The organism is Rhizobium sp. CB3090 (assembly GCF_029714285.1).
Classification (GTDB): Bacteria; Pseudomonadota; Alphaproteobacteria; order Rhizobiales; family Rhizobiaceae; genus Rhizobium.
Map to the genome: position 1 here is coordinate 2,441,653 of NZ_CP121662.1, position 57,671 is coordinate 2,499,323.

Annotated in this window: 51 protein-coding genes and 1 pseudogene (2 of these 52 only partly in view); 28 read left to right on the forward strand and 24 right to left on the reverse strand. The window is 60.5% G+C overall.

Features of this window, described 5'->3' with window-relative positions; translation table 11 throughout:
* The 4 genes in view from QA646_RS11845 to QA646_RS11860 are tightly spaced (at most 1 nt apart) and all read left to right on the forward strand, a layout consistent with a single transcriptional unit that may run on beyond the window.
* Positions 1–248 carry the 3' end of an ABC transporter permease gene (locus QA646_RS11845; RefSeq protein ID WP_283055651.1) on the forward strand. It extends 619 nt beyond the left edge of the window, so the window shows 248 of its 867 coding nt (coding positions 620–867); its start codon lies beyond the left edge, outside the window; it ends in the stop codon at positions 246–248.
* Complete coding sequence (locus QA646_RS11850) at positions 248–1,561, forward strand: cytosine deaminase (RefSeq protein WP_283055652.1); 1,314 nt, start codon at positions 248–250, stop codon at positions 1,559–1,561. Before QA646_RS11845 ends, QA646_RS11850 begins: the two co-directional genes overlap by 1 nt.
* Before the next feature lies 1 nt (position 1,562).
* Positions 1,563–2,972: an FAD-binding oxidoreductase gene (locus tag QA646_RS11855; protein ID WP_283055653.1), complete on the forward strand. Its 1,410-nt coding sequence runs from the start codon at positions 1,563–1,565 to the stop codon at positions 2,970–2,972.
* Positions 2,969–3,550 (forward strand): NAD(P)H-dependent oxidoreductase, encoded by a 582-nt coding sequence (locus tag QA646_RS11860; RefSeq protein WP_283055654.1) that lies wholly within the window; start codon positions 2,969–2,971, stop codon positions 3,548–3,550. Before QA646_RS11855 ends, QA646_RS11860 begins: the two co-directional genes overlap by 4 nt.
* A gap of 45 nt (positions 3,551–3,595) precedes the next feature.
* Here the strand turns inward: QA646_RS11860 and QA646_RS11865 are convergent, their stop codons facing one another.
* Both QA646_RS11865 and QA646_RS11870 read right to left on the reverse strand, forming a co-directional pair.
* Entirely contained in the window at positions 3,596–3,985 is a 390-nt protein-coding gene (locus QA646_RS11865; RefSeq protein WP_283058854.1) for a RidA family protein, read from the reverse strand.
* Positions 3,986–4,046: 61 nt separating this feature from the next.
* Positions 4,047–4,943, reverse strand: a complete 897-nt coding sequence (locus QA646_RS11870) for a DMT family transporter (protein WP_283055655.1) — start codon at positions 4,941–4,943, stop codon at positions 4,047–4,049.
* Positions 4,944–5,153: 210 nt separating this feature from the next.
* Here QA646_RS11870 and QA646_RS11875 point away from each other — a divergent pair, with 210 nt between their 5' ends.
* On the forward strand, positions 5,154–5,591 hold the full coding sequence (locus QA646_RS11875; protein ID WP_283055656.1) for a hypothetical protein: 438 nt from the start codon (positions 5,154–5,156) through the stop codon (positions 5,589–5,591).
* Positions 5,592–5,622: 31 nt separating this feature from the next.
* Here QA646_RS11875 and QA646_RS11880 read toward each other — a convergent pair whose 3' ends face one another.
* On the reverse strand, positions 5,623–6,240 hold the full coding sequence (locus QA646_RS11880) for an alpha/beta hydrolase (RefSeq protein WP_283055657.1): 618 nt from the start codon (positions 6,238–6,240) through the stop codon (positions 5,623–5,625).
* A gap of 14 nt (positions 6,241–6,254) precedes the next feature.
* Positions 6,255–7,187 (reverse strand): VOC family protein, encoded by a 933-nt coding sequence (locus tag QA646_RS11885; RefSeq protein WP_283055658.1) that lies wholly within the window; start codon positions 7,185–7,187, stop codon positions 6,255–6,257.
* 231 nt (positions 7,188–7,418) lie between these two features.
* Here QA646_RS11885 and QA646_RS11890 point away from each other — a divergent pair, with 231 nt between their 5' ends.
* Positions 7,419–7,673: a type II toxin-antitoxin system Phd/YefM family antitoxin gene (locus QA646_RS11890; protein WP_283055659.1), complete on the forward strand. Its 255-nt coding sequence runs from the start codon at positions 7,419–7,421 to the stop codon at positions 7,671–7,673.
* On the forward strand, positions 7,673–8,083 hold the full coding sequence (locus QA646_RS11895; protein ID WP_283055660.1) for a type II toxin-antitoxin system VapC family toxin: 411 nt from the start codon (positions 7,673–7,675) through the stop codon (positions 8,081–8,083). Before QA646_RS11890 ends, QA646_RS11895 begins: the two co-directional genes overlap by 1 nt.
* On the opposite strand, the gene ung is transcribed toward QA646_RS11895, so the two are convergent.
* The 4 genes from ung to QA646_RS11915 form a co-directional block, all read right to left on the reverse strand.
* On the reverse strand, positions 8,077–8,778 hold the full coding sequence (gene ung / locus QA646_RS11900; protein WP_283055661.1) for a uracil-DNA glycosylase: 702 nt from the start codon (positions 8,776–8,778) through the stop codon (positions 8,077–8,079). The two genes, QA646_RS11895 and ung, sit on opposite strands and share 7 nt — an antisense overlap.
* Positions 8,779–8,953: 175 nt before the next feature.
* Complete coding sequence (locus QA646_RS11905; protein ID WP_283055662.1) at positions 8,954–9,637, reverse strand: septation protein IspZ; 684 nt, start codon at positions 9,635–9,637, stop codon at positions 8,954–8,956.
* A 10-nt stretch (positions 9,638–9,647) separates the two neighbouring features.
* Positions 9,648–12,095, reverse strand: a complete 2,448-nt coding sequence (locus tag QA646_RS11910) for an FAD-dependent oxidoreductase (RefSeq protein ID WP_283055663.1) — start codon at positions 12,093–12,095, stop codon at positions 9,648–9,650.
* A 9-nt stretch (positions 12,096–12,104) separates the two neighbouring features.
* Positions 12,105–12,983, reverse strand: coding sequence for a choline kinase family protein (locus QA646_RS11915; protein WP_283055664.1), 879 nt, complete (start codon positions 12,981–12,983; stop codon positions 12,105–12,107).
* Between the two features lie 434 nt (positions 12,984–13,417).
* Between QA646_RS11915 and QA646_RS11920 the strand changes: the two genes are divergently transcribed.
* The gene (locus tag QA646_RS11920; protein WP_283055665.1) at positions 13,418–14,227 is read left to right on the forward strand and encodes a DeoR/GlpR family DNA-binding transcription regulator; all 810 of its coding nucleotides are present in this window, start codon (positions 13,418–13,420) and stop codon (positions 14,225–14,227) included.
* A gap of 40 nt (positions 14,228–14,267) precedes the next feature.
* On the opposite strand, the gene QA646_RS11925 is transcribed toward QA646_RS11920, so the two are convergent.
* On the reverse strand, positions 14,268–15,149 hold the full coding sequence (locus QA646_RS11925; protein WP_283055666.1) for a LysR family transcriptional regulator: 882 nt from the start codon (positions 15,147–15,149) through the stop codon (positions 14,268–14,270).
* Between the two features lie 116 nt (positions 15,150–15,265).
* Here QA646_RS11925 and QA646_RS11930 point away from each other — a divergent pair, with 116 nt between their 5' ends.
* Entirely contained in the window at positions 15,266–16,288 is a 1,023-nt protein-coding gene (locus tag QA646_RS11930; RefSeq protein ID WP_283055667.1) for a putative sulfate exporter family transporter, read from the forward strand.
* On the opposite strand, the pseudogene QA646_RS11935 reads toward QA646_RS11930, so the two are convergent.
* The 7 genes and pseudogenes from QA646_RS11935 to QA646_RS11965 form a co-directional block, all read right to left on the reverse strand.
* Positions 16,251–18,073, reverse strand: a pseudogene (locus tag QA646_RS11935) (EAL domain-containing protein). The gene QA646_RS11930 and the pseudogene QA646_RS11935 overlap by 38 nt on opposite strands.
* Before the next feature lie 135 nt (positions 18,074–18,208).
* A complete protein-coding gene (locus QA646_RS11940; RefSeq protein WP_283058855.1) occupies positions 18,209–19,993 on the reverse strand; it encodes an IlvD/Edd family dehydratase in 1,785 nt (594 codons plus the stop codon).
* 7 nt (positions 19,994–20,000) lie between these two features.
* Positions 20,001–20,885 (reverse strand): NAD(P)-dependent oxidoreductase, encoded by an 885-nt coding sequence (locus QA646_RS11945; RefSeq protein WP_283055668.1) that lies wholly within the window; start codon positions 20,883–20,885, stop codon positions 20,001–20,003.
* On the reverse strand, positions 20,882–21,868 hold the full coding sequence (denD, locus tag QA646_RS11950) for a D-erythronate dehydrogenase (RefSeq protein ID WP_283055669.1): 987 nt from the start codon (positions 21,866–21,868) through the stop codon (positions 20,882–20,884). The genes QA646_RS11945 and denD overlap by 4 nt, the downstream gene beginning before the upstream one ends.
* Before the next feature lie 255 nt (positions 21,869–22,123).
* Positions 22,124–25,324 (reverse strand): efflux RND transporter permease subunit, encoded by a 3,201-nt coding sequence (locus QA646_RS11955; RefSeq protein ID WP_283055670.1) that lies wholly within the window; start codon positions 25,322–25,324, stop codon positions 22,124–22,126.
* Positions 25,325–25,443: 119 nt separating this feature from the next.
* Positions 25,444–26,634, reverse strand: a complete 1,191-nt coding sequence (locus QA646_RS11960; RefSeq protein ID WP_283055671.1) for an efflux RND transporter periplasmic adaptor subunit — start codon at positions 26,632–26,634, stop codon at positions 25,444–25,446.
* 79 nt (positions 26,635–26,713) lie between these two features.
* Complete coding sequence (locus tag QA646_RS11965) at positions 26,714–27,526, reverse strand: alpha/beta hydrolase (RefSeq protein ID WP_283055672.1); 813 nt, start codon at positions 27,524–27,526, stop codon at positions 26,714–26,716.
* 235 nt (positions 27,527–27,761) lie between these two features.
* Here QA646_RS11965 and QA646_RS11970 point away from each other — a divergent pair, with 235 nt between their 5' ends.
* A complete protein-coding gene (locus QA646_RS11970) occupies positions 27,762–28,673 on the forward strand; it encodes a LysR family transcriptional regulator (protein WP_283055673.1) in 912 nt (303 codons plus the stop codon).
* 50 nt (positions 28,674–28,723) lie between these two features.
* On the opposite strand, the gene QA646_RS11975 is transcribed toward QA646_RS11970, so the two are convergent.
* Positions 28,724–29,182: a carboxymuconolactone decarboxylase family protein gene (locus tag QA646_RS11975; RefSeq protein ID WP_283055674.1), complete on the reverse strand. Its 459-nt coding sequence runs from the start codon at positions 29,180–29,182 to the stop codon at positions 28,724–28,726.
* A 137-nt stretch (positions 29,183–29,319) separates the two neighbouring features.
* On the opposite strand from QA646_RS11975, the gene QA646_RS11980 reads away from it, so the two are divergent.
* Positions 29,320–30,204, forward strand: coding sequence for a sigma-70 family RNA polymerase sigma factor (locus QA646_RS11980; protein ID WP_283055675.1), 885 nt, complete (start codon positions 29,320–29,322; stop codon positions 30,202–30,204).
* Positions 30,205–30,209: 5 nt separating this feature from the next.
* On the opposite strand, the gene QA646_RS11985 is transcribed toward QA646_RS11980, so the two are convergent.
* On the reverse strand, positions 30,210–30,971 hold the full coding sequence (locus QA646_RS11985) for a helix-turn-helix transcriptional regulator (RefSeq protein WP_283055676.1): 762 nt from the start codon (positions 30,969–30,971) through the stop codon (positions 30,210–30,212).
* A gap of 110 nt (positions 30,972–31,081) precedes the next feature.
* On the opposite strand from QA646_RS11985, the gene QA646_RS11990 reads away from it, so the two are divergent.
* The 4 genes from QA646_RS11990 (at position 31,082) to QA646_RS12005 (ending at position 35,098) form a co-directional block, all read left to right on the forward strand.
* Positions 31,082–32,053, forward strand: coding sequence for a DMT family transporter (locus QA646_RS11990; protein WP_283055677.1), 972 nt, complete (start codon positions 31,082–31,084; stop codon positions 32,051–32,053).
* Between the two features lie 94 nt (positions 32,054–32,147).
* Positions 32,148–32,876 carry a GntR family transcriptional regulator gene (locus tag QA646_RS11995; RefSeq protein ID WP_283055678.1) on the forward strand — a complete coding sequence of 243 codons (729 nt, stop codon included), beginning with the start codon at positions 32,148–32,150 and terminating at the stop codon, positions 32,874–32,876.
* Between the two features lie 104 nt (positions 32,877–32,980).
* Positions 32,981–34,261: a cysteine desulfurase-like protein gene (locus QA646_RS12000; RefSeq protein WP_283055679.1), complete on the forward strand. Its 1,281-nt coding sequence runs from the start codon at positions 32,981–32,983 to the stop codon at positions 34,259–34,261.
* Positions 34,262–34,327: 66 nt separating this feature from the next.
* The gene (locus QA646_RS12005; RefSeq protein WP_283055680.1) at positions 34,328–35,098 is read left to right on the forward strand and encodes an aldolase/citrate lyase family protein; all 771 of its coding nucleotides are present in this window, start codon (positions 34,328–34,330) and stop codon (positions 35,096–35,098) included.
* A gap of 10 nt (positions 35,099–35,108) precedes the next feature.
* Here the strand turns inward: QA646_RS12005 and QA646_RS12010 are convergent, their stop codons facing one another.
* Together QA646_RS12010 and QA646_RS12015 are read right to left on the reverse strand one after the other, a co-directional pair.
* Positions 35,109–35,912, reverse strand: coding sequence for an anti-sigma factor (locus QA646_RS12010; protein WP_283055681.1), 804 nt, complete (start codon positions 35,910–35,912; stop codon positions 35,109–35,111).
* A complete protein-coding gene (locus QA646_RS12015) occupies positions 35,912–36,697 on the reverse strand; it encodes a sigma-70 family RNA polymerase sigma factor (protein WP_283055682.1) in 786 nt (261 codons plus the stop codon). Before QA646_RS12015 ends, QA646_RS12010 begins: the two co-directional genes overlap by 1 nt.
* Positions 36,698–37,043: 346 nt before the next feature.
* Here QA646_RS12015 and QA646_RS12020 point away from each other — a divergent pair, with 346 nt between their 5' ends.
* From QA646_RS12020 to QA646_RS12040, 5 genes are all read left to right on the forward strand, one after another.
* Entirely contained in the window at positions 37,044–38,021 is a 978-nt protein-coding gene (locus QA646_RS12020) for an MBL fold metallo-hydrolase (RefSeq protein ID WP_283055683.1), read from the forward strand.
* Positions 38,022–38,040: 19 nt separating this feature from the next.
* The gene (locus tag QA646_RS12025; protein WP_283055684.1) at positions 38,041–38,502 is read left to right on the forward strand and encodes a tetratricopeptide repeat protein; all 462 of its coding nucleotides are present in this window, start codon (positions 38,041–38,043) and stop codon (positions 38,500–38,502) included.
* 162 nt (positions 38,503–38,664) lie between these two features.
* Positions 38,665–39,141: a DoxX family protein gene (locus QA646_RS12030; RefSeq protein WP_283055685.1), complete on the forward strand. Its 477-nt coding sequence runs from the start codon at positions 38,665–38,667 to the stop codon at positions 39,139–39,141.
* Positions 39,142–39,563: 422 nt separating this feature from the next.
* Complete coding sequence (locus QA646_RS12035) at positions 39,564–40,361, forward strand: ABC transporter substrate-binding protein (protein ID WP_283055686.1); 798 nt, start codon at positions 39,564–39,566, stop codon at positions 40,359–40,361.
* A 93-nt stretch (positions 40,362–40,454) separates the two neighbouring features.
* The gene (locus tag QA646_RS12040; RefSeq protein WP_283055687.1) at positions 40,455–41,129 is read left to right on the forward strand and encodes an amino acid ABC transporter permease; all 675 of its coding nucleotides are present in this window, start codon (positions 40,455–40,457) and stop codon (positions 41,127–41,129) included.
* A gap of 40 nt (positions 41,130–41,169) precedes the next feature.
* Here QA646_RS12040 and QA646_RS12045 read toward each other — a convergent pair whose 3' ends face one another.
* Positions 41,170–41,685 (reverse strand): MarR family transcriptional regulator, encoded by a 516-nt coding sequence (locus QA646_RS12045; protein WP_283055688.1) that lies wholly within the window; start codon positions 41,683–41,685, stop codon positions 41,170–41,172.
* 489 nt (positions 41,686–42,174) lie between these two features.
* Here QA646_RS12045 and QA646_RS12050 point away from each other — a divergent pair, with 489 nt between their 5' ends.
* From QA646_RS12050 to QA646_RS12060, 3 genes are all read left to right on the forward strand, one after another.
* Positions 42,175–42,957 carry a cyclase family protein gene (locus tag QA646_RS12050; protein WP_283055689.1) on the forward strand — a complete coding sequence of 261 codons (783 nt, stop codon included), beginning with the start codon at positions 42,175–42,177 and terminating at the stop codon, positions 42,955–42,957.
* Positions 42,958–43,141: 184 nt separating this feature from the next.
* Positions 43,142–44,731 carry an NAD(P)/FAD-dependent oxidoreductase gene (locus QA646_RS12055; protein WP_283055690.1) on the forward strand — a complete coding sequence of 530 codons (1,590 nt, stop codon included), beginning with the start codon at positions 43,142–43,144 and terminating at the stop codon, positions 44,729–44,731.
* A gap of 24 nt (positions 44,732–44,755) precedes the next feature.
* A complete protein-coding gene (locus QA646_RS12060; RefSeq protein WP_283055691.1) occupies positions 44,756–45,262 on the forward strand; it encodes a MarR family transcriptional regulator in 507 nt (168 codons plus the stop codon).
* 191 nt (positions 45,263–45,453) lie between these two features.
* Here the strand turns inward: QA646_RS12060 and QA646_RS12065 are convergent, their stop codons facing one another.
* From QA646_RS12065 to QA646_RS12075, 3 genes are all read right to left on the reverse strand, one after another.
* Positions 45,454–47,013, reverse strand: a complete 1,560-nt coding sequence (locus tag QA646_RS12065; protein ID WP_283055692.1) for an indolepyruvate oxidoreductase subunit beta family protein — start codon at positions 47,011–47,013, stop codon at positions 45,454–45,456.
* 9 nt (positions 47,014–47,022) lie between these two features.
* The gene (locus QA646_RS12070; RefSeq protein ID WP_283055693.1) at positions 47,023–49,176 is read right to left on the reverse strand and encodes an indolepyruvate ferredoxin oxidoreductase subunit alpha; all 2,154 of its coding nucleotides are present in this window, start codon (positions 49,174–49,176) and stop codon (positions 47,023–47,025) included.
* 375 nt (positions 49,177–49,551) lie between these two features.
* Complete coding sequence (locus QA646_RS12075; protein ID WP_283055694.1) at positions 49,552–51,162, reverse strand: AMP-binding protein; 1,611 nt, start codon at positions 51,160–51,162, stop codon at positions 49,552–49,554.
* A 301-nt stretch (positions 51,163–51,463) separates the two neighbouring features.
* Here QA646_RS12075 and QA646_RS12080 point away from each other — a divergent pair, with 301 nt between their 5' ends.
* The 5 genes in view from QA646_RS12080 to QA646_RS12100 are tightly spaced (at most 14 nt apart) and all read left to right on the forward strand, a layout consistent with a single transcriptional unit that may run on beyond the window.
* Positions 51,464–53,782: a bifunctional salicylyl-CoA 5-hydroxylase/oxidoreductase gene (locus QA646_RS12080; RefSeq protein WP_283055695.1), complete on the forward strand. Its 2,319-nt coding sequence runs from the start codon at positions 51,464–51,466 to the stop codon at positions 53,780–53,782.
* A 7-nt stretch (positions 53,783–53,789) separates the two neighbouring features.
* Positions 53,790–54,578, forward strand: coding sequence for an SDR family NAD(P)-dependent oxidoreductase (locus tag QA646_RS12085; protein WP_283055696.1), 789 nt, complete (start codon positions 53,790–53,792; stop codon positions 54,576–54,578).
* Entirely contained in the window at positions 54,575–55,426 is an 852-nt protein-coding gene (locus QA646_RS12090) for an enoyl-CoA hydratase family protein (protein ID WP_283055697.1), read from the forward strand. Before QA646_RS12085 ends, QA646_RS12090 begins: the two co-directional genes overlap by 4 nt.
* A gap of 4 nt (positions 55,427–55,430) precedes the next feature.
* Entirely contained in the window at positions 55,431–56,612 is a 1,182-nt protein-coding gene (locus tag QA646_RS12095; protein WP_283055698.1) for an acyl-CoA dehydrogenase family protein, read from the forward strand.
* 14 nt (positions 56,613–56,626) lie between these two features.
* On the forward strand, positions 56,627–57,671 hold the 5' portion of the coding sequence (locus QA646_RS12100) for an acyl-CoA dehydrogenase (RefSeq protein WP_283055699.1). 137 nt of this gene lie beyond the right edge of the window; only the first 1,045 of its 1,182 coding nucleotides appear in the window; it begins with the start codon at positions 56,627–56,629; its stop codon lies beyond the right edge, outside the window.

Sequence of the window (57,671 nt, forward strand, 5' to 3'; positions counted from 1 at the left end):
TCAGGATCGGCGGCGGCCTGTCGCTGATCGCCTCGGTGGTCGCGGAATTCGCCGCCGGCTCCGGTGGCCCCAATTCCGGTCTCGCCTTCCGGCTGCTTGAAGCGCAATACCGCCAGAACATGCCGCGCCTCTTCGCCGCCCTGCTGCTGCTTTCGGCACTCGGCGTCGCCATCTTCGCCCTCACCTCCTTCATCTCATGGCTGAGCCTGCATCGCTGGCACGAAAGCAGCCTCAAGCGGGAAAACTAATGTCATATTCCTTCATGTCCCCGCCGAATGCGGCGCGCTTCGTGCTGAGCAACGCCACCGTCCCCGCCGCGACAGCAGCCGGCTTCACTGGCCCGTCAAGCGAGGGCCTAGTAAAAGCCGATATCGTCGTTGCGGATGGCCTGATCAAGGACATCCTGCCAGCGGGCAACGCGCCGGCGGAATTCGCCAAAGCGGATATGAGGGACGGCATGGTCTGGCCGACCTTCGCCGACATGCACACCCATCTCGACAAGGGTCATATCTGGGAGCGCCGCGCCAATCCGGATGGCAGTTTCGTGGGTGCGCTCGACGCCGTACGCGCGGACCGCGAAGCCAATTGGTCGGCTGACGATGTCAGGAAGCGCATGGAATTCTCGCTGCGCTCGGCCTATGCTCACGGCACCAGCCTGATCCGCACCCATCTCGATTCACTCGCGCCGCAGCATCGCATTTCCTTCGAAGTATTCACGGAGATGCGTGAGGCCTGGAAAGACAAGATCGCGCTGCAGGCCGTCGCCCTCTTTCCGCTCGAGGATATGGTGGACGATGCATTCTTCGCCGATCTCCTCATGGTCGTCCGCGACGCCGGCGGCCTGATCGGCGGCGTCACGCAGATGAACCCCGATATCGATCGCCAGCTCGACAAGCTGATCCGCGCAGCCATGGATAACGGCCTCGACATCGACCTGCATGTTGATGAGACAGAAGACAGGCAGGTACTGACGCTGAAGGCGATCGCCGAGGCTGTATTGCGCAACGGCTTCACCGGTAAGGTCACCGCCGGCCATTGCTGCTCGCTCGCCCACCAGGACGAGGATGTTGCCGCCGCCACCATCGATCTCGTCGCCAAAGCCGGGATCTCCGTCGTCTCGCTGCCGATGTGCAACATGTATCTGCAGGACCGCCACGCGGGCCGTACGCCCCGTTGGCGCGGCGTGACCCTTTTGCATGAATTGGCCGCCGCCGGCGTGCCCACCGCCGTCGCCTCCGATAATACACGCGACCCCTTCTACGCCTATGGCGATCTGGACCCCGTCGAGGTCTTCCGCGAGGCTGTCCGCATCCTGCACCTCGACCATCCGCTGGATACGGCCGCCCGCGTCATCACCACCTCGCCGGCCGATATTCTCGGCCGCCCCGATATCGGTCGCATCGCCGTGGGCGGCCCCGCCGATCTCGTCCTCTTCAGCGCCAGGCGCTGGAGCGAATTCCTCTCTCGTCCGCAGTCCGACCGCGTCGTCCTTCGCAAGGGCAAGGTGATCGACCGCAGCCTGCCGGACTACCGCGAACTCGATACCGTTATTGGAGCCTGACATGCCGGATTATCAGCTCATCAAGAAAGAACTCGAAGGCATCGCCGTCGAAGACAACCCGGCTCTGGTGCGCCAGAAGAGCCGGGATTTCTATTGGTATTCGCCGATCCTCAAGGCGCAGCTCGACAATGTCACCGCCGATCTCGTCGTGACCCCGAAGACCGAGGAAGAAGTGATCCGCACGCTGAAAGTGGCCTATGCCCATGATGTGCCGGTCACCCCGCGCGGCGCCGGCACCGGCAACTACGGCCAGGCCATGCCGCTTTCCGGCGGCATTGTGCTGAACCTCGCGGCCATGAACAAGATCAAGGAAATCCATCCCGGCCGCGTCATCTGCGAACCGGGCATCGTCATCGCCGAGCTCGACCGCCAGACCAAGGCGCATTCCGGCCAGGAATTGCGCTTCCATCCCTCGACTGCGCAGACGGCGACGATCGGCGGCTTCATCGCCGGCGGCTCCGGCGGCGTCGGTTCGATCACCTGGGGCGGATTGCGCGACATCGGCAATATTCTGCGCCTGCGCGTCGTCACCATGGAGGCCGAACCGCGCGTGCTTGACCTCACCGGCTGGGACTTGACCAAGGTCAGCCATGCCTACGGCACCAACGGCATCATCACCGAAATCGAAATGCCGCTCGCCCCGGCCTATGACTGGGTAGACGTGCTGGTCGGCTATGATGATTTCATGGACGCCGTGCGCTTCTCGGACGCGCTCGCCAAATGCAACGGCATCCTGGTCAAGGAAATCGCGCCGATTGCAGCGCCCATCCCTTACGACTATTTCTCTCGCCACAAGCCCTATATCCGTCAAGGCCAATCCATCGTGGCGCTGATGATTGCGCCGCATGCCATGGACCCGTTCCTGGCCTTCACCAGCCAGCAGAAGGGCGAAATCACCTTCCGCTCCGACAAAGTCGAGAGCATGAAGGGCATTCCGCACGCCTACGAACTTGCCTGGAACCACACGACGCTGCGCGCCATCAAGGTCGACCCGACCATTACCTATCTGCAGGTGCAGTATCCAGGTCCGGATCATGTCGCAAAAGTCCAGAAAATGGTCGAGATCTTTGGCGACGAGGTGCCCGGCCATCTCGAATTCATCAGGTTCGACGGCGAAATCCAATGCGCCGGCCTGCCGCTGGTGCGCTACACGTCGGAGGCACGGCTGGAAGAAATCATTCGCATCCATCAGGATCACGGCTGCCCGATCTTCAATCCGCACCGCTATACGCTGGAAGAAGGCGGCATGAAGCAGACGGATACCGTCCAGCTCGCCTTCAAGAAAGAAACCGATCCGAAGGGCCTGCTGAACCCCGGCAAGATGATTGCCTGGGACAATCCCGACTTCGATTTCACGGCCGGCGAGAACTACCTCTTCCCCGGTCTCGCGGCGCTGATGGAGGCCTCATGAGGGTTCTCGTCCTCCATTCGCATCCCGTCGAGGAAAGTTTCGGCGCTGCCCTGCACCGGCAAACGATCGAGAGCCTGAAAGCGGCCGGCCATGAGGTCGACGACTGCAATCTCTATGCCGAGGGCTTTGACCCTGTGCTCTCCCGTCATGACCGGATGATCTATCACGACTATCCGGAAAACACGGAGGCGGTGAAACTCTATGTCGAGCGCCTACAATGGGCGGAAGCACTTGTTATCGTCACGCCGGTCTGGAATTTCGGTTTTCCGGCGATCCTGAAAGGCTATTTCGATCGCGTCTGGTTGCCGGGCGTCACCTTCGAACTGGTGAATGGCAAGGTCACCTCGAAATTGCGGCATATCCGCAAGCTTGGGGCCGTTATGACCTATGGCGCCGATCCCTTCCGCGCCTTCATCGTCGGCAATCCGCCGAAGAAGATCATCAAGCGCATGCTCCGCGCCATGATCAAACCCTTCGCTCCCGTGGTCTTCCTCGCCCATTACGACATGAACCGCTCGACGGACGAGACGAGGAAGCGTTTTTTGGAGAGGGTGAAACGGGAGATGGAGCGCTTCTGATCGACGCAATCGACAGAGCCACGCTTTGCCGAGAAGATATTCGCTTTACATCACCTTTGCCGCCGTCACCTCGACCTCCACCAGAAACTCCGGCCGCGTAAATCCGCCGACGATGATCAGCGTGGAGACCGGCTTCGGATCGAGCGTATAGCGGTCACGCACGGCCATATAGGCCGGGAAATCTTCGCGTTTGGTGACGAAGCCGGAGATGCGGATCACGTCGGAGAAGTCCATGCCGGCTTCATCGAGGATCGCCTTGATCGCCTCGAAGCAGAGTTCCGCCTGGCTGGTGACATCTGGCGGAATGCTATCATCCAGCGCAATGCCGAGCTGGCCTGATGTGACCAGCAGGCTCGCTCCGGGCGGTACCAGCAGGCCGTGATTGTAGTTGCCGAAGGGACGGCGGACGGAGGGCGGATTGAAAGTCTTCTTCAACGGCATCGGTTCCCCATGATCGCGCCGATTTCAGCATTTCACCGGCAGCCGGGCAAGCTATTCAGAGTGCTTGCGCCGGCTCTACCGCCCGATTTCGCCGCACTTCCAGCAAGATATGGCCGAAGAGCGCGATAAGTACGATCGGGCCACCGATCAGCGTCGCCTGCGAAGGCCGCTCGGCGAGAAACATCCAGACCCATAGAGGCGTCAGCGGTACTTCGAGCGACGTCAACAGGCTGGCGTCGGCAGCCGGGATCAGCCGCGAACCGAACGTGTAAAGGCTGAGACCCATGGCGTTCTGAACGATGCCGAAGGCGATGATCAGGCCGAGATCATGTCCCGATACCATCGCCGGCGAAGCGAACCAGAAGGTGATGAAGGAGCAGAGCCAGGCGGACAAGGCCATCGCCGGAAGCATCGGCACATCCCGGTGCCGGCGCATGACGACGGCGAGACCGGCGACCGTCAACGTCATGACGCCGGCAAGGACCTTGCCGAGCCAACCTCCGCTACCATCAGCCTCACCAGAGAGCATAACGATCACGCCGAAGAGTGCCACGACGCTGGCGACCAGCGTCGCCATGCTTGGGCGCTCCTTGATGAAGACATAGGCAACGCCGGCAGTAACGAAGGGCACCGTCGCATAGATCACCATCGCATCGGCGACGGAGGTATAATAGATCGAGCCGATGCCGCTGATCATGGAGGCGGTGGAAAACACCGTTGTTGCCAGCGACGGCCAACGCATGGAGCGAAGAATGCGCCAAGCCCTGCCGCGCTCGATATAGAAAAACAGCGAGAAGACGCCAAGACCGGATACAATGCCGCGGCAAAAGAGGATGGTCATCAGATCGGCATGGATCAAGCGCACGAACAGACCGGACGTCGACCATGCCAGGGCTGAACCCGCTACATAGATCACGCCCAGCCGATATTGCTGTTGCTCCGCCAGCGTCACGACGAATCCTCCCGAACCCTTTAGGCTTCGACTATTAGCGAGCACCGTGAGCACCTACAAGCGAAGCTTGCGGCGTAAAATGTCGTTAATGCGAGAAGAGGTGTCGCGGTTGCAGAACCGGCACGTCTATCTACGCCGAAACCAGCGCTCATCTCTTGCAGATACTCCGGATGCCTTTAGGGTACCGGATATTCGGGAGAGGGAGAATCAATGCAGCTATTGCTGGCAGGGCTGTTTGCATGCGGCTGCGTGAGCTTGGTCGACGCCCCGCTATGGCCGGCTGCCGAAAGCTACGTCAATGCGACGACAGAATGCAGTCAAAGCGGCGATCCCGGCAACTGCCGGCACACGCGCGATGCGTGGAAGAGCGAATACGACGCTGCGACCGCCGGAAAGTATCAAGACCAGCGCAATGTCGCATTCTGCCTAAGCACAGGCTGCGATAATGCCATTCAGGCCGACAAGATTCGCGGCTGCGCCTGGCGCATCGTCATCGTGAATTCGAGACCCGCGGAACTGGATAGTACCGATGCTGCGAATCTCAAGCATTTCTGCGGATCCGCTTATGTCGATCCAGTGGGACGGCGCGCAGCCGAGGTCCAAGCGAAGACAATGCTGGAACTCCTCGGGGTGCGACCGGGCGCATAGCGGTCGGTAACCGCCATGCGCCCGATTTCATTTACATTTTGGCATATGGCGCGAAAAAGCCTCGGATCGCCTCGATCTCGTTCGGGCGGATGTCGTGGCCGCCCGAATGCCAGTCGAGCGTCACCTCAGCCTTCTGCCGCATGAAATAATCCGCCAGCGCCTTGGTCACTGGCGCCGGCGAGATCGGGTCTCGTTCGCCCGCGGTTATCAAAACCCGACTGCCGTCGAGCTTGGCGTTGTCGCGCGGCTGGAACGGGATCAACGGATGCATCAGCACGGCGGCATCGAAGAGATCGCCATGCTCGATCAGCACATTGGCGAGAATATTCGCACCATTGGAAAAACCGAGGCCAAGCACTTGCGAGGCACCGTGGTCGACGGCCAGGCTCTTCACATAGGCCGCCATCTTCTCTGTGGCGCGGGCAAGGTCCGCCATGTCGTAGACGCCCTCGCCCGTGCGCCGGAAGAAGCGTGCCGCACCATGTTCCGAAACGTCGCCACGCGGCGAGACGATCGTAGCTTCCGGCAACAGGCGGCTGGCGAAATCGAAGAATTGGTTCTCGTCGCCGCCCGTGCCGTGGAAGGTGAACAGAATAGGCTTGCCAGGTGCACCGGGCTTCACCCGATGCACATAGATCGTATCCGTCATGATTGCCCCCTTGATTAAGCGTCCAGCGGTTCGAGATGCTGCTCGAGCAGCGCCCGCAGATGAGCGTGCTGTTCCGGCAGTTTCAACGCCTCGCCGAGATGGGCCGTATCTTCGTCCCGATTGAAACCGGGCTCGTTCGTGGCGACTTCAAACAGCACGCCGCCCGGCGTGCGGAAATAGATCGCCCAGAAATAGTCTCGGTCAATCACCGGCGTGACCTGATATCCCGTATCCATCAGCGCCTTGCGCACTTCGAGCTGCTTTGCGCGGTTCTCGACGGCAAAGGCGACGTGGTGGACGGAGCCTGCGCCGGGAAGTGCGCGGCCGATATTCGGCATGGTTTCAAGATCGACGAAATCGGCACCATTTCCGCCCGGAATGGCGAGCCGCTTGACGCCTTCATGCGTATCGACCACTTCGTACCCCATGTATTTCAGCAACTCAGCCGTGGCACCCTCGTCCCTGAGCCGCATGGCGACCGAATGGAAGCCTCTGATCGCATGCTCGGCATCGACGCCGCCATGTGTCCACGGCTGGCGACCGTCGTCCTTGACCTCGACAAGAGCGAAACCGTCACCATCAGGACCGGCGAAATGCAGGCGCTTCTGGCCGAAGGATTCATCGGTCTTCAGAGCCTCGACGCCCTGATTGCCGAGCCGCTCGGTCCAATAGCCGATCGCGCCTTCCGGAATGGAGAAAACGGTATTGCCGACTTCCCCGGTGCCGGGACGGCCGCGAGCCATCTTCGGGAACGGGAAATAGGTCATGATCGTGCCGGGCGTGCCGATCTCGTCACCATAATAAAGATGATAGACATCGGGCGCGTCGAAATTGACCGTCTTCTTGACCCGGCGCAACCCAAGCGTGTCCGTGAAGAACTTATTGTTGGTGCGGGCGTCTTCCGCCATCGAGGTAACGTGGTGAAGACCCTTGATCTGATTGAGCATCTTTAACCCCTTGTCTCGCCCGCAACGGCAGGCGTTTCTCATGAGCAGAAGATGGTCCCGCAGCCCGTTTTTCGATAGCCCCCAATAGCCAAACGGATTGTCTCTGATTGTTGAACGATAAATTGCTATCGTTCAACGATGCCCTCTCGCTTCAACATCAGCCTTGTTGGCATTGCCTAAGGCGATCGCACATATTACTCTAATCTAGACAGTCTAGCTAGGAGTCCACTGATGGATTGGCCATTGCAAGATGCCAAGAATCAATTCTCGAGAGTCGTGCAGAAGGCACGCAGCGAAGGTCCGCAGACCGTCACGCTACGCGGCGAGCGCGCGGTCGTTGTTCTCTCCGCTGAGGACTATGACGCCTTGCGCGCTAATAGGCCGAGCCTGGTCGACGATCTGCTGTCAGGGCCGGCCTGGGACGATGAGTTCGCCGATGCGGTGACAAAGCGAGACAAAACGCCAAGCCGGGATATCGCCTTCTGATGTATCTGATCGATACCAATGTCATTTCCGAAGCCCGTCGCGGCACGCCCGAAGCAATATCCTGGTTGCGCACTGCCGATCCGTCCACCGTCTATCTCAGCGTCATTACGCTCGGCGAAGTCATGCGCGGAATTGCCCTGAAGCGAAAGTCCGACCCACGAGCCGCCGCACATCTGGAAGAATGGCTGCGCAAGCTTCGCCATGATCACAGTGGCCGCATCCTGCCCATCACCGACCAAATCGCTGTCGAATGGGGTCGCGTTGCCGCACTGCGTCCCCGTGGCGGTGCCGACGAGTTGATCGCAGCCACTGCAATCGTCCATGATTTGATTGTCGTTACGCGCAATATCAGTAATTTTGACGATACCGGCGTGTCGGTCATCAATCCCTGGGATCAGACCTCTTACTGACGCTCCGGATCACTCGGCAAAGCCCAATCGATCGGGTTCTTCCCGTGCTCGACCAGATAGGCATTCGCCTTGGAGAAATGCCGGCAGCCGAGGAAGCCGTTATGCGCCGACAGCGGCGACGGATGGGCAGCTTTCAGCACGAGATGGCGCTCGGTATCGACGAATGCGGCTTTCTTCTGTGCGTAGGAGCCCCAGAGCATGAAGACCACGCCGTCGCATTCGTCGTTGACCCTGCGGATGACGGCATCGGTGAAGCGCTCCCAGCCCTTGCCTCGGTGCGAGGCCGCTTGCGATTCCTCGACCGTAAGCACGCTGTTGAGCAGAAGCACGCCCTGCTTCGCCCAGCTTTCGAGAAAGCCGTGACGCGCCGGCGGGATGCCGAGGTCGGTTTCCAGTTCCTTGTAGATATTGACCAGCGACGGCGGGATGCGCACGCCGGGGCGAACGCTGAAGCAAAGCCCATGCGCCTGGCCGATGCCGTGATAGGGATCCTGCCCGAGGATCACGACCTGCACCTCATCGAGCGGCGTCAGGTCCAAGGCCCGGAAATATTCGCTGCCGCGCGGAAAGATCACCTTGCCGCGCTGCTTCTCTTCGACAAGAAAGGACTTGAGCTGCTGCATATAGGGGCTGACGAATTCCTGCGATAGCGCCTCTTTCCAGCTCTCCTCCAGCTTGATTCCCGCTTCCGCCATCGGCCATGCCTCCATCTTTCGTCAGCATCTCGATTGAGGATGAAAGCGACAGCGTGTCAAGAAGATGACTTGCATCGCAGCCTACAGAACACAGCTTTCGGGGAACGGCGCGGCTTGATCGCTGCCTCACATCGGCGATAACAAATCTATTCTAGGCGGAACTTGCCACCGATAGCTACTGCGCCCTCACCCCCGTCGAGATCAGTAAAGCATCGCGCTCCGCCTCTGGCATGGCGCGCACGCGTCGGCTCACCGTGAGGCGGATCGCGGCAAACCCTGCCACCATCAACACCGCCTTGCTGACGATGCCGAAGGCGGGCATAACGACTGCCCATGTGTGAAGATCAAACTCGATACCGAGGAAGGCATTGAGGGCGCCAGACACGAACATGAGGCCGGCCCACACAAAGCCCACATAGGTGGCGACATCCGGTGCGACCGACCGCGCGATAGCCGGCAGATAGCGATTCATCCAACCGGGCTTGAGCATCACCACGCCGACGATCGCATAAATGATGCTCGGTTTGAACAATACGAAACGCGGATCGTCCGTCAGCAGCGTTGCGATGCCTGCGGCAATGACCAGAAAAAGGCTCAGCCACTCCATGATGTCGATCGGCTTGCGTCGAATGAATTGAATTCCGATTTGCGCAAGGCCAAGCGCAATCGCCAGGCACACCGAAAGCGCCGCATTGCCTGTCAACGACAGCAGAACGATGAAAAGCAGACTGGAGGCCAGATCGGCGAGCAGCAGCCCAACAGCATCGAAAAAGCTCTTCATCGCGTCCCAGTTCTCATTGCGACGTCCGCGATGGTGATAAAGCGAAGCGACGCCGCCCAGCAAAAGACGTGCTCGCAATCCTCGCCGATCACCCCTTAACCCGCGCCATCTGCGGATCATACAGCGGCTGTAACGAAACCCGACAAGGCACGCGCCGCCGCGCAACGTCGAGCTCATACCGGCCGCCCAACACAAAATCCTCGCTAACTCCATCCGCATTGCGGACATAGCCGTAGCCGATCGGCTTGCCGATCGTGTAGCCATAGCCGCCGCTCGACAGCCAGCCGACGCGCTGGCCGTCGCGGTAGATCGTCTCGCGGCCGAGGAGTACGGTTTCGGGATCATCGGGCACAAAGCAGGCGAGCAGCTTTTTCACCCCCGAAGCCAGTTGCCGCTCGATGGCCTCCCGGCCACGGAAGGCGATATTTTTCTTCGTCTTCACCGCCCAGGCGAGCCCCGCCTCGACCGGCGTGTGATCGGGGCCGATGTCGGAGCCCCAGGCACGATAGCCCTTTTCCAGCCGGCAGCTTTCGATCGCGCGGTAGCCTGCATTGACCAATCCCTGATGACGCCCCGCCGCCATCAACGCATCATAGACCGTGGCAGCATATTCCACCGGCACATGCAGCTCATAACCGAGCTCGCCGACATAGGTCACGCGCAGCGCCCGAACCGGGCAACCGGCGATGCCGATGGTCTTCACCTGCAGGAAAGGAAATGCGGCGTTCGAAACATCGTCCGCGGTGACGGATTCCAGCACTTTGCGGGAATTCGGTCCCATCAGAGACAGCACGGAATAGGCGGAGGTGATATCCACCAGTTCGGCATGCATCTCGGCCGGAATATTCCTGGCGATCCAGTCGAAATCATGCGTGGCAAAGCCTGTACCTGTCGTGATGTAGAATTCGTTCTCGGCGACACGTGCCACGGTAACATCGCATTCGATGCCGCCTCTGTCGTTCAGCATCTGCGTATAGGTCAGTGCACCGACCGGCTTGGCGACATCGTTGGCCGCGATCCAGGAGAGCGCCGCTTCGGCATCCCGACCCTTCAGCACGAATTTGGCAAAAGACGTCTGATCGAAGATCACCGCCGCCTCGCGTACCGCCCTGTGTTCACGGCCGACCGCATCGAACCAGTTCTGGCGGCCGTAACTGTAGATGTCCTTCGGCTCCTCGCCGGCAAAAAGGTCGGCGAACCAGTTCGGCCGCTCCCAGCCGAGCTTTTCGCCGAAACAGGCGCCCTGCGCCTTCAGCCGGTCATAGAGTGGCGACTTCCGGCAGGGGCGGCCGCTCGAATGCTCCTCGAACGGCCAGGCCATAGTGTAATGCTTGCCATAAGCTTCCAGTGTGCGGGTGCGCACCCAGTCCGTATCGAAATGTGGGCGGCCGAAGCGCCTGATGTCGACGGGCCAGAGATCATAGGGCGGCTCGCCCTTCACCACCCATTCGGCGAGCGCCATGCCCGCACCGCCCGCTGACGCAATGCCGAAGGCGTTGAAGCCGGCGCCGACGAAGAAGTTCCGCAGCTCCGGCGCTTCACCGAGGATGAAATTGCCGTCGGGCGTAAAGCTCTCAGGGCCGTTCAGAAGCTGCTTGACGCCCGCCGTCTGCAACGCCGGCACACGCATCAGGGCCTGTTCCATGATCTGCTCGAAGTGATTGAAATTGCTATCGAGCAGCGTGTAGTGAAACTCCTTGGGGATGCCGTCGATCGCCCAGGGTATCGGATTCGGCTCATAGCCGCCCATCACCAAACCGCCGACCTCCTCCTTGTAATAGGTCAACCTGTCGGGATCGCGCAGCGTCGGCAGGTTGGAGGGGACGCCGAAGGATTCGGTGATGAGATATTGATGCTCGACGGAGACGAGCGGCACGTTGACGCCGAAGCGCGCACCAAAGCTCCGCGTCCACTGCCCGGCGCAGACCACGACACGCTCGCATTCGATTCGGCCGCTGTCGGTGATAACAGCGCGGATCCTGCCCTTGTCGATCTCCAGATCGAGAACTTCGGTATCCTCGAAAATCGAAACGCCGGCCATGCGCGCGCCCTTCGCCAGCGCCTGGGTGATATCGGAGGGATTGGCCTGCCCGTCGGTCGGCAGAAAGGCGGCACCGACCAGATCGTCTGTATCCATCAGCGGCCAAAGATCGAAGGCCTCCTTCGGCGTCAGCAGATGCATCTGCAGCCCGAAGGATTGCGCCGTCGTCGCCTGCCGCTTGACTTCCGTCCAGCGCTCCTCGTTGCAGGCAAGGCGCAGGCCGCCGTTCATCTTCCAGCCGGTGGCAAGCCCCGTCTCGGCCTCCAGCCTCTTATAGAGATCGACCGAATAGCCGAGCATCTGGGTGATATTGGCGCTGGTGCGCAATTGCCCGACGAGACCCGCGGCATGGAACGTCGTGCCCGATGTCAGCTTCTTTCGCTCCAGCAGCACCGTATCGGTCAGCCCGAGCTTGGCAAGGTGATAGGCCGTCGAGCAGCCGACGATACCCCCGCCGATGACGACCGCCTTCGCTGCGTGGGGCAGTTCCTTCATCGCATCACCTCAAGAATTCCGGAATGATTGATAGGCGCGTTCAAATCGCGCCAGATTTTCGCTCGTATAGGCTGAATAATCGAAATCGATATGGGAGTGGATTTCGGAAACCATACTCCACATCGTCTCGCGCAACAGCGAAGCGCATTTCATCGCCTGGTAGCGCCGACGTAGCTCGTCGCTCACCGGCGCCTCGAAATAGGCCTCCAGCATCGCCGTTTCCTGGCCTTCGGAGAATTCGTTGTTGGAGGCAAGACCGCCGAGATCGAAGAGCGGCGTGTTGAAACCCGCATAATCCCAGTCAATCAGCCAGAGCCTTGTTCCATCATCGAGAAAATTGTTGGCCAGCAGATCGTTATGGCCAAAAACGATGTCGAAAGGCCTGGCAGCCTGCTCCAGCTGCTCGGCGGTATCGAGGAAGGAAGGCAGCAATGTCTTATGACGACTACCGTCCTCTTTAAGAACGGCGGCATAGTCGCGGACGACATGAAAAACCCAGAAGATGGCCGCGGCGCCACGAAAATGTCTGGCGACATTCCGGTGACAAGAACGGACAAGCGGCACAATGCGCGCCAGCATCAAAGGGTCGCGAACATCCTCCGCTACAAGCGGTTTTCCGTCGATATAGTCCAGCACGAGGACGCCTGGCTCGGAGTGAACGACAGCGGGTGACAATCCAGCCGCATGCGCGGCCTTGCTCGCGGCCAGTTCGTTGGCACGGCTGATGTGGTGAACCGGAATATCCGTTCCAAGGCGGACGACGAAACGCCGGCCGCTGTCGGTGACCAGGTAATTGCGATTGGTGATGCCGCCCACGAGCGGAGCGATATCGATCGATCCTCGCCAGATACCAAGAGCTTGTATCTTGTCTTCGGGCGTTACGATCATCCCTCCTCCAGCGCTAAAATCGCGCGTCTTTCGGATGTAAAAGGTTCCTCACAAAAGGAGAACTGTCAAGAACTAGCCACAAAATGAAACGATCATTTGGTTTTTTGTTGGATTTTGCGGGGAAGAGGGGTCTAATCCCTATTAGGCTCTGGATATTTGCAACAGAAAGCTTCACCGTAATTAGGATTTGACCTAAAAATTCAATCTCGAGGTGATTGGGACGAGATAACTTGCGTTTGAGTCGTTATCCCGCTCCAGAGCAATTCCAGGAAAAGTGCGAAGCGGTTTTCCGTCCGGAATGCTTGGAAATAAAGGGGTAGAGCGGGAAAGCGATTCCGTGAAACGCTGAACGGCTCTAGATGTTTGATCAGGCATGATCTTACCCACAAGCCGCTTCGCATGTTTGGGATCATGCCTTAGATAGGATCGATACCATGTCGGACATCTCGCAGGTGCCGCTTCATTCGAACCATCGGGAACGCGAGATCCTGGAGGAGCTTCGGCTTGCAGGCGGCGCAAGCCGTATTCAGTTTCTCGCCGAGCGGCTGGCGGTTTCCGAGGAGACCATTCGCCGCAATATCCGCAGCCTGGAAGCCAATGGCCTCGTCACCAAGGTGCATGGCGGAGTTCATATCAAGGACTCGATCATCGAGCAGCCGCTGCATTTCCGGATGAACGAGAATGCCGAGGCCAAACGCATGATCGCGGCCCGTGTTGCGGCGATGATCCAGAACGGCGATACGCTCTTCCTCGACATCGGCTCCACGACGGCTTTCATCGCCGTCGCGCTACAGAAACATCAGAACCTCTTCGTCGTCACCAATGCCGTCTCGGTGGCGCATGCGCTGGCGACCCGCAACGGCAATCGCGTTTTCTTCGCAGGCGGCGAGCTGCGCAGCCACGATGGCGGTGCCTTCGGCACGGAAGCGACCAACTTCCTGCGCCGCTTCAATGTTCGCCATGCTATATTGTCCGTCGGCGCCGTGAATGCCGTCTCCGGCTTCATGCTGCACGATCTTGAAGAGGCGGAATATTCCCGCGAAGCATCGCGGCGCGCCGAAAACCGCATCATCGTCGCCGACAGCGCCAAATTCGGTCGCAGCGCCCCGATCATCATCGATGATCCCGCCATGTACGACGTGATGGTCACCGACGACATGCCGCCCCCGGATATCCGCGCCATGCTCGACCGCAACGAAATCGACCTCGTCATCGCCAATCAGCGCCGGATGGAGCAGCTCTAAAGCAAGTGCAGGAAAAGCGCGCTCCGTTCCCGTTATGGCTTTAACTCCTGCACATGGCTTCCAGGGTCAGCGCCGCCTTGCTGGCATGTCGCTCTTTGTGACGCAGCAGACGGAAGCTGCGGACGGGCAGGTCGAAAGCCGCACGCACAAGTAATCCCTGTTGCAGATAAGCCATGGCCGCGGCACTGGAAATCGCCGCGGCGCTTTGTCCGTAGCAGACGGCCGACAAGACGGCCTCGTTCGACGGCAGCACCAGCGCGACGCCAAGATCATGTGGCGATGTACCAAGCTTGATGATTGCATTTTCGAATTCGGATCGCGTCCCCGAACCTTCCTCGCGCATCACCCACGAGGTACCCGAGGCAAGATCGTCAACGCTCAGCTTCCGACCGTCGGCCCAGGGATGACTTGGCGGCACGACGATGACAAGCGCATCCTGCGCGACAACTTTCATCGACAAAGCCGGCGTATCCACCTCCCCTTCGACGAAGCCCAATTCGGCGGTGCCTTCGATGACCGCCTCGATGACCGTACGTGTATTGCCGATCGTCAAATCGAGCTCGATGCCGGGATATTCGCGATGAAAGCGCATCAGCAAGGGCGGCAGCCAATAGCTGGCAATAGTCTGACTGGCACGCAGGCTGAGCCGGCCGCGCTGCAGGCCGCCGAGTTCGGAAAGCATGAGCTCCGCCGATCGCACGCGAGCCAGCGTCGCCTTCGCCTCGCTGAGAAAGATCCGGCCGGTTTCCGTCAGCTCGATCCGCCGGCCGACCCGATGAAACAGCTCGATGCCATAATAGCCTTCGAGGTTCTTGATGGCGGCGCTGACGGCCGAGGGCGTCAGATGGATTGCCTGTGCCGCGTGGGTCAGGTGTTCCCGCTCGGCGACGGCGACAAAAATAGCGAGTTGCTCGAATGTCATAGGAAATCATTCTAATTAATCGAATAAAACATAGGATAATATTCGATGGATGTCGACATCAGGAGGTGAGACTTTCTCGTCATAGAAAATTCTCCATAGCCAAACGGCGGTCCCGCATGCCCCTTTTCAGACGAGCCCATATCATCCTTCCCGGCCTTATCCTTACGAGCCTCGTGGCCCTTCTCGCCTATGCCTTCGAGCGTATAGAGATCGGCATTTTCGGTCGCCGGTGGATCGAGAGCCTGGTGCTCGCCATTGCGCTCGGCATTGTCGTCTGCACCGTAAAGCCGCTGACGCCCGCACTGCGCCCCGGCATCGATTTCAGCGCCAAGATCCTGCTTGAAATTGCCATTGTCCTGCTTGGCTCCTCGATCAGCCTCTCGGCCATCAGCGGCGCCGGTGTCTGGTTGATCGCCGGCATTGCCATCGTCGTCGTGTTGTCGATCGCAGCGACCTATATGACCGGCCGGCTGCTTGGCCTGCCACCGAAACTGGCGACGCTGATTGCCTGCGGCAATTCCATCTGCGGCAACTCGGCCATCGTTGCCGTTGCGCCGGTCATCGAGGCCGGTTCGGAGGAGATTGCCGCCGCTCTTGCCTTCACCGCCGTACTTGGCATCGCCGCCGTCTTCCTGCTGCCGCTTCTCTATTTCCACGCCGGCATGAGCGTGCCGCAATATGGCGTGCTGGCAGGATTGACCGTCTATGCTGTGCCGCAGGTGCTTGCCGCGACCGCGCCGGTCAGCCTCCTTGCGGTGCAGACCGGTACCCTGGTCAAGCTGATCCGCGTGCTGATGCTCGGGCCTGTCATCTTCCTGCTCGGCATTATCACCAAGACCAAAACGGCGGGGATGGACAGCCGCACAGGCCAGCATCACTCGCTGGTTCCCTGGTTCATCTGCGGCTTTCTAGGGCTGATGGCCCTGCGCTCTTTCGGCTTGATCCCGGACGCATTGATCGCGCAGATGGCGGTGATATCCAACATCCTGACGGTGATTGCCATGGCAGCACTCGGCCTGTCCGTGAACATCCGTTCCGTTGCCCATGCCGGCGGCCGGGTCATCACGGCAGCCACGCTGTCGCTGCTGGCGCTCGGTGGCATCAGCTATGGGTTGATTGCCGCTCTTCAAATCCGGTAGATCCGGCATTGTCGTGGGAATTGCCGGAAGTCCGGTGCGGATCCGGCTTCTGAGCCGATGCCAACAGCACCGCGATTTCGCTTCCCGGCGAAGGATAGCCGATCGCATAACCCTGAAGTCTGTCACAACCCGCGCGTGGTCCTCGGTTTCCACGCCTTCGGCGATGACTTCAACGCTGAGCGCCCTTGCTATTTCCACGATCGCGCCCACCATGCGGCGCTGTTCGTCCGAAACGGTAATTGCCGTCACCAACTGCCGATCGATCTTCAGCCGCTTCGGCTTCAGTTTCACAAGGCCGATCAATGAGGCATGACCGGAGCCGAAATCGTCGATTTCGATCTCGATACCCATCTTTTTGATCGCGTCGATATTGGCGAGCACCTTGTCGTCGGGATCGTCGAGGAAGATCGTCTCGATCAGTTCGAAGGCAATGGCATGGCTTGGTATATTCTGAGCTTGCAGCCGTTCAATCAGGTGCGGATCGGCCAGACGGTTTCCCGAGATGTTGACGGCGATACGCGGCGGCATCAGGCCTTGCAGGGCCCAGTTGGCGCGGTCGAACAATACGCGGTTCAGGATGGCCGCATCGATCTCCGCCGTCAGCCCGTATTCCTCAGCCACCTTGAGGAAGGCTGCGGGCGCCAGCAGTCCCTTCTCCGGATGCCACCATCGGGCCAGAGCCTCCAGTCCCACGATCCGTCGGCTGCGCGCATCCACTTGGATTTGGTAGAACGGCACGATTTCATGCCGGATCAGCGCCAATCGCAATTCCTCTGCCAATTGCCGTTCGGCCTGCAGATCGGATTGTAGTTTCGGCGTGAAGAATTCGACACGGTTGCGGCCCAATTTCTTTGCTTGATAAAGGGCGATATCAGATTCCGCCAGCAGATTGCCGGCCCCGCCCACGGTGCTCCAGGCCGCCCCGATCGAAGCTCCCACCTGCAGCATGTCATGGCCGAAGCGGACATCGCACCTCAGCCGCCAGAGAATATCATCGGCAATGGTTTTGAGTTCATCGACACCATTGAGATTGACCAGCATCACGACGAATTCGTCACCGCCAATGCGGGCGACCATATCATCAGCCGCAATCGCGCCGGAAATCCGCACCGCCGCATTCTGCAGCGTCAAATCGCCAGCCGCATGCCCCCATTTATCGTTGATCTGCTTGAAACAGTCGAGATCGATGTGGAGGACGGCCAGCGTCTTGACCGCCGCATCGGCGCGCAGCTCCGCCAACCGGCGATCGAAGTAGCGGCGGTTGGGCAGGCCGGTCAGATAGTCGTGGTCGGCAGCGTGCTCGATACGGGCCCGGCTCTGCTCCAGCGCAATAGCGCGCGCTTCCGCGACCGCTTTCTGGTCGGTCAGCTCGCGGTTCAGCAGGACATCGGCTGTGACATCCCACTCCGCACCGATGAAGGACGGCTCGCCATCAGGTCCCTCATAGAAATGGGCGCGCGAGCGCAGATAGCGCACCGTTCCGTCAGGTAGGATGATGCGAAATTGTGAGTTGTAGAAACCTTTTTCCACAACCGCCATATCGAACTCGGCGACAGCCCGCTCGGCATCGTCGGGGTGAAGAGCGTTCAGCCAGATCTCAGAGGGCACTTTGCGATCGGTACGGCCGGTCTGATAGAGCTTGTGCATCTGCGGATCCCAGAGCACTTCCTCTTCGTTCAGATTATGCTCCCAGACGCCGATTTGAGACGTCTCCAGCGCCAGTTCCAGCCTTCTCAAAAGGTTCTGGAACTCCTGTTCGGATCGCGCTGACACCGTCTCTTCCACCGAGTCGCCCCTCTGGACACATGGAAGTTTGCATGATTTCGGCGATATCTTTGCACCACTCCCTTTAACGATATTTAATAACCTCTCGATAGGTACCGGCTTTCGTCCGCAACTCTCGGTGCAATCAATTTGTGGTTAATGATTATGGCGCGGCGGATTGGCCGCGAGGTTGCGGAAATCGGCAGCGCCGTCGAGCACCGCGCCATCTGAAAGTTGCGTGACCGAACGGCGGTAGATGCGTTGCCAAGGCGTCGCATCCGGCGGAACCGCAGGAATCCCGTCCTCCTTGCGCCGCTCGATTTCAGTCTCGTCCACCAACATGTTGCAGCGGCCGTGATTGAAATCGATGCGAATGGTGTCGCCGGTCCTCAGCCATGCGAGGCCGCCGCCAGCCGCACTTTCCGGCGAGGCGTTCAGGATCGACGGGCTGTCGGCGGTACCCGACTGGCGGCCGTCGCCGATCGTCGGCAGGCTGCTGATGCCCCGCTTCAGCAGCGCATCCGGCGGCTGCATGTTGACGACTTCGGCAGAGCCCGGCCAACCGATCGGCCCGGCCCCGCGAATAACGAGAATCGTGTTCTCATCGATACCGAGATCGGCATCGTTGATGCGCTTGTGATAATCCTCCGATCCGTCGAACACCACCGCCCGGCCTTCGAACACGCCCTCGCGGCCCGGCTCCTGCAGATAGCGACGACGGAAATCCTCTGAAACGACGCTCATCTTCATGATGGCGAAATCGAAGAGATTGCCCTTCAGCACCAGGAAGCCGGCCCGCTCCTTCAAAGGCTCTCCGAAAGGACGGATAACCTCGCGATCCGTTGCTTCCCTGCCTTTCAGGTTGTCGGCCATCGTCTTGCCGGTAACGGTCGGACAGTCACCATCGAGTTTGCCGGCCTGCAGCAGCTCCCACATGACGGCCGGCACGCCGCCGGCGCGATGGAAGCGCTCGCCAAGATAGGCGCCCGCCGGCTGCACATTAGCCAGCAGCGGAATGTCGAATCCATGGATCTGCCAATCATCCGGGTGAAGCTCGACGCCGGCATGCTTTGCCATGGCTGCAATATGTGGCTGCGCATTGGTTGAGCCGCCGATCGCCGAATTCACCCGGATCGCATTGAGGAAAGCCTGCCGGGTCAATATGTCTGACGGCTTGATGCCCTCGAGCACCAGCTCGACGGCGCGGCGGCCGGTGCGATAGGCCATCTGCCCGCGTTCGCGATAGGCGCCGGGAATGGCGGCGCAGCCGGTGAGCGACATGCCGAGCGCCTCGGCCATGGCGTTCATGGTCAAGGCCGTGCCCATGGTATTGCAATGGCCGATCGAAGGCGCCGAGGCGAGCGATGCCTCCATGAAGCCCTCTTCATCGATCTCGCCGGCCGCCAGCTTGCGGCGCGAACGCCAGATCACCGTGCCGGAACCGGCCAACTCGCCGTCGTGCCAGCCGTCCAGCATCGGACCGCCGGAGAGGACGATCGCCGGAATATTGACCGTGGAGGCCGCCATCAGCGCCGACGGCGTGGTCTTGTCGCAGCCCGTCGTCAACACGACGCCGTCGAGCGGATAGCCGTAAAGCACCTCGACAAGGCCGAGATAGGCGAGATTGCGGTCGAGTGCCGCCGTCGGGCGCTTGCAATTCTCGAAGATCGGATGGGTCGGGAATTCGATCGGAATGCCGCCGGCATCGCGAATGCCGTCGCGGACACGCTTCGCGAGATCGAGGTGATGGCGGTTGCAAGGCGTCAGGTCGCTGCCGCTCTGGGCAATGCCGATGATCGGCTTGCCGGAGCGCAGCTCTTCCGGCGTGATGCCGTAATTCATGAAGCGCTCGAGGTAGAGCGCGGTCATATCGATATGATCGGGATTGTCGAACCAGTCCTGCGAGCGCAGACGACGCTTGGATGTGCCGTTGTCGGTCATGTCTTCCTCAGGTCTTTCGTCGAGCATTCTTTTCTTCCAGATGCGCCAGCAAGCCGCTGTGATCGCTTTCACCGCCGCCCTGCTCCACGAATTCGGCGAACTCCGCCCTGACGGCCTCGGTCAACGGCAGATGCAGCGACAAGCTTTGAGCAGCGGCAAGAACGGCGTCGAGATCTTTCAATTGGTTGCGCGACGTGCCGCCGGGTACGAAATTGCGCTCGATCATGCGCTGACCATGCAGCTCCAGAATCCGGCTTTCGGCAAAACCGCCGCGAATGGCAGCGCGAAACGCCTCACGCGAACCGCCGCCGGCTTCGACCAGAAGCATGGCTTCCGCAATCGCGCCGATGGTGACCGCCACGATCTGCTGATTGCCGAGCTTGGCGAGCTGGCCGGCGCCGCTTGGTCCCACACGGGTAACCCGGCCGAGCGGGGCCAGCACGTCCCGGACACTATCGATGATTTCGGCCTCGCCGCCCGCCATGATTGCCAGCGTTCCGGCGGCTGCACCAACCACGCCGCCGGAAACGGGAGCATCGATATGATGAACGCCGCGCTCCGCCAGCTTTGCCGCGTTCTCGCGGGCGAGCGGCGGCGGAATGGAGCTATTGTCGATCACGATGGCGCCGGGCTCCAATGCTTCCGCAACACCGCTTCCGAACAGCACCTCACTGACCGCGCCGGCATTGGTCAGCATGGTGAACAAGACGGCGGCCCCCTTGGCGGCCTCCGCTGCCGTCGCAGCGACGGTCGCTCCATCGGCCGCCAATGCATCAGCCTTGCTCCGATCGCGATTCCAGACGGTGACGGCAAAGCCCCCAGCGAGCAACCGCCTCGCCATCGGGGCTCCCATCAGCCCAGCTCCGAGAAAAGCGATCTTCCGACCGGTCATGCAATGCGTCCTTCCAATTCGTCTTCGATATGGACCTGAATGATCTCGTCGAAAGAGCTTTCGGCCACAAAACCCAACTCCCTCGCCCGCGTCGCCGTAAAGCCTTGGGCCCAACCGGAGACGATGCGCATTATCATCTCGTCCGGCTCGCGGCGGATCAATTTTACCGCCTTCTCGCCGGCAATGCGACGCAAAGCCTCGATCTGCTCGCCAACCGTGGCGCTGACGCCCGGCATGGAGAGATTTCGGTCAGCCCCGACAGGCGCAAGATCGATCGTCGCGCCATGAACGAGAAATCCGACTGCCGAACGCGGCGAGGCATGCCAATGCCGCACGTCCTCCGGCACCGGCAACACGGCTTCCTGGCCGATCAGCGGCTCGCGCAATATGCCGGAGAAGAAACCGGAGGCCGCCCTGTTCGGCTTGCCGGGACGAATGCAGATGGTCGGCAGGCGAATACCGATGCTGTCGAAAATGCCGCGCCGCGTATAGTCGGCCAGCAGCAGTTCGCTGATCGCCTTCTGCGTACCATAGCTGGTGAGAGGCGTCAGATGGAAATCGTCGGGAATAGGCGTCGGAAAAGGTGAGCCGAAAACAGCGCAGGAAGAAGTAAAGACGATGCGCGGATGATAGCCGTCCTCGGCATGGGCGGCTCGGATCGCTTCGAAGAGCTGCCGGGTGCCGTCGAGATTGATGCGGTAGCCCTTGTCGAAATCGAGTTCCGCCTCGCCCGAAACGATCGCCGCGAGATGGAAGATCACATCCGGCCGGCGGGCGATGATCTTCTCCGCCGCTCCTGGCGCAGACAGATCCCGGGCACGCGCCTTCACCTTGCCGGTAAAACCCTGCGGCAGAGGCGGCTCGACGACATCGACCAATGTCAGCCTGGTGATCTCCCGGCCGCCGAGACCGCCATCGGCGATCAACCGTGCCGTCAATTTTCGGCCGATCATGCCGGCTGCTCCGATGATGGCGATGTGCATAGAATCCTCCCTCGTGAATGACCGTTAGCGGGCGGCTCCTCCGGCCCGACGTACGTCAATCATGTGCCTAACTGTTTGATAAACCCATGACGTCAGCATGCAAATGAAATTGGCGGACAAGGGGCAAAATCTTTGAAAAACAGATTGGCCGAAATGGAAAATATCAAAGCTAAAGTGAGATAAAAAATAGGGCGGAACCTTGCGGTCCCGCCCACGGCATATCGGGCACTGGGGGTACTGCCCGACACGGCTCTCCTATTCGGCGGCGATCGGGAGAACCTCTGCCGAATGGCTGTTGTTGTCATTGTGGTGATGCTGCTTCAGCGGACGGTTGCCCGTCAGCCTGCGGATCAGCACGTAGAACACCGGCGTCATGAAGATGCCGAAGAACGTTACGCCGATCATGCCCGAGAACACCGCGATACCCATGGCGGCGCGCATCTCGGCACCAGCGCCGGTCGAGGTGACCAGCGGCACGACACCCATGATGAAAGCCATGGAGGTCATCAGGATCGGGCGCAGACGCAGACGGCTGGCTTCGACGGCAGCTTGAACCGGCGTGCGGCCTTCGAATTCCAGCTCGCGGGCGAATTCCACGATCAGGATCGCATTTTTCGCCGACAGACCGACGAGCACCACCAGGCCGATCTGGGTGAAGATATTGTTGTCTCCACCCGTGAGCCAGACACCGGTCAGCGCCGCCAATACGCCCATCGGCACGATCATGATGATGGCGAGCGGCAAGGTCAGGCTCTCGTATTGGGCGGCCAGCACGAGGAAGACGAGCAGCAGCGCCAGCGGGAAAACAACGACGCTGGAATTGCCGGCCAGAATCTGCTGGTAGGTCAGGTCCGTCCATTCGAAGTCAATGCCGGGCGGCAACGTCTCATGCAGGATCTTCTCGATCGCCGCCTGTGCCTGACCCGACGAGTAGCCGGGCGCCGGGCCGCCATTGATATCGGCCGCAAGGAAGCCGTTGTAGCGGTTCGTGCGTTCCGGACCGGTGGTGGCATCGACCTTCAGCAAAGCCGAAAGCGGGATCATCTGGCCCGATGCCGAGCGAACCTTCAACTGGCCGATATCGTCCGGCTGAGCGCGGAACTTGGCATCGGCCTGCACGCGGACGCTGTAGGTGCGGCCGAAGGCGTTGAAATCGTTCACGTAGAGCGAACCCAGATAGATCTGCAGCGTCTGGAAGACATCCGTGACGGAGACCCCGAGTTGTTCGGCCTTGGCACGGTCGAGATCGGCAAAGAGCTGCGGCACGTTGATCTGGAAGCTCGAGAAGATGCCGGCGAGTTCCGGTGTCTGGTAGGCCTTGGCTATCACCGCCTTGGCCGCCTGGTCGAGAGCCTGGTTGCCGAGGCCGGCGCGATCCTCGATCTGCAGCTTGAAGCCGCCTGTCGTGCCGAGGCCGTTGACCGGCGGCGGCGGGAACATGGCGATGAAGGCGTCCTGGATGGCGCCGAACTTCTGGTTCAGCGCCATGGCGATCGCCCCACCTGAAAGGTCAGGCGTCTTGCGCTCGTCGAAGTCCTTCAACGTCACGAAAACGATGCCGGCATTCGAGGAATTGGTGAAGCCATTGATCGACAGACCCGGGAAGGCGATCGCATTGGCGACGCCCGGCTGGGCGAGCGCAATATCGGTCATGCGCTTGATCACGTTCTCCGTGCGGTCAAGGCTCGCAGCATCCGGCAACTGTGCGAAGCCGATCAGATACTGCTTGTCCTGCGACGGCACGAAACCGCCGGGAACTGTGGTGAACAGGCTGTAGGTCGCCCCCACCAGCGCGAGATAGAGCACCATGACGATGCTCTTGCGCGACACCAGGCCGCCGACGCCCTTGCCGTAGTACTTCGAACCGGCCCCGAACGCCCGGTTGAAGCCGCGGAAGAACCAGCCGAAGACCGCGTCCATGAACCGCGTCAGCCAATCCTTCGGCGCATGATGGCCCTTCAGGAGCAGGGATGCCAGTGCCGGAGACAGGGTGAGCGAGTTGAAGGCAGAGATGACGGTCGAGATGGCGATCGTCAGCGCGAACTGGCGGTAGAACTGGCCGGACAGGCCGGAGATGAAGGCGAGCGGCACGAAGACGGCGACGAGCACCAGCGCGATCGCGATGATCGGACCGGAGACTTCCTTCATGGCCTTGTAGGTGGCGTCTCGCGGACTGAGCCCGTTCTCGATATTGCGTTCGACGTTCTCAACCACCACGATCGCGTCGTCCACGACGATACCGATCGCCAGCACCAGGCCGAATAGACTGAGCGCGTTGATCGAGAAGCCGAAGACATACATCACCGCAAAGGTGCCGATGATCGACACCGGAACGGCGATCAGCGGGATGATCGAGGCGCGCCATGTCTGCAGGAACAGGATGACGACGAGGACGACGAGCGCGATGGCTTCGAGTAGTGTGTCGAGGACCTTTTCAATCGAGGCGCGGACGAATTTCGTCGTGTCGTAGACGATGTCGTACTTGACGCCCGCCGGCATGGCCTGCTGCAGCTCGTTCATGGTCGAGCGCACATTGTTCGCAATCTCGATCGCGTTCGAACCGGGCGCCTGGAGAACCGCGACGGCGACCGCCGGCTTGCCGTCGAGCAGCGAACGCAGGGTATAGTCTTCCGCACCGAGCTCGACGCGGGCGACGTCGCGAAGGCGGGTGATCTCGCCGTTGGCGCCCGTCTTGACGATGATGTTGCCGAACTCCTCGGGTGTGCGCAGGCGGCCCTGGGCATTGACGTTGAGCTGCAAATCCACGCTCGGCCGGCTGGGTGAGGCACCGATGATGCCGGCCGCAGCCTGGACGTTCTGGGAGCTGATCGCATTGCTGATGTCGCTGGCGGCAAGATTATGCTCGGCTGCCTTCTGCGGATCGATCCAGACGCGCATGGAATAGTCGCCGGCGCCGAAGACCTGCACCTGCCCGACGCCTTCGATGCGGGCGAGCCGATCCTTGATGTTCAGGGTCGCATAGTTTCGCAGATAAGTGATGTCGTGGTCGGCCCCGTCCGAGACGAGATTGACGACCATGATGAAATCAGGCGAGCTCTTGACGGTCGTGATGCCGAGGGCACGGACTTCCGTGGGCAGGCGCGGCTCGGCCTGCGAAACGCGGTTTTGCACGAGCTGCTGCGCCTTGTCCGGATCGGTGCCGAGCTTGAAGGTGACCGTAACGTTGAGAACGCCGTCGGACGTTGCCTGGCTGGACATGTAGAGCATGCCCTCGACGCCGTTGATCTGCTCTTCGAGCGGCGTCGCCACCGTTTCGGCAATGACGGTCGGGTTGGCGCCGGGATAGGTGGCGCGCACGACAATCGACGGCGGCACGACCTCTGGATATTCGGAGATCGGCAGCGCTCTAAGACCGATCAGGCCGGCGACCACGATGAGGACCGAAAGAACACCGGCAAAGACCGGGCGGTCAACAAAGAATCTGGAGATGTTCATATCAAAGCCCCCTCCGGGGTGAAAACGGATGCAAAACTCCTGTCCGGCGATTTGAAAGCCGCCGGCGGATCATGCGATTTCGGATATCGGCCTTCTCCCCGCGGGCAGAAGGCGAAGTCTTATTGAGCGGTCGCGACCTTCTCGGCCATCTGCGGTGCGACGACTGCACCGGGACGGATGCGCTGCAGCCCGTTGACGACGATCTTCTCGCCGACTTTCAGGCCGTTCTCGATCACTCGCTGCCCGTCGACCAGCGACCCGAGTTGGACCTGCCGGTAATTGACCTTGTTTTCACCATCAACGACGAAGACGAACTTCTTGTCCTGATCAGTGCCGACTGCGCGGTCGTTGATGACGATCCTGTTTTCAGCTTTCGGCTGGCCCATGCGAACACGTACGAACTGGCCGGGGATAAGGCGCCCGCCCGGATTGTCGAAGACGGCACGTACGGCAACGGTGCCACTGGCCGCATCGACTTCATTGTCGATCAGTTGCAGCTTGCCGTTGATCGGCGTGCCGTTGTCGTTGGTGGTGCCAATCTGCACGGGGATCTGTTCGACCGGCGGAACCGCGCCATCCGTCGCCGGAAGCTGTGCGAGCGCCTGGGTGACAGTCTGTTCGCTGGCATTGAAGCTGGCGTAGATCGGATCGACCGAGACCAGCGTCGTCAGTGCCGGCGAAGCGGAACCGGCAGCAACGAGGTTGCCGACGGTGACCTCGATCTTGCCGACGCGACCGGCGATCGGAGCGCGAACCTGCGTATAGTCGAGATTCAACTGTGCCGTCTGCAGGGCGGCTTGCGCCGCCTTCAGATTGGCCTCGGCCCCGGCGTAGTTGCTGGCGCGCGTGTCCATATCGCTCTGCGAGATCGTCTTGTTGTCGGAGAGCTTCTGGCCGCGGTCGACTTCGACCTTGGCGAGATCCAGCTTGGCCTTGGCCGCAGCAACTTCCGCCTGCGCTTGGGCGACGGCCGCCTCATAGGGTGCCTGATCGATCGTCACCAGCAGGTCGCCCTGCTTGACCAACGCGCCTTCGCGGAAGTGCACCGATTGGATGGCGCCGGCCACACGCGGACGGACTTCCACACGGTCGATGGCTTCGAGCCGGCCGGAAAACTCCTGCCAGGTCGTGATGTCGTGCGCCTCGACGGCGGCGACGGTGACGGGGATCGCCGGCTTTGCAGCCGCGGCCGCCGTCTCGGTCGCTTGAGCGCCACGGGGCATATCCAAATACAAGGCTGCGCCTGCAACGGCCGCAGCAACACCTATGCCGGCGCCCAATAGGGCCCAGCGCTTACCGTTGGACTTCATGTTAGTCTCTCCTGTTGATCCCGGCTTGGGGCACGGGATCGAAAATTCCTAGCGTCTCGACATCATCAGACTTGGTCGATCAAGCCTGCACATCCTCGACAAAGTGCCGGAAACAACAGCAGACATCCTGCTGCCATGACGGCTTATCCTTAGACTGCCCGCCGTAGATGGTGGGCCAGCCTGTCCCGGCGGGAAGGACTTGCTGGCGAACACGAACGCCGGCCCCTTTCAGGCGGCTGCCGTATTCCATGCCCTCGTCGCGGAGCGGGTCGTCCTCGGCCGTGAGCACCAATGCCGGCGCGAGGCCCGAAAGCCGCGAACAGTATCGAGGCGCTGCATAGGGGTGACAGACACCGCCCAGGAAGCCCAGGTAACGGTTCCAACCCTCCGTCCAACGCTCGCGCATGCCGCTTTCCTCCGCCTGGAGGAAAGATTTCGATCCCATGAAAGGATCAAGCAAAGGCGAAATCAGCACCTGTCCGTCCAGCGAACCGGGCATCTGATCGCGCGCCTTTAAAGCCACGCCCGCTGCAACATTGCCACCCGATTCCTCACCGGCGACAAAGAGCAGCGATTTTTTCGCCCCGCCCAACGCAAGCATGTTCCGCTTGTTGCCGAGATAGGCGAGAATCCCGTAGGCGCATTCCAACACCTGCGGAAAGGCATTCTGGTTGCCGCTGGTGTAATCGGCCGCAACCACGATCGCACCGGCTTCCGCAAGACTTGCAGCCACCGGCCGGTCAATAGCATGCTCGGTATCGATAAAGGCACCACCATGCAGGTAAAGCACGATGGGCGCAGCCTTCTTCATACCTTCACCGTTGTAGACCCGTGCTGCAACCGGCCCCGTGGGCACGTTTTCCAGCATCACATCTTTCCACGGCGCACTCATGGACCCACATCCTTATCTATTCGATTGAACATGACCTCTTCTGAAAACCGTTTCACACGTTTCAGGATCATGTTCCGAATTACGCGGCCCCGAGCGCCCCATGCCGCTTTGCAACATTCACATTCACAACATATTGTTATTCCGTTCTGAGAATAAGTGGCCTATATTCGATCAGACTATTCACCAGAACAAACAATCGACCCCTTTTACGCTGTGGTCGAAAGGCGCCTCAAAAATGGACCAGCTATCAGCAATGCGGGCATTCGCGCGCGTGGTGGAGACGGGCAATTTCACCCGCGCCGCCACGACCCTTTCCATGCCGAAGGCGACGGTGACGACGCTCATCCAGTCGCTCGAGGCGCATTTGCATACGAAGCTCCTGAACCGCACGACCCGCCGCGTCATGGTCACGACAGACGGAGCGCTCTATTACGAACGTGCCATTCAGATCCTCTCCGAAATCGAGGAACTGGATGGCAGCATCAGCAACTCGCAAAGCCTGCCAAGCGGTCGCCTGCGCGTCGAGATGGCGGGCGCCTTCGCCGACACCATCGTCATGCCGGCAATTTGCGATTTTCATCAACGTTATCCGGACATCCGTATCGATCTCGGCGTCGGCGACCGACTGGTGGATTATTTGGCGGAGAATGTCGACTGCGCCCTGCGTGCGGGCATGCCGAGCGATCAGTCGCTGATTGCCCGGCGCGTCGGAGAAGTGCATCTCGTCACCTGTGCCGCTCCACGCTACATCGAAAAATTCGGCATGCCCGAAAGGCCGGAAGAGCTGGAAAGCAGCCACTATGCCATCAGCTATTTTCGCGCCCAGACCGGGCGGACGATTCCGTTCGAATTCCATCGCGGCAATGAATCGCTGGAAATCAGTCCGCGCTACATCCTTTCGGTTAACGACAGCCGCAGCTACGTCAACGCCGCATTGACCGGCCTCGGCATCGCCCAAACGCCGATATTCATGGTGCGTGATGCGCTTGCCAAGGGGGAACTCGTCTCGGTCCTCCCCGGCTGGACCCGCCCGCCCCTGCCGCTGCACATCGTCTATCCCCCGAACCGGCATCTCAGCAACAAGGTGCGCGTATTCGTCGACTGGCTGGCAAAATTGCTGGCAACGTCGCGGCTCGGAGCCGCTTAGTTCCCTTCTCCCCGGCGGGGAGAAGGTGGTGCTGCCACAATCCTACACCATCAGCTCCAGGAGGCTCCCGCCGGATGCCGGACCGTCGCGTTGAGCCGGTTCCAGACGTTGTCGACGGCAACGGAGATGATCAAAGCGGACAGTGCTTTTTCATCATAATGTTTGGCCGCCTCGTTCCATATTTCATCGCTCACCGCGTCCGGCCGGTCGGCAAGGCGGGTCATCGCTTCACCGAGCGCAAGGGCGGCGCGTTCGGCATCGGTGAAATAGGGCATTTCGCGCCAGGCGGAGACGCCAACGATCCGCTCGATCTTTTCTCCCTCCTTCTGCAGCTTGCGGAAGCCCATATCGGTGCAAACGCTGCAGCCATTGATCTGGCTGACGCGCAGATGCACGAGATCCATCGTGTTCTCGGACACACCGCGATCCCTAATCGAGGCGCTGACCGCCAAGAGGGCTTGCAGGGTTTCCGGCAGGATGACGGCGGGGTTCTTCATGCGGGCTTGCATCATTCTCTCCTTGAGGTGTTTTTCGGTGAGCCCAACAGGGGCCGATCTTGACGGCACGGCCCTTGTCGATCCTTTGTCACATCGGCTGGGTTTCGTTCGTCATAGGCATGACGGAGCACGAACAAGGAATGTGACCGATGGACGAAAAAAAGTGGCAGGCAGAAAAATTCGAGGCCAACCGGCCGCATTTGCGCGCGGTTGCCTACCGCATGCTCGGCTCGCGCACTGAGGCGGAAGACGCGGTCCAGGAGGCTTGGTTGCGGCTCAGCCGCGCGGATATTTCTGATGTCGAAAACCTCGGCGGCTGGCTGACGACGGTCACCGCCCGCATCTGTCTCGACTGGCTGCGCTCCCGCAAATCCCGACGCGAGGAGCCGCTGACCGTCCACGTCCCCGAACCGGTCGTCAGCCACGAAGCGGGCACAGGTACCGATCCGGAGCAGGAGGCGCTGCTTGCCGACTCAGTCGGCCTGGCGCTGCTGGTGGTGTTGGAAAAGCTGACCCCGGCCGAGCGGCTGGCCTTTGTGCTGCACGATATGTTCGACATGCCCTTCGACGACATCGCTCCGATCGTCGGGCGCACGACGACCGCCACGCGCCAGCTTGCCAGCCGGGCGCGGCGCCGGGTGCAGGGAGCGCCGGTTGCTGCGGAAGCTGATCTGACCCGCCAGCGGCATGTGGTCGATGCTTTTCTGACCGCGTCGCGCGGCGGCGACCTGCATGCGCTCCTTGCCGCTCTCGATCCGGACGTCGTCTTCCGCGCCGATGCCGTGGCAACGCGAATGGGCTCGCTGGCGGAAATCCGTGGAAGCACGGCGGTGGCCGAAACCTTCCGCGGCCGTGCCCAGGGAGCCCTGCCGGCCGTCATCAACGGCGCTGTCGGCGCGATCGTCGTTTTCGGCGGACAATTGCGCATCGCGCTCCGTTTTTCCGTCGCCAACGATGGCCGGATTATCGGCATCGATGCAATGGCTGATCCCGAGCAATTGCGTAGGCTCGAGGTATTGGTGATCGATCGGTGACAATGTCAGCGCATCTGCGTCGGGCTCGTCCCCGTCAGCCGGCGGAACATCGCGATGAAAGCGGAGGCATTGCTATAGCCTAGCTGCACCGCGATCTGTTGCACCGGCTGACCGGCGTCAATCAGCGCCAGCGCCGCGACCAGCTTCAGCCGCTGGCGCCACTCGTTGAAGGAGATGCCGAGATGGTCGTGGCAGCGGCGGGAAAGCGTCCGCTCGGTCGTTTTTATCTGGCGCGCCCATTCCGCCAGGGACTTGCGATTACCGGGATCCGCCTGCAGCGCCTGGAGAACCGGCCCGAGCAAAACATCATCCGAGAGCGGCAAATAGCTTTCGCTGCGCGGCGCCAAACGTATCTGGTCGACCAAAACCTGGGCCAGCCGGAGATCCTCCTCGGTCTTCGGCAAGGTGATGTCACGAGCGGCGAAATCGGCAAGAATCGCCTTCAGAAGCGGGCTGAGCCCAAGCGTTGCAGGTGTCGCCGGAAGATTGGCGCAGAGCGACCGCTCGACGTAGACGGTGACATAGCGAACGTCGTACTGGTTCCATGCTTCATGCAGCACATCGGGCGGAATCCAGATCGCGTAATGGGGCGGCGACAGATAACGCACGCCCTGAATATCGAAATCGACCACGCCGGTCAGCGCATAGTTCAGTTCGCCCCAGGTCTGGCGTTTGGCCGGAAACACCGTGCCGCCTTTGTAATTCTCCGTGCGGAAGGAAACTGGCTGCGGCGGGTCGCCTTGAATACGTGGTTCTCGCGGGCTCATGTCCGTATTCCGCTACCGATGTCTGAAACTCGCTATATACCAGTAATCAGACAAAGGGTAAAAGCGAAATCTCCATCCAGCCAGGCCGACCATCCGACAGGAGGACCGCCATGAGCAGCAACACGACGTCTCGAGCCGATAAGCCAGCCTCCATCATGACGAGCGCAGCGCTGGCTCCGCTTTGCACCGTCCTTATCTGGTCCGGCAACACGGTCGTCACCAAGGCGGCGTCCGGTGTCATCTCGCCAGGCTCGATCTCCTTCTATCGCTGGCTGCTGGCCTTCCTCGTTCTCCTGCCTTTCGTTGGCGGGGCCGCATGGCAGAACCGCGCGCTCCTTAAACAATATTGGTTGAAGCTCGCCACCCTCGGCGCACTCGGCATGGTCATCTATCAAAGCCTCGCCTATGAGGCCGCTAAGACCACCTCGGCGGTCAACATGGGGGTCATTGTGGCGCTGATGCCGTTGCTATCGACGCTGCTCGCCAGCGCATTGGCCGGCGAAAAGTTGACGGCCGCCAACCTCGCAGGCGGTGCCATTTCGCTGATCGGCCTGATTTATCTGACCTCGCAAGGGCACCCGGCGACGCTGCTGAGTGGCGGCTTTCATATCGGCGACGGCCTGATGATCATCGCCGTATTATCCAACTCGCTCTACGGCGTGATGTTGAAGCGTTGGGCGATGCCGCTTTCCACGTGGCAGCAATTGTTCTGGCAGATCGGTTTTTCGACCATTTTATTGATTCCGGTTTTCCTGATGGGCGATATTTCGCCGATCACCTCGGCCAATCTGCCGCTGATCCTCTATGCGGCCATTCCGACGTCGCTGGTCGCGCCGCTCTGCTGGATGATCGGCATCCGGAATCTCGGAGCCGCCCGCACTTCGCTGCTCATCAATCTCCTGCCGATCATCGTCGCGGTCCTCGCCTGGGCGATCCTGCGCGAAGAACTGCACGCCTATCATGCCGTCGGCGGCGCGCTTGCGCTCATCGGCGTGGGGCTTGGCCTCCGGCAGGCGAAGATCGCCAAGGGCGAGACGGAGCCGGGCGTAGATCGCGCGGCTTGGGAAACGGAGGAGGTCTGACGGTCCGGTCTCCGTGTCGAAACACTTTCCATGCCACCCGCCTTCGTTCTACCATAACGGCAACGGGAGTCGCCCGAGCAAGAAGGAAACGAGCGTGCGCATAGCCTTGGAACCGGTGTCTTCGAGAACGACCATCCAGGAGGGCGTTTATCAGCAGTTGCGCAATGCGCTGATGGCCGGCAATTTCGATCCGGGCCAGACATTGACCATCGCCTCTCTCGCCGAAACATTCGGCACCAGCAACATGCCCGTGCGCGAAGCCTTGCGCAGGCTGGCGGCGGAAAATGCGCTGGAGGTGGCGGCGAACGGCTCGGCCCGCATACCGATCGTGACGCTTGCGCGCCTCGACGATCTCTGCCGCGCCCGCATCGCCGTCGAAGGATTGGCCGCCGAGCTTGGCATTCCCAAGCTGACTGCCACCAACATCGAGACATTGGAGCGCATCGCCGCCGAACAACACGCCATCGGCCGCAGCAGCAATGTCTACGAACTCATGGCGAGGAACCAGCAGTTCCATTTCACCATCTACCGCGCCTCTGGCTCGGAGGTGCTGCTGCAACTGATAGAAACGCTGTGGCTGCGTTTCGGCCCTTATATGCGCATGCTGTCGGCCTCCGTCGAACCGCTCATGCGCAGTGGCGAGATCGATCCTGCCGGCTCGCATTTCCCGATCATCGAAGCGCTGAAGGCTGGCGATTTCGTCCGTGCCCGCGATGGCGTCGTCGCCGATATCAGGCGCACGCATGAGATTTTGCGCGACTATTGCCCCGCAACGGAAGACGAACCCCGCGCCAAGGGACCGGCCTCAGCTCTGCGACGGTAAACCGCCCCGACAGCACGCGAGGAATTTAATTGAACCCTCAAATATTTTGTGATCAAATGATCATAATGTGACTTTCAAACCTTCCTTCTTGCAACGAGATTCTCATGAGCGCTTCTCCTTCTCCGTCGAAATTTGCCGGCTATAACAGCTTTCCGGTCGATGAAATCCGCGCCATGTTTCCGGCTATTCAGAAGGCCGGCGATTTCGTGTTCCTCGACAATGCCGGCGGTTCGCAGGTGCCGCAGACGGTGGTCGATGCGGTCGCCAATCATCTGATCGACTACAACGTCCAGCGCATGGCGAAATATCAGCATAGTCGGGGCGTCGACCGCAATCTGGCTGAAGCGCGCGAAAGCGTCGCCATGCTGGTCAACGCCTATCGTCCCGAAGAAATATCCTTCGGTCAAAACGCCACCTCCTTCATCCGCCTGGTAAGCCTCGGCATCGCCAAGCTGCTTGGCGAGCGCAACGAGATCATCATCACCGACATGGATCATGACGCCAACATCGCCACCTGGCTGGCGCTGGAGGCAGACGGCGCCAAGATCGTCTGGTGGCGCATGCGCGAAGACGGCACGCTGCATACCGAAGACTTGAAGCCGCTGCTGAACGACAAGACCCGTCTCGTCGCCTGCACCGTGACGGCCCACTCCATCGGCACGATCGTCGATGTCGCCACCGTGGGGAAGCTCGCGCATGCAGCCGGTGCTGAAGTCTTCCTCGATTGCGTCCACTACGGCCCGCATGGGCTGATGGATGTGCAAGCCTGGAATTGCGACTATCTCGTCTGCTCGGGCTACAAGAATTTTTCGCCGCACATGGGCTTTCTCTGGGGCCGCTTCGATGCATTGGTCAAGCTGCCGACCTTCAAGGAAGACTTCATTCCGGACGTGCCGCCCTACAAGATCGAGGTCGGCACCTTCACCTATGAAAACGTCGCCGGCATGAATGCCGCGGTCAAATATCTCGAAGCTCTCGGCCTCCGTTTCCTGCCGGCGGGCCAACACACTCGCCGCGAGGCGCTTGCGGCGGCCATGGGCGCAATCCGCGAATACGAACTCATGCTCTCACGCGAGATGATTGCCGTTCTGAAGCGCCACGGCGCCGTCATCTACGGCATTTCCGACGACGCCCGCCTCGAACAGCGCGTGCCTACCATCTGTTTCAACATTCCGGGCATCACGCCGCAGCAATTCGCCGCTGAGATGGGCGAAGCCGGCATCGGGCTGCGCGACGGCCACATGTTCGCCCCGCGCCTGATGAAACGCCTCGGCCTCTCCATGGAAACCGGCGCGATCCGCGTGTCTCTGGTGCACTACAACAAGGCCGAGGAAATCGCCCGCTTCGAAAAAGTGCTGACCGACGTCATCGCGCGGCACAAATAGTCGCTTCGCAGCTCTGTATTTTCAGTCTATCCCTCTTCGCAGAGATCGTGGAAAGCGAAGAAAACCATGGGCCATTTCCGCAAAAACTGCCTCAATAAAAGCCTGCTCATCGGCACCTTCGCTGCCATTCCGCATCCCGTCGCCATCGAGGTCACGGCGGCGTCCGGCATCGATTTCCTCTGCATCGATTGGGAGCATTCGCAGATCGGCCGCGAACGCATCGAGGATCTGATCCGCGCCGCCGACGTGCACCATGTTCCCGCCATGGTCCGTGTTCCGGGTCACGCGCCGGAGGCCATCGCCTCGGTACTCGATGCAGGCGCGGCCGGCGTGCTGGTACCGCGCGTGTCGACGGCGGCGCAGGCAAGAGCGGCCGTGCTGGCGACGCGCTATCCGCCGATCGGTGAGCGAGGCGTTGGTCCAGGCCGGGCGGCGGCCTACGGCTATCGTATTCCGGATTATCTCGCCAAGGCCAATGCCGAACTCGTGCTTGCCATTCAGGTCGAGACGGCGGCAGGGCTCGCCAACATTGCGGAGATCGCCGCGGTCGATGGCATCGACGTCATCTTCATCGGCCCCGGCGACCTCTCGGTCTCGATCGACGCCATGGGACCGGCCGGCAAAGACAAGCTCGACGCGGCCATCGAAACTATCGCGGGAACCGCGCTCGCCGCCGGCCGCACGGTCGGCATCTTCCGGCCGTCGCCGGACGATATCGGCGCATGGTCTATGACCGGCATCAGTTTCTTCCTGCTGGCCAGCGACACCATGTTTCTGGGTGCTGGTCTTGCTGACGGGGTTGCTCAGGCGCGTCGGCAAGGCACGCCGAAACAATAGGCGGCCGCGCTTAAAGACCCGACGCGCGTGAAAAATTATCCCGGAAAGCGGCAAGGTCGGGCGGGCTGACATCCGAAACCGCCCAGAAGACCAGCCCGCCGCCGGACCATCCGGCAAGATTATAGCCATCATGCACCGTCTCGCTCTGCGCAACCTTCTCACCCGGCCAGACGAAGAGATTGATGACATGACCGTGACGGCGATAGACGAGCGCCGCAACGACGCGACCATTGATGTAATCCACCCGGCCGCCGATCAGCGGAAAACCATCCGCTGCAAGATCGACCACCGGCGGCGAGAAATCGATCTTGCCATTGAACCACGGCTTGACCGTATGCTGATCGGATGTCTGCACATCGACAAGATGGTTGGCGAGCATCGAACGCACATGGCTTGCCAATAATTCATTTTGAATCGGCGCGCTCGTCTGCGGATTGCCAAGTATGAGCATCAGGCTCGCCGCCAAGGCAGCAAGCGACGGTACGAAGCTCCATTGCCCAAACAATTGCAGGCCGCGCCGCCATACGTTCTCGCGGCCGCCTGTTCCCGGAACCTGCGCCTGCTGCCGGGCCTGCTCAAGAGAAATGGCCGTCATAATGCGCGCGCGCACTTCATCGGGCGCTTTCCATTTGACAGCGTCCCGACCGACAACCCGCTTCATGTCTTTGAGCCCTTCCAAGGCGGCGGTGCATTGCGGGCATGTCGCAAGATGCTGTTCGAATTGTATCGTGTGAACCGCATCGAGTTCGTCATCCACATAGCAATGAAGGATGGTTTCCCATTCCGGGCAGCCTTCCGAGGTTTTCTCGCTCATCATGCGGCCCCGCCTTTCTCGCCCGTTTGCCATGCCTCGCAAAATTCACGCCTTGCCCTCGCAAGCCGCGACATCACGGTTCCGATTGGCACATCGGTTATGTCGGCGATCTGGCGATAAGACAGATTTTCCAGTTCCCGAAGCACCAGCACTTCCCGCGATAGATCCGCAAGAGAGTTGATGACTTGCCGGACTCGCTGCGACTCCGATTTGCGGATCAAGGCTGTCTCGGGCGAGTCCTCTTCGGAGGCAACGTCGTGAGCGCCGCTGTATGGCTGATCTTCGTCCTTCGCATCGCCTGCCGTCATTGGCGTCTCGAAGCGCGCCTTACGCCGGCCTTCGCTCAGCCAGACGTAATAACAGTTCCGGACGATGGCAAACATCCAGGCGCGGGGTTCGCCGCCACGATAGTCTTCGAAATTGCGATAGGCGCGCAGGAACGCTTCCTGCACGATGTCCTGCGCCGCATCGGCATCCCGGCTGAGAAACCGTGCGAAATTATAGGCGGCATCCAGATGCGGAACGATCGTATGCTGAAACCGCAACATCAGATCACGCGATGCCGGCGATAGACTTCCGACATTTTCGTGGTACTTCGATTGCAGCATCGGACCAACGGCATCGATGGCAACGGCCGAGCGGGGCTTTGCGATTGCCGCCAAGGATTGGCGGACAAAAGCAATAGCAGCCCGCATCCGAGTCATAGGCCGCTTCAACGCGGAAACGAAAACCGGCGAAGGCCGGTCGTCGAATGCGAAGAAGGCGAAATGGATATCCGTCGTCATGATCCCTGCATTGCTCCGGCGTCGGTTCGGTCAGCTTAGGTCCCGACCCAAATATTGCTCTTCATTCTCCAGATCGTCTCAGGCGGCATTTTATTCTCACTGCACGCAAATATTTTTTGTCGGCGACGGTGCCGGGCAGCGGCACTTCTCCCACATGCCCCACTGTGCACCCGCTTACTAAAGCGCGCCAGCAGAATTAAATTAAACATATCAAAAACTTATCAGAAATATGCCGCGAACCGAGAATAATCCGCCGGCACCGGCGATCTCCTTCGACAGCGGAGGCATTGATTGATCGCTGTCCTCCGCTTCGCGTGGCGATGCCACTCAAAGAGGAGACAAGACAATGTTCAACATGACGCGCCGCACTGTTCTCAGCTCGGCCGCGGCAGCAGCCGCTTTCGGCCTGTCGGCAAAGCTGGAATTCATTCCGTCGCTGGCCAAGGCCGCAACACCGCTTGAACCGGAGGTCGGTTTCTATCGCTACAAGGTCGGGGATGTCGAAGTCACCGCCATCTATGACGGCATATGGCGCAAGCCGCATGATCCCGCCTTCATCAAGAACGCCTCCGTCGAGGACACCAAGCAGGCACTGGCCGCCGCCGGCCAAACCACCGAATTCATGCCCATCCCGCTCACCGTCGCCGTGCTGAAGATCGGCGACCGGCTGATCATGATGGATGCCGGCTCCGGCGTCGGCCAATGGCAGGCCAATGCCACGCATTTGCCCGCCAACATGGCCGCAGCCGGCATCGACTACAAGAACATCGACACGGTGATCATCTCGCATTTCCATCCCGATCATGTCTGGGGCCTGATGGAAAAAGGCACGAATGAACCGGTTTTTGGCCATGCCGAGCTCATCACCAACGCCGACGAATTCAATTGGTGGACGGCGCCTGACCGCGTCGACAAGTTGGCTGCGGGCCGCAAAGAGGCCGGACGACGCATCGCCGAAGTCTTTCCAAAATGGAAGAATTGGAAACTGGTCGGCGATGGTGCGGAGGTGGCTCCCGGCGTTCACCTCGTCTCAGCACCCGGCCATACGCCCGGCCATTCCACCTTCCTTGTCGCCTCGGGCAAGGAACAGCTACTCGTCTCCGCCGACATCATGTACGTGCCGGCACTGCTCGCTCCCCATCCGGAATGGGAGGGCAGCTACGATCAGGATGGACCGGCGGCCGTCGCCACGCGCCGCAAGCTGATCGACCGCATCATCGCCGACAATATCAAGATCTGCGGCTCGCACTTCCCCTTCCCGGGCTCCGGCACCTTCGTGAAGGACGGCAATGCCTATGGTTTCACCCCGACAATACAAGCCTGAAAGCTCAAGGAGACCTATCATGATCAGACATGCAATCTTCGGCGCCGCCAGCCTTTGCGCCGCCATCATCGTTCCCGCAGCCATCGCGCTGCCGGCTTTTGCCGTCGACAACATGGAAACGACGGATGCGCCGGATCTGACCTCCGTTCGCGCCAAGATCGACGCGAAGGACTACACCGGAGCCTTGGCCGAACTCCGCGGCCTGGCAGAGGATCACCAGCAGGCTGACGTCTACAATCTTCTGGGCTTCACGCTCACAAAGACCGGCGATTTCCAGACCTCGCTGACCTACTACACCAAGGCACTGGAACTGCAGCCCGATCACAAGGGTGCCCGCGAATATCTCGGCGAACTCTATGTCGTGACCGGCAATATGGACAAAGCAAGGGAACAACTGGCGACGCTGAAGCAACTTTGCCCAAGCGGCTGTGAGGAGCTGGAGGACCTGCAGAAGGCGATCGACACCAAGACTGTCAACTAAAGCAATTCCAGGAAAAGTGTGCAGCGGTTTTCCGTCCGGGATTGCAAAAAACAAGGAGATAGAGCGGTTCTAAGATTCCGTGAAAAGCTGAACCGCTCTAACCCGAGAAAGCAGTGCCTGCGAAGCGAACGCTGCTTCGCAGGCACATTTGGAGGTGATGAGATGGACTATTTGGAAAATGCAAATGTCGTGCATCCGATGGACATAACGCTTGTCGCAGGAAGGCTGTTGCTTGCCTGGATATTCCTGCATGAGGGCGTGGCGCTGGCGCTCAATTTCGACGCCGCTGTCATCGCCATGGCGAAACTTGGTGTTTCCGAGTTACTGGTCGTTGCCGTGATTGCGCTGCAGGTTGCGGCTGGTCTTTCGATAACGCTCGGTTTGTTGACCCGCCTCGGCGCCTTGTCGCTCGGGCTGTTCTGCCTGTCGACGGCGTTGATGTTCCATAACGATTTCGCCAATCACAACGAAATCCTGCATTTTGAAAAAGACTTGGCGATCGCAGGCGGCATGTTCGTTCTGGTGACGACAGGCGCTGGTGCGCTGTCCGTGGATCGCTTCCTCGAACGCCGCATCATGGCCTCGGACGACAAGGCCCGCAAGCCGCTGCGCCGTGTGATTGAGAGAGGAATTCTCTGAATGCCTCAGACATATCCATCCGCGTGAAATTCCTGTCGAAAACAGCCTATCATGGGCTGTTTTCGACATTTCCGTCGATTTTTTAAGCTTAAAACTTTTTCCTTGAAATGCGTCTCATTTTGGATAACCATCCCGCGATGAAGGGCAATCCGAGCACCGTCATTCGCGACGGAACGACCCTTTGACATCAGGATTTCAGGAAAAGTTCCTTGTCGCGTCTATGCCACAGCTTGTCCGAGACGACACGCAACCGAAACACCTTTGAGGATATTCGCGGCCGGCCTGCCCGCGCTGAACGAGGCCTCTCCGACTATCAGGCCGCCCGATCGACGCGATGAAATGACGGTCCCCCAATTTTGGCGGGCCGGCAATAGCCGCGGGCAGAAGGCGCCCGCGGTCATAACCAGAGGGAGACAAATCCAATGAATTTTACCCGTCGTAATCTACTGGTCCTGGCGACCGTCGTCGGCATGGCCGGCGGAAGCCACTTCGCCTATGCCGCCGATGTGCTGAACGTTGGCTCCTATCCGAACAATCCGCCCTTCGAATACAAGACCGAGAGCGGTACCTTTGAGGGCTTCGAGGTCGATATCGTCAACGAAGCCGCCAAGCGCGCCGGTATGACGACCAACATCGCCGATTATGGTTTCCAGGCCCTGTTCGCCGCCACCAGCTCCAAGCGTATCGATGTGGCGATCTCCTCGATCACCATCACGCCGGAACGTCTGAAGTCGCAGTCCTTCACCCAACCCTACTACGACTCCGACATGGGCATCGCCACCAAGGACGGCAGCGCGATCAAGGGTCTCGCCGATCTCAAGGGCAAGACCGTCGGCGTCCTTTCCGGCTCGACCGGCGAGAAGTGGGTCAACGACAACAAGACTGTCAACGGCTTTGCCGACGTCAAAGGCTACAATTCGCAGCAGGACATGTTCCTTGATCTCGGTGCCGGCCGCATCGACGCTGTCGTCAGCGACATTCCCGGCATGCAATATCTCTTCGTCAAGACCAAGGGCTTTGCCATCAAGGACCGCATCAAGACCGGCGAACAGTATGGCCTGATGATGACCAAGGATTCGCCGCTCGTCGCCAAGATCAACGACGCCATCACTGCGATGAAGAAAGACGGCACGCTGGAAAAGATCCACGAAAAATGGTTCGGCAGCAAGGCACCCGCCGGCTCCTCCACCGTCACCGAAATGCCTATCCCCAAGGCGTGATCAAAAGATCACTTCCCTCAACCTCCACGCCGGCCCCTTCGGCCGGCGTAGTTGTGCTAAAGCATCATTCTGTTTCGCCTGATGGGAGTGCCAATGTCGCTCGTCGATACCTTTTTCAATTCCGACGTCATGATTTCGGCCTTTCCCCAATTGCTGCGCGGTCTCTGGATGACGCTGGCACTCGGCATCGTCAGCATCCTGATCGGTGTTTCCGGCGGGCTCATCGTCAGCCTGATCCGCCTCTATGCACCTAAGCCGTTCCGGCTGCTGACGATCGCCTATATCGACATCATGCGTGCCATGCCGATGCTGGTCGTGCTGATCCTGATCTATTACGCCCTGCCCTTTGTCGGCATCAGCTTCTCGGCTTGGTGGTCCGCGATTTTGGGCTTCTCGATCGTGCTTGCTGCCTATTCGGCGGAGGTCTTCCGCTCGGGCATCGAGAGCGTGCCGCGCGGCCAGTTCGAGGCGGCCGCAGCACTCGGCATTCCATTCCTCGTTACGCTCTATAAGGTCGTGCTGCCGCAGGCGATCCGCATCGTCATTCCGCCGACCACCAGCAACTGTGTCTCGATGTTCAAGGATACGTCGCTCGCCTCGACCGTGGCTTTGCCGGAACTCTTGAAAGAGGGACAGAACGCGCAGGGCTTCTATGCCAACCCCTCGCCGCTGATCATGGCCGCGCTGATCTATATCATCCTGCTCTGGCCCATGGTACGGCTCGTGAGCGTACTCGAAAAGAGGTTCAAGAGCGAGAAGGCGCGGTAGAGCAATTCCAGGAAAAGCTGCATCGCGACAAGCATAGTCTTCAGTCGAAAGCAGCACCGGAAAGGTGATTGTTCACGGATGCTTTCACCCCGCCGATATCCTTCCAGAGTTCGACGATAATGGCGGGATCGACGTCGGCCATCATGTCTCGCAGCCAGCCCTCATGCGCGGCGGCCATGACTGTGAACAGCTCCTCGCCCTTCTTCGTCAGTTTGGCGACCGTCACGCGGCGGTCGCCGTCAGGCGTCTCGCGCAGCACCAAACCGTCCGTTTCCAGCCGCTCGACCAATCCCGTCACATTGCCATTGGTGACCATGGTACGTTTGGAAAGCTCGCCAAGCCGCAGACCGTCGCGCTCGCGATAGAGCTGCGCCATCAGGTCGAATTGCGGCAGCGTTGCACCGAATTCGTTGCGCAGACGGCGGCGGATTTCCTGCGATATCAGCTTTGTGGTCGACAGCATGCGCAGCCAGAGCCGCAGCTCCTGCTTTTTGCCTTCCTGCGCGCCCTGGACGATGATTTCCAGATCGACGGTTGCACTTTCGGACTCTGCCATGATGTCAGCTCAAATCATCGCGTTGCAATTTCATATATGAACGGTCTACGGAGCAATATTTCAAATGTCAAAGGTTTACGCGTCAAGCCCGGAGACGGTCACCTTCTCGCATTATTATCATCACATGCATAGATTTTGAATTTTAAGCTTCAAATGCACACCATGGAAATCGCCCTTCGACGACCACAACCATATGTCGTTAGCGCAAGAAAATAGCGCATAAATAGCCTTTATTTTCCGGCGATTGCTTGGGTCGCACAGCCTGCCCAACCGATGCCGCTTTTGGTCCTTCAGGCGCCGGCAGAATGCTTGCAATATCATATATTGTAACATAGGCTCGCCCTCATCCGATTGCCGCTGCACGGCCTTGCGATTTGAGGAATCGCGTTCGTACACCCGGCAATAATGGCTTTCGGGCTTAGCCCTCAACCGAGGATTCCCTTTAGAGTTTTTCGAACAAGGCCAGGCCACACAAAGGGGGAACGCAATATGACCACCAGCACTCTTGCCAGCTTCGCCACGGCCCTCGTTTCGGGCTCCATCAAGGTCGTCGACCTGACCGCGCCGCTCGGGCCCGAAACGCCGGTGCTCTACCTGCCGCCGCAGTTCGGCAAGAACACGCCCGCGGTCAAAGTGCACCAGATTTCCGAATATAACCAGGACGGTCCTTTCTGGGCCTGGAACTGGCTCGAACTCGGCGAACACACCGGCACGCATTTCGACGCGCCCTGTCACTGGGTTACCGGCAAGGACAATCCGAACAATACGACCGACACTATCCCACCGCAGAACTTCGTCGCTCCGGTCAATGTCATCGACCGCTCGAAAGAAGCTGCCGCCAATCCGGACTATCTGCTGACGGTCGACAGCATCAAGGAATGGGAAGCCGAACATGGCGCGATCGAATCTGGCACCTGGGTGTTTCTGCGCACCGACTGGTACAAGCGCAACGGCTCGACCGAAACCTTTCTCAATGCCGATGAAAACGGCCCGCATTCGCCGGGCCCAACCGCCGAGGCGATCGAATATCTGCTGACGAAGGGTATCATCGGTTGGGGTTCGGAAGCGATCGGCACCGACGCCGGTTCCGCCGGCGGCATGAATCCGCCCTTCCCGGCCCATAATCTGATGCACAAGAACAACCGCTACGGCCTCGCCAGCCTCTCCAACCTCGATCAGCTTCCGGCCAAGGGCGCCGTGCTGATCGCCGCGCCGCTGAAGTTCGTCAAGGGCACGGGCTCCCCGGTGCGCGCGCTGGCGCTGGTGGCATGATATGGCGGCTTGCGCCCTTCTCCCCGCCGGGGAGAAGGTGCCCGACAGGGCGGATGAGGGGGGCGAGGAGCGATAGTTCCGAGCGCCTTGAGCGACGAGCGAAAGGCAATTCTTCCGGTGACGCCCCCTCAACCCGCGCTACGCGCAACCTTCTCCCCGCTGGGGAGAAGGTGGGGGATATCCCATGACCTCCCCCGATTACATCATCGTCGGCAGCGGCATCAACGCGCTGGTCGCGGCCGCCATGCTGGGAAAGAAGGGTCGCAAGGTGCTCGTCCTCGAGCGCAACGACCGCATCGGCGGTTGCCTGCGCAGCGAGGAGATCACCGAACCCGGCTTCATCCATGATGTCATGGCAACGACGATGGTGCTGTTCCTGACGTCGCCGGCCTATGGTGCCATCGGCAAGGACCTGGAGGCCCGCGGTCTCGAATTCGCCCACGCCGACCTGCCGACCGGCGTGCTGAGGCCGGATGGTTCGCACGTCATCTTCTCGAAGGACAGGCGGCGCAACATCGCCACCTTCGACGAGCTGTCGCTCGGCGACGGACAGACATTCCTGCGCGAGATGGATGCGCTGGCGGCCGACGCTCCCTTCCTGTTTTCGCTGCTCGGCGGCGCGCTGTGGTCGGGCGCGACCTTGAAGGCCGTCGCCAAGCAAGGTTGGGGCCGCGGCCTGCGCAACCTGGCCGCCTGGTTCGGCAACGCCCTGACGCCGGCCCGCGGCTACCTCGAAACCACCTATCGTTCCGAAGATATTCATGCGCTCTGGGCGCCTTGGGTACTGCATTGCGGCCTCGGGCCGGAGAGCGCCTACTCGGCCGAGATGCTGAAGGTCATCGGCTTTGCCTTAGAGCTCGCCGGCGCTCCCCTTGTCAAAGGCGGCGCGGGTGGGCTGCTCACCGCCTTCGAACGGCTGATCACCGACAATGGTGGCGAGATCCGCACCGGCGCCGATGTCGAAAGCATCACCCCCGGTCCAGGCGGGCGTGCCAGCAGCGTCAGGCTTGCCGGGGGCGAAATCCTGAACGCCAAAGCCGGCGTCATCTGCTCTGTGACGCCGAACCAGCTCTACGAGCGACTGCTGAAGGACTGGCCGACGCCGCTTCCCCCGGACATCAAGACGAGCGTCGCCCGCTATCGTTATGGCAAGGGCAATATGCAGATCCACTATGCGCTGTCCGAACCGCCGCGCTGGAAGGCAGATGCGGAACTTGGCAAGGTCGCACTCCTTCATCTAACGCCCGGGCTCGATGGCGTTTCGCGCGCTGCCAATGAATGCGAACGCGGGCTGCTGCCGGCTGAGGCGACCATATGCGTCGGCCAACCCACCTCCTTCGATCCCAGCCGAGCGCCACCGGGCAAATCGATCCTCTGGCTGCAGCTTCCCGAGGCTCCGCGGCATATCAAAGGCGATGCGGCGGGCGAGATTGCAATACCGGCGGACGGCCGTTGGACGGAAGAGGTACGCGAACGCTATGCCGACCGCATCGAGGCGCGGCTCGAAAGCCATATCGAGAATTTCTCCGGCATAAAACTCGCTCGACGCGCCCATTCGCCCACCGACCTCGAGGCCATGAACATGAATCTCGTCGGCGGCGACCCCTATGGCGGCTACTGCGGCATAGACCAGTTTTTCCTCTGGCGCCCCTTCAAGTCCTCTGTTAACCACCGCACCCATGTAGCAGGCCTATACCACATTGGGGCTTCGGCGCATCCTGGGCCGGGTCTCGGCGGCGGTTCGGGTTTCCTGCTTGCGTCATCATTAAAATAGGATTCCGGAGGGAGATAGCGTCTTATGGAGGAGCGGTTTTCAGGTACCGTTTTGCGGCGTCGCAAAGAGGGCACGGAAAAACGTCCGACCATGGGCGAAATAGGGCTCAACCATTTCGCCCCCTACCTGATGAACCGGCTGATGGCCCGCTGGAACATCAACATGTCGGAAGAGCTGCGCGAATACGACATGACCACCGCGAAGATGAGGGCGCTCGCCGTCCTCAGCATCTCTTCCTCGGTCACTATCAACGAACTCTCGGTCTTTGCCGTCACCGAGCAATCGACGATGAGCCGCACGCTGGATTCCCTGGAGCAACAAGGCTTCATCCGCCGTCAGCCCCGCGTCGAGGACATGCGCATCCGAGACGTCTCCATCACCGAAGAAGGCCGCGCCGCCTTCGAAAAGGTTTGGCCGACCATGTACGATCTGTTTCTGCAGATGTTCGACGGCGTGGAAGAGACGGAATACCGGGCATTCATCTCGACGCTGCACAAGGTCCTGCACAACATCCGCAAGCATGAGATTTGAGATGAGATAGGGATGGCGCCTGCGGCCACCTCGTCCTTCGAGGCATCTTTCCGCTATGCTTCAAGATGCACCTCAGGATGAGGCGGAACGAATTTCGCGATTGTCGCAAAGAGTTAGCCCTCATGGTGAGGTGCGGAGGGCTGAAGGACCGAAGCCTCGAACCGCGAGGGCGGATGGCTAAAACACTCTCATCACAGCGTCGCCACCGTCTTCAGCGCCCCATCGAGGGCAATCCCCTTCTCATCCAGAAGTGCGGCCTGCCTCAACCTCTTCATCCAGGCGGCTCCGTCGTCGCGAGCGCGCAGGAGCGGCAATGCCGACATCACGCGATCGAATTTCGAAAGGCCGCGCGCATGCGTGTCGGAATAGCCTTTGACCAGACGGCGGTTGTTGAGAACTTCGACGGCGAGATCGTAGTTCACCTCGAGCAAGTCGGTCGCGGCGGCTAGCCAGATTTCACGATGCTCGGTTTCGCGCATATGGCGCAGCGTACCTCGGCGGGTCCGGCGCAGCGCTGAGACGATATAAAGTCCGAGGAACCAGAAGAGCGTGCCCGTCTGCACACGGCGCCCCTTGTTGACGATGCGATCGAGGCGATTGAAGAGCTTGGGCCGGCCCTCGATCCAGAGGCCGAGGCCTTTCGGCAAAGTGCCGCAAACCTCTTCCATGCGCGGATGCATATATTCGGTCATATAGACGATCTGATCGTCCTTGGCGCCGACTTCCTTGCGTACGCGGTCGAAACGGGAGCCACGCACTTTCAGATCGGCAACGCGGATGACATCATCATAGGCCATGGCGACCGCGGTATATTTCGCAGCCTGCACGGTGAAGGCGAAATCCTTGGCTGCACCGCCGACTTTTCGATCCAGGGCATAGAGCGCTGCAACGCGGGTCAGATATTCATCGGCATAGTCCGGGTCCTGATAGTCGGTGAGTTTCTTGACGCCAGCAAACAGCAGCGGCAATGCCTCCTGCGGGAACTCGGTGCGGATACGTTGCACGAGACCGTCGAGCGCCGGATGACCCGCGGTTTCCGGCAGTGCATCGAAACGTTTCAATGGCGTCGCGGAGACGGTATCGCGCGGCCTGTCCTTGGCTCGATCGAAAGCGGCATTGAAAGCCTTCAGGCTGGGTTCGATGCCTCTGCCGGCGGCACGGATCATGGCTTCAAAGGCCTCTTTGGCAAAGGGCAGCGCTTCCGACGCCGCAAGCGCACCGAACATCGAAGCGGAAATCACGCTGCCATTCTTGACCGCGAGCGTCTCCATGTCGAAGGCGATGGTGCGCTTGGCGGCAAAATCCGTGGCGTCCACCACCGCTTCCGGATTGCCGATGCCATCGCCCGGCTTTTCCTTTTCGCCGACAGCGAAAGAACGATGTGTGGAGGCGATCAGCACGGTCTTGTCGGGTGTCACCAGGCCGCGCAGCACCGAACGGCCGGCTTCCATCAGCTCGGCAGCCATAACGACATCGACATCACCCGGCGTCGGCATCAGCGAGAAGATCGGCGCATGGCCGTCACGGGCCGGCAGCATTTCGATATAGTAGATCGTCGCGCCCGTGCGCTGCGCCACGCCCGGGACAGAGGTCGTCTGCGCCATCCAGCCTTCGGCTTCGGCAAGCCCGACGATCCAATCGGCCAAGACACCGCCACCCTGCCCGCCCATGGCGAGGATAGCCAGCGATAGCGGCTTGTCGGTCGACAGACGTTGGTTGCCGATAGTGCTCATGCTGAGATGCTCGTTCATATCGCTCCCTCAGTCCGCAAAGACGATGCGGCCGGCCTTGCGGCGGGCCTGCAGCCAGCCGATGACGGTGGCGCGCATGCGGGCGAGGAAGCGATCCCAGCCGGTGGGGTTGTGGATGATATCAGCACGATAGAAGGAGGGACAGAGAACGGCCGCCTCCGCCACTTCGCCGCAATTGCCGCAGCCGACGCAATTATTGTCGACCGCCGCCACAGGATCGTCCTTCAGCGGATCGTCGGTATGCTTGACCGACAGCGACGGACAGCCGGACAGGCGGATGCAGGCGTGATCGCCCGTGCACACATCCTCGTCGACGCCGAAGCGCTCCTTGACCATCCGCTTGCCGTCCTTCACCGCCTTGGCAAACTGCGGCTTCACGCGCCGCTGCTTGTTCAGCATACATTCCGACGAAGCGACGATGATCTTCGGGCCTGGCTCCTCTGACGTAAGCGCCTCGCGCAGCGTGTCCCGCATCTTGCCGACGTCATAGGTCCGATCGATCTGGCGGACCCATGTGGCGCCGATGCCCTTAACCGCGTTGACGATGGAATTGTTGGTCTTGCGGCGCGGATTCAGCGCGCGCGAGGACGGGATGTCCTGACCGCCGGTTGCCGCCGAATAATAGTTGTCGACGATGAGGATGACGCCGTCCTGTTTGTTGAAGACAGCATTGCCCACCGACGTCGCCAGGCCGTTATGCCAGAAGCCGCCATCGCCCATCACGGAAATGGCGCGCTTGCCTGCGGCGACATTGAAGGCGGAAGCGGCCGCCGGACCGAGGCCATAGCCCATGGTCGTGCTGCCAATGTTGAACGGCGGCAGGATCGAAAAGAGATGGCAGCCGATATCGCCAGAGATATGATGCTGCCCAAGTTCATTCTCGACCAGCTTCATCGCCGCGAAAATCGGCCGCTCGGGACAGCCGACACAGAATCCCGGCGGGCGCGGCGGCACGACTTCGGCCAACGCCTTGACCTTTAGGTCGTTGAGAACAGGCGTCGGGTCCGGCAAAGGCGGCTGGTTGCGGAGCAACACGCGCTGATGCGTCTCCAGGAAGTTCTTGATACCCTTCACCAGCACCGACGGGGTATATTCGCCGCCCATCGGCAGCACGTCCTTGCCGGAAACCTTAGTCTGGATGTCGCGGCGGCGAAGGATGGTGTTGAGCGATTGCTCGATATATTCCGGCGCCCCCTCCTCCACCATCAGCACAGCCCTCTTGCTCGCGCAGAATTCGGCCATCTGATCGTCGATCAGCGGATAGGCGACGTTGAGGACATAAAGCGGAATAGCGGAGTTGCCGTAGACATCGGCAAGGCCGAGCTGCTGCAGCGCGCGCATGACGCCATTAAACATTCCACCAAGCATAATGATGCCGACATCGCCCTCGGACGGACCGAAATATTCGTTGAGCTGGCGCTTCTTGATGAAATCGACAGCGGCCGGCCAGCGCTTCTCCAGCTTCTCCCTCTCATGCAGGAATGAGGCCGGCGGCAGGACTATGCGGTTGACGTCGCGCACAGGATTTTCCAGCGCCTGCTTGAGCGTATAATTCGGCCGCTTGTTGTCCTTGGCCTCGAACTGGCCGTGAACATGGCAGCTACGAATGCCGACCTGCAGCATGACGGGCGTGTTGGAGGCTTCCGACAATTCGAATCCCTCCTCGACCGCTCTTACGATAGACGGCAGGTTCGGACGCGGATTGAGCAGCCACATCTGCGATTTCATCGCATAGGCATGGCTGCGCTCCTGCATGATCGAGGAGCCTTCGCCATAGTCTTCGCCGATAATGATCAGCGCGCCCCCGGTGACGCCGCCGGATGAGAGGTTGGAGAGCGCATCGGAGGCAACATTGGTGCCCGCCGTCGACTTCCATGTGACGGCGCCGCGCACCGGATACATGACCGAGGCCGAAAGCATGGCAGCGGCGGCTGCTTCCGAAGCAGAAGTTTCGAAATGGACGCCCAGGTCTTCCATCACATCCTTGGCATCGGCCAATACGTCCATGAGATGGGAAATCGGCGACCCCTGGTATCCGCCGACATAGGAAACGCCGGATTGCAGCAGCGCCTTGGTGATCGCAAGAATACCTTCACCACGGAAGATATCGCCTTCTCCGAGCTTCAGATCCTCGACTTCGCGAGCAAACGACCGTTCGGCCATCGAAGCTACCCCTTTGCCCTATCGGGCCTGCTCTTAAATCATTTGCAAAATCATATTTTGAACCCCATTCGGCTGTCAACGAACAAATAGAAAATCCCGAGACTCCTCGAATCGTTGGATTCATACGCGGAGTTGCGAGTCATAAAAATACTATTATGGGTCATAAATGACGAACGTACATATATGCAATTGCATAAATTATGAGCTGCATCGCCGAAATCCCGATCAAAAGGGAGCGCCGGAATCTGCGAAATCCCCGGAGAAAGTAAATGCCGGGTTTTGGGAGTCATATTTTAAGGTCAAAACATTCCCTACCGTAGATCGAGCCCACCTGGCTCGGTCGCGAACCGAACAGGAGGATGCCGCTTAAGCCGCCTATTTGAGGCGGAAGCGCTGGATCTTGCCCGATTCCGTCTTCGGCAAAGCGTCCACAAAGACGATCGACCGGGGATATTTATAAGGCGCAATCATTGCCTTGACGTGGTCCTGCAGCGCCTTCACCAGCAAATCCGAGCCGGCAACGCCGGGCATCAGCACCACATGCGCCTGGACGATATGGCCACGATCGTCGTCCGGCTTGCCGACAACGGCGCATTCCAGCACGTCGGCATGCGATAGCAGGGCCGCCTCCACTTCCGGCCCGGCAATATTATAGCCGGCCGAAAGAATGATATCGTCGGAGCGCGCCGCGAAACAGAAATAGCCATCTTCATCCTGGATGAAGCTGTCCCCCGTCACGTTCCAGCCATCCTTGACATAATCGGCCTGACGTTGGTCGGCGAGGTAGCGGCAGCCAATGGGGCCGCGTACCACAAGCTTGCCGATCGTGCCGCGCGGGACTTCGTTCATGTCGTCGTCGACGACGCGCGCCTCGTAGCCCGCGAGCGGCTTGCCGGTGCAATTGGGCTTGGCATCATCGAGCCGGTTGGAAATGAAGATATGCAGCAACTCGGTCGAGCCGATGCCGTCGAGGATCGGCTTGCCGGTCTTTCGCGTCCACTCTTCGAAGATCGGGCCCGGCAGGGTCTCGCCGGCGGAAACCGCAATGCGCAGGGAAGAAAGATCGGCCCCTTCTTCCATCGCCGCCAGCATGGCGCGATAGGCTGTTGGAGCGGTGAAACTGATCGTCGCGCCATATTCCTGGATGATCTCGATCATATTCTTCGGTGAGGCGTTTTCGAGCAGTGCCGTCGACGCTCCGAACCGCAGCGGGAACACCACCAGGCCGCCAAGCCCGAAGGTAAAGGCGATCGGCGGCGAGCCGACGAAAACATCCTCGGGCGTCACCTGCAGGACTTCCTTTGCATAGGCATCGGCGATGATGAGGATATCCCGATGGAAATGCATGGTGGCCTTGGGAACGCCCGTCGACCCCGAGGTGAAGCCGAGCAGCGCCACATCGTCCCGCCCCGTCTTTGCCGCCTCGAAACGCACCGGCTTGTTGAGCGCGATCCGATCAAGCTCGGCATCGTGATTGGCGGTGCCGTCGAAGCCGACGACCTGCTTTAGGAACCGGCTTTCCTTCGCCGCCGCAACCAGATCTTCCAGCAGCCGCGTATCGCAGAGCGCGAAGGAGATTTCCGCCTTGTCGATGATTTTCGAGAGTTCGCCCGTTCGCAGCATCGGCATTGTGTTGACCGCGACAGCGCCCACCTTGGTCACCGCCAGCCAGCAGGCAATCATCGCCGGATTGTTTCCGGAGCGGATGAGAACGCGATTGCCCGGCTTGATCCCGAAATTTTCGACAAGCGCATGAGCGATGCGATTGGTCCAGTCCGCCAGCTCCTTGTAGGTACGCCGGCGGCCGTTGCCGACCAGCGCGACGTGATCGCCGAAGCCACGCTCGACCATACGGTCGCTGAGTTCGACACCGGCATTCAGCCACTCGGGATAGTCGAAACCATCCAGCAACAGCTCCGGCCATTCCCCTACCGGCGGCAGATTGTCCCGCGTGAATGTATCGGCATGACCGGTCGGTCCAAGCATGGTTCGCTCCCGCATTCCTCTCGACCCAATTCGACACCCAACGCCGATCTCCCGCCAGCGTGTGCAGCATTGTGAAAAATGATTGCACCGAAGGCGCAAATGTTCAAGCAAGAAATTTTAAGCCTAAAATAAATTGCAATACCCGTTGATTCCACAGGATATTTTGATCTGATTGCGCCATCAGGATCGCATTTCAGACTGAGAATCCCGCAAGACAACTCTTGACGAATGGTGGCGACAAGATATTTTAAACTTAAATAATTTGAGTGACCCGGCTTCGGCGTCACAGGAGGGATAAGCGATGCAAATCGTCTGTATCGGCGGCGGACCCGCCGGCCTCTATTTTGGGCTTCTTATGAAGAAGCTGCATCCCGAACATTCCATCAAGGTGGTCGAGCGCAACCGCCCCTATGACACCTTCGGCTGGGGCGTGGTCTTCTCCGATGCCACCATGGTATCGATGCGCGAATGGGATCCGGAAAGCGCCGCCGAAATCGAGGATGCCTTCAATCATTGGGACGATATCGAGGTCTGGTTCAAGGGAACCCGCCAGCGTACCTCCGGCCACGGCTTTGTCGGCATCGGCCGCAAGAAGCTGTTGAATATCCTGCAGAAGCGCTGCGAGGCGCTCGGGGTCGAGCTGATTTTCGAGACCGATGTCACCTCCGACCTCGATTTCCCCGACGCCGATCTGATCATCGGTTCGGACGGCCTGAACTCACGGATTCGCAACCACTATCCCGAAGTCTTCCAGCCGGACATGATCACCCGGCCGAACCGCTATATCTGGCTCGGCACCAACAAGCTCTTCGACGCCTTCACCTTTGATTTCCGTAAGAGCGAACACGGCTGGTTCCAGGCGCATATTTACAAGTTCGACGACAAGACCTCGACCTTTATCGTCGAAACCACCGAGGAAGCCTATCTTGCCCATGGCCTCGACAAGATGGACCAAGATGGCTCGATCGCCTTCTGCGAAAACTTGTTCTCAGAAGTGCTCGACGGCTCCCCGCTGATGACCAATGCCCGCCATATCCGCGGCTCGGCCTGGCTGAATTTCAACCGGCTGATCTGCGGTAAGTGGAGCCATTTCAACGGCAATTCCCATGTCGTCCTGATGGGCGACGCCGCCCACACCGCCCATTTCGCCATCGGCTCCGGCACAAAACTCGCCATTGACGACGCGATCGAACTCACCCGGCAATTCCAGATCCACGGGCACCGCAAGGACAAGATCCCGGCGGTTCTCGAAGCCTATGAAGAGATCCGCCGCGTCGACGTCGCCCGCATCCAAAACGCCGCGCGCAACGCCATGGAATGGTTCGAAGTCGTCGGTCGCCGTTATGCCGACACGCTGGAACCCGAGCAGTTCATGTATTCGATGCTGACACGCTCGCAGCGCATCAGCCACGAGAACCTGCGCCTGCGCGACAAAGATTGGCTCGAAGGCTACGAGCGCTGGTTCGCCAAAAAATCCGGCCTTGCGGTTGGCAACGACCGTTGCCTGCCGCCGATGTTCACGCCCTATCAGCTACGCGATGTGACGCTTATCAACCGCATCGTCGTCTCGCCGATGGCGATGTATTCGGCCGAAAACGGCGTCATGAACGATTTCCACATCATCCATCTCGGCTCACGCGCCCTCGGTGGTGCTGGTCTCGTCTTTGCCGAAATGACCTGCGTCACGCCGGATGCGCGCATTACCCCCGGCTGCCTTGGCCTCTGGAACGAGGAACAAGCAGCACAGTGGCGCCGGCTTGTCGAATTTGTGCATTCAAACAGCGCTGCAAAGGTCGGCGTCCAGCTCGGACATGCCGGCCGCAAGGGCGCGACGAAAGTGGCCTGGGAAGGGATCGATCAGCCGGTCGCCGAAGGCGAATGGCCGCTGATCTCAGCATCCGCCGTCCCCTATCTCAAGAATAGTCAGGTCCCGAAGGCCATGGATCGCGCCGACATGGATCGCGTCAAGGCCGATTTCGTCCGTGCAACGGAATTGGCGATCACCACTGGCGCCGATTGGCTGGAGCTGCATTGTGCCCATGGCTATCTGCTGTCGAGCTTCCTGTCGCCGCTCACTAATTTGCGCGACGATGAATATGGCGGCAGCCATGAAAACCGCGCCCGTTATCCCCTGGAGGTTTTCCGGGCCATGCGCGCAATCTGGCCGGAGGACAGGCCCATGTCCGTGCGTCTTTCCTGTCACGACTGGACCGACGGCGGCAACACGCCGGAAGATGCGGCGATTTTCGCTGGTATGTTCAAGGATGCGGGCGCCGATCTGATCGATTGTTCATCCGGTCAGGTGTCGAAAGAGGAAAGGCCGGTCTACGGCCGCCTCTTCCAGACACCGTTCTCCGACAAGATCCGCAATGAGATCGGCATTCCGACCATTGCCGTCGGCGCGATCTCGGAGGCCGACCATGCCAATTCCATCATCGCCGCTGGCCGCGCCGATCTTTGCGCCCTCGCCCGTCCGCATCTGGCCGATCCCGCCTGGTCGCTGCACGAAGCCGCCAAGATCGGCCTGACATCGATCCCCTGGCCGAAGCAATATCTCTCCGGCAAGATGCAGTACGAAACCAATCTTGCCCGCGCGGCCGCCGCCGCGCCGGCGAAGTGAGCAACCGATGACGACATCAGGCAAACTCGCAGGCCGCCACGCCCTCGTCACCGGCGCCGGCAGCGGCATCGGTGCCGCGATCGCGCGGGCACTTGCGGCCGAGGGCGCACGCGTGACGCTGGCTGGGCGAAAAAGAGAGCCTCTCGAGGCCGTCGCTGCCGAGATCGGCGCGAATGCTCTCGCCGTTGACGGTTTCGACGTCACCAGCGTCGAAGCGATCGCCAACGGACTGAACGTTGCCCGCGAGAAATTCGGCCCTGTCGATATTCTCGTCAACAATGCCGGTGAGGCACCGACTGCGCCGTTCGAAAAAACCAGCCTGGGCATGTGGAACCGCGTCCTGACGGTCGATCTCACCGGCGTTTTCCTGGTGACGCAAGCCGCCCTGCCCGATCTGAAAGCATACGGAGCCGGCGCGCGCATCATCAACATTGCTTCGACGGCAGGCCTGACCGGCTACAGCTATGTTTCCGCCTATGTTGCCGCCAAGCATGGCATCGTCGGCCTGACGCGCTCGCTGGCACTGGAGCTGGCAAAGACCGGCATCACCGTCAACGCTGTCTGCCCAGGGTTCACCGATACGCCCATCGTCGAACGTTCGATCGCGACGATCGTCGCCAAGACGGGACGCACCGCGGAAGAGGCGCTTTCGGAATTCACGAAATCCAATCCGCAGGGACGGCTCGTCAAGCCCGAGGAGGTTGCAGACACCGTTCTATGGCTGGCGTCGCCGGCCGCTGCATCGATCAATGGACAGGCAATCGCGGTTGCCGGCGGGGAGGTTTTAGCGGGATGAGCGATCGGGATATGACGATGCAGGGCCATCTCAAGCCCTTCAAGGACTACAAGCCGCAGCATTTCCTCTGGGACGTCAGCGAAGACGGCCGTGTCGCCACGATCCGGCTGAACCGCCCGGAGCGCAAGAACCCGTTGACCTTCGAAAGCTATGCCGAACTGCGCGATCTCTTCCGCGATCTCGTCTACGCCTCCGATGTCCGCGCCGTCGTATTGACCGGAGCTGGCGGCAACTTTTCATCCGGCGGCGATGTCTTCGAGATCATCGAACCACTGACCCGCATGGCAATGCCCGAGCTTCTCGCCTTCACGCGCATGACCGGCGATCTGGTCAAGGCGATGCGAAAATGCCCGCAGCCGATCATTTCCGCCGTCGACGGTATCTGCGCCGGTGCAGGCGCCATCCTTGCCATGGCCTCCGACCTGCGCCTGGCGACGTTCGAAGCCAAGACCGCCTTTCTTTTCACGCGCGTCGGTCTTGCCGGCGCCGACATGGGCGCATGCGGCATCCTACCCCGCATCATCGGCCAGGGCCGCGCCGCCGAACTGTTGTTCACCGGCCGTTCGATGACATCAGCCGAAGGCCATGCCTGGGGTTTCTACAACGGGCTGCATATCAGCGCCGATCTGGAGCAGGAAGCGGTGAAGCTCGCGCGTTCGCTGGCCGACGGGCCATGGTTCGCGCATAGTATGACCAAGACCATGCTGAACCAGGAATGGGCGATGGGTATCGACGAGATGATCGAATCCGAGGCGCAGGCCCAGGCCGTCTGCATGGCGACCCAGGATTTCCGCCGCGCCTTCGAGGCTTTCGCCGCCAAGCGCAAGCCTGACTTCCAGGGGAATTGAGGCGATGTCCGCTGTCTCAAACCTCTCCGGTCCGAGCAGGGATCACCTGGATTGGCCGTTCTTCGATGAACGCCACCAGGAATTCGTGGCTGAGTTGGACGCTTTCACCAAATCGTCTGCCATGGCCGCTATCGACCACGAGGATGTCGACGGCGCCTGCCGCAAGCTGGTCAAGGCGCTTGGCGACGCCGGCCTCCTCGCCGCCGCGACCGGCACCTCGGACAGCGACCCGCTGATCGATTCCCGCCTCGTCTGCCTCGCTCGTGAAACGCTTGCCTGGCATGAGGGCCTTGCCGATTTTGCCTTCGCCATGCAGGGGCTCGGTACGGGAGCCATTGGCCTTTCCGGCTCCGCCGAAGTCCGCGCCGCCGTGCTGCCGAAGGTCCGCGCCGGCGACTGGCTCGCGGCCTTTGCACTGTCGGAGAAGGATGCAGGCTCGGATGTCGCGGCTATAAGCTGCGCCGCCCGCGTCGATGGCGACCATTACATCCTCGACGGCGAAAAGACCTGGATCTCCAACGGTGGCATCGCCGATGTCTACACCGTCTTCGCCCGTACCGGCGAGGCGCCGGGCACGCCCGGCATTTCCGCCTTCGTCGTCTTTGCCAACGATCCAGGCCTCTCGATCGCCGAGCGCATCGAGGTGATCGCGCCGCATCCGCTGGCAACGATCCGTTTCGAAAACTGCCGCATCCCCGCTTCGCGGCGCCTCGGCGCGCCCGGCGAAGGCTTCAAGATCGCCATGCGCACGCTGGATATCTTCCGCGCTTCGGTTGCCGCCGCAGGCCTTGGCTTTGCACGGCGGGCGCTGCACGAGTCGCTGGCGCATGTCCGCACCCGGCCGATGTTCGGCGCGACGCTCGGCGACCTTCAGTTGACGCAGGCGGCCCTCGGCGATATGGCGACCGGCATCGACGCGGCGGCCTTGCTCACCTATCGGGCGGCCTGGCGTCGCGACGTGCAGCACCTGCCGACGACGCGCGAGGCGGCCATGGCCAAGATGACGGCCACGGAAACCGCGCAAGCCGTCATCGACCGCGCCGTCCAGCTTTTCGGCGGGCGCGGCGTCAAGGCGGGAGAGATAACGGAAAAACTCTATCGGGAGATACGCGCACTTCGCATCTACGAGGGTGCGACGGAGGTTCAGAAACTGATCGTCGCGCGCGAACTTCTGAAAATCAGATGACGGGAGACAAGACGATGAGCCGCGAAATTTTCGACTGGGCCGATCCGTTCCGCCTGACGGAGCAGTTGAGCGATGACGAGCGCATGGTGCTGGACACAGCACATTCCTACGCGCAGGAGAAATTGGCGCCCCGTGTGCTCGAAGCCTTCCGCCATGAGAAGACCGACCCGTCGATCTTCCGTGAGATGGGCGAACTCGGCCTGCTCGGTCCGACGATCGCGCCGGAGTATGGCGGCGCCGGCCTCGGTTATGTCGCCTATGGCCTGATCGCACGTGAGGTCGAGCGCGTCGACAGCGGCTATCGCTCAATGATGAGCGTGCAGTCTTCGCTCGTCATGGTGCCGATCAATGCCTTCGGCTCCGAGGCGCAGAAACAGAAGTATCTGCCGAAGCTTGCCACCGGCGAGTGGATCGGCTGCTTCGGCCTCACCGAACCGAACCACGGCTCCGATCCCGGCTCGATGGTGACCCGCGCCAAGAAGGTCGATGGCGGCTACAGCCTGACCGGCGCCAAGACGTGGATTTCCAATGCCCCCATCGCCGATGTTTTCATCATCTGGGCCAAGACCGAAGACGGCGTTATCCGAGGCTTCATTCTGGAAAAGGGCTGGAAGGGCCTGTCAGCTCCCGCCATCCATGGCAAAGTGGGCCTGCGCGCCTCTATCACCGGCGAAGTCGTCATGGACGACGTCTTCGTGCCGGAAGAAAACCTGATGCCGAACGTATCGGGTCTCAAGGGGCCTTTCACCTGCCTGAACTCCGCCCGCTTCGGCATTGCCTGGGGTGCATTGGGTGCCGCTGAGGATTGCTATGCCAAGGCGCGGCAATATGTGCTCGACCGCAAGCAGTTCGGCCGGCCGCTCGCCGCCAACCAGCTCATCCAGAAGAAGCTTGCCGACATGGTGACCGAGATTACCCTCGGCCTGCAGGGCTGCCTGCGCCTTGGTCGTTTGAAAGAAGACGGCCATCCGCCGGTGGAGCTCACCTCGATCCTGAAGCGCAATAGCTGCGGCAAGGCGCTCGATATTGCCCGCGCGGCTCGCGACATGCTCGGCGGCA

Bases quoted from the DNA above. Each gene is read 5' to 3' on its own strand.
- QA646_RS11860 (WP_283055654.1), top strand. From the start codon at position 2,969: ATGAGGGTTCTCGTCCTCCATTCGCATCCCGTCGAGGAAAGTTTCGGC.
- QA646_RS11945 (WP_283055668.1), bottom strand. From the start codon at position 20,885: ATGACCGGTCGGAAGATCGCTTTTCTCGGAGCTGGGCTGATGGGAGCC.
- QA646_RS12090 (WP_283055697.1), top strand. From the start codon at position 54,575: ATGAGCGATCGGGATATGACGATGCAGGGCCATCTCAAGCCCTTCAAG.
- QA646_RS12095 (WP_283055698.1), top strand. From the start codon at position 55,431: ATGTCCGCTGTCTCAAACCTCTCCGGTCCGAGCAGGGATCACCTGGAT.
- QA646_RS12040 (WP_283055687.1), top strand. From the start codon at position 40,455: ATGTCGCTCGTCGATACCTTTTTCAATTCCGACGTCATGATTTCGGCC.
- QA646_RS12050 (WP_283055689.1), top strand. From the start codon at position 42,175: ATGACCACCAGCACTCTTGCCAGCTTCGCCACGGCCCTCGTTTCGGGC.
- QA646_RS12065 (WP_283055692.1), bottom strand. From the start codon at position 47,013: ATGAACGAGCATCTCAGCATGAGCACTATCGGCAACCAACGTCTGTCG.
- QA646_RS11975 (WP_283055674.1), bottom strand. From the start codon at position 29,182: ATGCAAGCCCGCATGAAGAACCCCGCCGTCATCCTGCCGGAAACCCTG.
- QA646_RS12015 (WP_283055682.1), bottom strand. From the start codon at position 36,697: ATGACGACGGATATCCATTTCGCCTTCTTCGCATTCGACGACCGGCCT.
- QA646_RS11960 (WP_283055671.1), bottom strand. From the start codon at position 26,634: ATGAAGTCCAACGGTAAGCGCTGGGCCCTATTGGGCGCCGGCATAGGT.
- QA646_RS12005 (WP_283055680.1), top strand. From the start codon at position 34,328: ATGGGCCATTTCCGCAAAAACTGCCTCAATAAAAGCCTGCTCATCGGC.
- QA646_RS12045 (WP_283055688.1), bottom strand. From the start codon at position 41,685: ATGGCAGAGTCCGAAAGTGCAACCGTCGATCTGGAAATCATCGTCCAG.
- QA646_RS12035 (WP_283055686.1), top strand. From the start codon at position 39,564: ATGAATTTTACCCGTCGTAATCTACTGGTCCTGGCGACCGTCGTCGGC.
- QA646_RS12080 (WP_283055695.1), top strand. From the start codon at position 51,464: ATGCAAATCGTCTGTATCGGCGGCGGACCCGCCGGCCTCTATTTTGGG.
- QA646_RS11955 (WP_283055670.1), bottom strand. From the start codon at position 25,324: ATGAACATCTCCAGATTCTTTGTTGACCGCCCGGTCTTTGCCGGTGTT.
- QA646_RS11885 (WP_283055658.1), bottom strand. From the start codon at position 7,187: ATGCTCAATCAGATCAAGGGTCTTCACCACGTTACCTCGATGGCGGAA.
- QA646_RS11930 (WP_283055667.1), top strand. From the start codon at position 15,266: ATGCCCCTTTTCAGACGAGCCCATATCATCCTTCCCGGCCTTATCCTT.
- ung (WP_283055661.1), bottom strand. From the start codon at position 8,778: ATGGCGGAAGCGGGAATCAAGCTGGAGGAGAGCTGGAAAGAGGCGCTA.
- QA646_RS12075 (WP_283055694.1), bottom strand. From the start codon at position 51,162: ATGCTTGGACCGACCGGTCATGCCGATACATTCACGCGGGACAATCTG.
- QA646_RS12060 (WP_283055691.1), top strand. From the start codon at position 44,756: ATGGAGGAGCGGTTTTCAGGTACCGTTTTGCGGCGTCGCAAAGAGGGC.
- QA646_RS11850 (WP_283055652.1), top strand. From the start codon at position 248: ATGTCATATTCCTTCATGTCCCCGCCGAATGCGGCGCGCTTCGTGCTG.
- QA646_RS12020 (WP_283055683.1), top strand. From the start codon at position 37,044: ATGTTCAACATGACGCGCCGCACTGTTCTCAGCTCGGCCGCGGCAGCA.
- QA646_RS12030 (WP_283055685.1), top strand. From the start codon at position 38,665: ATGGACTATTTGGAAAATGCAAATGTCGTGCATCCGATGGACATAACG.
- QA646_RS12025 (WP_283055684.1), top strand. From the start codon at position 38,041: ATGATCAGACATGCAATCTTCGGCGCCGCCAGCCTTTGCGCCGCCATC.
- QA646_RS11970 (WP_283055673.1), top strand. From the start codon at position 27,762: ATGGACCAGCTATCAGCAATGCGGGCATTCGCGCGCGTGGTGGAGACG.
- QA646_RS11855 (WP_283055653.1), top strand. From the start codon at position 1,563: ATGCCGGATTATCAGCTCATCAAGAAAGAACTCGAAGGCATCGCCGTC.
- QA646_RS12000 (WP_283055679.1), top strand. From the start codon at position 32,981: ATGAGCGCTTCTCCTTCTCCGTCGAAATTTGCCGGCTATAACAGCTTT.
- denD (WP_283055669.1), bottom strand. From the start codon at position 21,868: ATGCACATCGCCATCATCGGAGCAGCCGGCATGATCGGCCGAAAATTG.
- QA646_RS11990 (WP_283055677.1), top strand. From the start codon at position 31,082: ATGAGCAGCAACACGACGTCTCGAGCCGATAAGCCAGCCTCCATCATG.
- QA646_RS12055 (WP_283055690.1), top strand. From the start codon at position 43,142: ATGACCTCCCCCGATTACATCATCGTCGGCAGCGGCATCAACGCGCTG.
- QA646_RS12070 (WP_283055693.1), bottom strand. From the start codon at position 49,176: ATGGCCGAACGGTCGTTTGCTCGCGAAGTCGAGGATCTGAAGCTCGGA.
- QA646_RS11890 (WP_283055659.1), top strand. From the start codon at position 7,419: ATGGATTGGCCATTGCAAGATGCCAAGAATCAATTCTCGAGAGTCGTG.
- QA646_RS11980 (WP_283055675.1), top strand. From the start codon at position 29,320: ATGGACGAAAAAAAGTGGCAGGCAGAAAAATTCGAGGCCAACCGGCCG.
- QA646_RS11920 (WP_283055665.1), top strand. From the start codon at position 13,418: ATGTCGGACATCTCGCAGGTGCCGCTTCATTCGAACCATCGGGAACGC.
- QA646_RS11940 (WP_283058855.1), bottom strand. From the start codon at position 19,993: ATGACCGACAACGGCACATCCAAGCGTCGTCTGCGCTCGCAGGACTGG.
- QA646_RS11895 (WP_283055660.1), top strand. From the start codon at position 7,673: ATGTATCTGATCGATACCAATGTCATTTCCGAAGCCCGTCGCGGCACG.
- QA646_RS11880 (WP_283055657.1), bottom strand. From the start codon at position 6,240: ATGACGGATACGATCTATGTGCATCGGGTGAAGCCCGGTGCACCTGGC.
- QA646_RS11925 (WP_283055666.1), bottom strand. From the start codon at position 15,149: ATGACATTCGAGCAACTCGCTATTTTTGTCGCCGTCGCCGAGCGGGAA.
- QA646_RS11875 (WP_283055656.1), top strand. From the start codon at position 5,154: ATGCAGCTATTGCTGGCAGGGCTGTTTGCATGCGGCTGCGTGAGCTTG.
- QA646_RS11965 (WP_283055672.1), bottom strand. From the start codon at position 27,526: ATGAGTGCGCCGTGGAAAGATGTGATGCTGGAAAACGTGCCCACGGGG.
- QA646_RS12010 (WP_283055681.1), bottom strand. From the start codon at position 35,912: ATGAGCGAGAAAACCTCGGAAGGCTGCCCGGAATGGGAAACCATCCTT.
- QA646_RS11985 (WP_283055676.1), bottom strand. From the start codon at position 30,971: ATGAGCCCGCGAGAACCACGTATTCAAGGCGACCCGCCGCAGCCAGTT.
- QA646_RS11915 (WP_283055664.1), bottom strand. From the start codon at position 12,983: ATGATCGTAACGCCCGAAGACAAGATACAAGCTCTTGGTATCTGGCGA.
- QA646_RS12085 (WP_283055696.1), top strand. From the start codon at position 53,790: ATGACGACATCAGGCAAACTCGCAGGCCGCCACGCCCTCGTCACCGGC.
- QA646_RS11910 (WP_283055663.1), bottom strand. From the start codon at position 12,095: ATGAAGGAACTGCCCCACGCAGCGAAGGCGGTCGTCATCGGCGGGGGT.